Genomic DNA, 55,265 nt, shown 5'->3' with positions numbered 1-55,265 from the left:
CCCGGCTACACACCGACCCAGGCCGAGGTGCTGCACGCCTGCACCGCGGAAGCGCTCCGGGTCGCGGGCACCGACGCCCTCGGCGCCCCCGTCCTGCTGGGCACCAACGGCGACCACTCGGCGGCCCGGACGTTCTGGACGGACCAGGCCGAGGGCCGCGACAGCACCGACCCGCGCGTCCTGGACAGCCTGCCGGCGGCACTGCCCCGGCGGATCGGCGAGGCATTCGGCCTGGGCTCCCCGCGCCTGGCCTTCGTCAACGCCTGCGTCGCCTCGACCAACAGCATCGCGTACGGCGCCGAGCTGATCCGGCGGGGCTCGGCCGACACCGTGGTCTGCGGCGGCGCGTATCTGGTCACCGAGGACGTCTTCGCCAAGTTCGACTCCGGCCGGGCGCTCAGCAAGGAGGGCGTGGTGCGCCCGTTCGCCGCGGGCCGGGCCGGTCTGCTCCAGGGCGACGGCGCCGCGGTCCTGGTGCTGGAGTCCGTCGAACACGCACGGGCCCGCGGCGCCGAGGTGCTGGCCGAACTGGCCGGCTGGGGCATGGCGGCCGACGCGTACCACGTGGTCAAACCGCACCCGCGCGGCGAGGGCCTGGCACGGGCCGCGAACGCCGCGCTCCGCCGGGCGGGGCTGGCGCCGAAGGACATCGGCTACGTCAACGCGCACGGGACGGGCACCCCTCTGAACGACGTGGCGGAGACGGCCGCGCTGCACGGCGTCTTCGGCGAACACGCGCCCCGCGTACCGGTCAGCTCGACCAAGAGCAGCACCGGTCACATGCTGGAGGCCACCGGCGCCGTGGAGGCGGTGATCACTCTGCTCGCGCTGCGCGACGGCGTGCTGCCGCCCACGATCGGCTACCAGGAGCCGGACCCCGCCTGCGACCTGGACTACGTCCCGAACCGGGCCCGGCCCGCCGAGGTCACCCACGCGCTCTCGCTCAACGCCGCGTTCGGCGGGGTCAACGCCGCACTCGTGCTGAAGCGGGTGTGAGCGCGGTGACCGGCCGCCGGCGCCCGTTCCGTCACAGCTCCACGGGAGGAACCAGATGACGATGCCGCTCGTACAGCCGATGGCCGTCGTGGCCGGGGCCTGCCGGGCGCCCTGGGGAGCGGCCGCCGACGGCCTGCCCGGTGCGGCACCGGTCGAGCTGCCCAACGTCCCCGGCTTCGTGACCTCGCGGTTCAGTCCGCTGGTCGCCGCGGCCGTGGACGCCTGCCTGGGCGGACCGCAGGACGACTCAGGCCCGGTGGCAGGACGCGGCGAGCGGACCGCGATCGTGCTCGCCACCGCCTGCGGGGACATCACCACGACGGACACCGCCACCCGGCGCATGGTCGCCGGGCAGGTGCACAGCCCACTGCTCTTCTTCCAGTCGGTGACGACCTCGGTGCTCGGTCACGTCAGCAAGCGCTACGGCATCACCGGCCCGGTCAGCTGCGTCTCGGACGGCGGGGAACTCGCTCCGCGGGCACTGGAGCTGGCCGGGGTCATGCTGGAGGACGACTGGCTCGACCAGGTGCTGCTGATCGGCGTCGACATCGCGGCCGCCGAGCGCGTCGGCTGGGTGCGCGACCACCTGGACGGGGCGTACCCCCTGGGCCCGCTGCCGCAAGGGGACGCCGTCGTCGCACTGCTGCTCCGGCGCGGCCCGGACGCCGACGGGCCCTCGCCGGCCCCGCCCCCCGCCGCACCCCTGCCGGCCGAGTACGGCTGGCTGGCCCCGCTGGTCGCGCTCTGCCCGGCGGCCGGGCCGCGGCCCACCGTCTGATCCCCCGTCCGATCCCCCGACCACTCAACCGCACAAGGAGCGTCCCGTGGAAAGAATCAGCTTCGGCGCCTTCCTGTCACCACTCCACCCGCTGGGCGAGGACCCGGCACTGAGCCTCTGGCGCGACCTCGAACTCGCCGAGTGGCTCGACCAGTTGGGCTACGAAGAGCTCTGGGTCGGCGAACATCACTCGGCCGGCTGGGGGACGATCTCCTCGCCCGAGCTGTTCATCGCCACCGCGGCCGAGCGGACCCGGCGCATCCGGCTCGGCACCGGGGTCGTCAGCCTCCCCTACCACCACCCGTTCATGGTGGCCTCGCGGGCCGTGCAGCTCGACCATCTGACCGGCGGGCGCTTCACCCTCGGGGTCGGCGCGGGCTCGATCCCGTCCGACATGCACTTCCTGGGCATCGACCCCGCGGACACCCGCCGTCGCACCGCCGAGTCGCTGGACGTGATCCACCGCCTGCTCACCGGCGACGAACCGGTCACCCGGGTCACCGACTGGTTCGAACTGCACGACGCCCGGCTGCAGTTGCGTCCGCGCCGGGCCTCCGGCCCGCCGCTGGCGGTCTCCAGCGCCGTCTCCCCGTTCGGCATGCGGCTGGCCGGACAGTACGGTGCCGCCCCGCTCTCCTTCGGCGTCCCGCCCCGGCCGGGCTCCTCCGTCGACGACCTGGCCGCCCAGTGGCAGCACGCCGTGGATTCGGCGGCCGAGCACGGACGCACGATCGACCGGGCCGACTGGCGGGTCGCCCTGTCGGTGCACGTCGCGGACAGCCGCGAGCAGGCGCTCGACGACCTCGTCGACGGCTGGATGCGCTACCGCAACGAGTACTGGGCGCTGCTCGGCACACCGCCGGTGCACTCGCGGACGGAGGCCCGAAAGGCCCTGGCCGAGCTGATCGACCGGCGCAGCACGATCGTCGGCTCGGTCGACGAGTGCATCGACGCGGTACGCGACGTGCAGGAGGCGACCGGCGGATTCGGCCGGCTGCTGGTGAACGTCCTGGACTGGGCGGACCGGGAGGCGATGAAGCGCAGCTTCGAGCTGTTCGCCCGCTTCGTGGCGCCCCGGTTCAACGGCTCGCTGGACGGCGTCACGGCGTCGTACGGGTGGGTCGCCGAGCAGGCCCGCGCCCAGCGCGCCGCCGCCCGGTAGCGGCGGCCTTGTGAACGCGCTGTCCCGCCCGTGCTCCGGAGCACGGGCGGGACAGCGCGTTCACGGGGTCAGCCACCGTACCGGGCCACCAGTTCCCGCTTGAGGACCTTGCCGCTGGGGCCGAGCGGCAGCGCGTCCACGAACTCCACCCGGCGCGGGTACTTGTACGCCGCCATCCGCTCCCTGCTCCAGTCGACGAGCCGCGCCCCGAGGGCGGCGCCGGGAGACGATCCGGGACCGGCGACGACCACGGCGCAGACCTCCTCGCCGTGGCGCGGGTCCGGCACACCCACGACGGCCACCTGGGCGACGGCGGGATGGCGCATCAGCACCTCCTCGATCTCCCGGGGGTACACGTTGTACCCGTTGCGCAGCACCATGTCCTTCTTGCGGTCCACGACGCTGAGGTAGCCGTCCTCGTCCTTGACGCCGAGGTCGCCGGAGCGGAACCAGCCGTCCACCAGCACTTCGGCGGTGGCCCCGGGCCGGTTGAGGTAGCCGGCCATCACGTTGTGCCCCCGGATCACGATCTCGCCGACCTCCCCGGCCGGCAGCATCTCGATCCGGCCCTCGACATCGGCCCTGGCGATCTCCACGTCGACGCCCCAGACCGGTTTGCCGACGGTTCCGGGGCGCGGGGGCCAGGCACGCTGGTTGTAGGCGACCACGGGCGAGGTCTCGGTGAGTCCGTAGCCTTCGTACACGGTGCAGCCGAAGGTCTGCTGGAACTCCTCCAGGATCGTCACGGGAAGTGCCGATCCCCCCGAGAACGCCCGGTCCAGGGCGGGCCGGCGCGGGTCGCGCGCGGCAGCGTCGAGCAGGGCCATGTACATCGTCGGGACGCCCATGAACACCGTGCAGCGGCGGCGCACCATCAGGTCCAGCGTCCCTGCCGCGTCGAAACCGGACGTCAGCACCATCGTCGCGCCGGCCCGGAAGCAGACACCCATGCCGCAGATCTGGCCGAAGGTGTGGAACAGCGGCAGGACGGCGAGCAGGACGTCGTCGGCCGTGAAGTCGAACGGGGAGAGCATCGTCACGCCGATGTTCATCGTGACGTTGAGATGGGTGAGCATGGCGCCCTTGGGACGTCCGGTGGTGCCCGAGGTGTAGAGCACCACCGCCAGGTCGTCGGGCCGGCGCGGCAGGAAGTGGGCGAGCGGGGCGGCCGGTTCCGCGAGCGCGTCCAGCCGGGACCCCCGCGGCCCCTCCTCGTCGAGGACGGTGAGAACCGGCACTCCGGCCATCTCGGCGCCCTTGCGGCCTTCTTCCAGCAGTGGCCCGGCACAGACCAGCACACCGGCGCCGCAGTCGCCCAGGACGTACGCGATCTCGTCGGCCTTGAGCAGGGTGTGCACCGGCACCACGACCGCCCCGATCGCCAGGGCCCCGTAGTACGCCATCGGGAAGTGCTCCGTGTTGGGCAGCAGCAGCGCCACCCGGTCGCCCGGACCCACCCCCCGGTCGGCCAGCACGGTCGCGTACTTCCTTGCCTGGTACCAGAGTTGAGCATATGTCAGCTCATGATCGCCGAGGATCAGCGCCGGATGGTCCGGTCGCCGTGCCGCGGACTCGGCGAGGACCGCCGCCACCGAGAGAGACATCAGGACTCCGTTCGTCGATCGTTGCCCGGCGACCGCCGCCGGGTCAGCCAAAGGCGTCGGCGCCGGCCGGACGGGGGTGACCCGTCCGGCCGGCGCCGACGTGTGGAGCACCGCACGGGCCCGGCGGGCCGCGGAGCGGGTCAGCGCCCGGCCCGCTCCTGCGCGCGCGGGATGCCGAGGTCCCGCCAGATGCCGTCGACCGCCTCGGCGAACTTCTCCACGTCGCCCGTGGTGTGGGTGGCGGACGGGGCGACCCGGAGTATCTCCTCGCCGGCCCGCACGCTCGGCGCGTTGATCGGCTGGACGTAGATCCCGTGCCGCTCCAGCAGCAGGGCGGATGCCTGCCGGCACAGGCCGTCGTCGCCGACGAAGACGGACACGATGTGCGACTGGTCCGAGACGAACGGGATGTCCCGCTCCTTGAGCAGCCGGTGCAGCAGACCGGCGTTGGCCGCGAGCCGGGTGCGCTCGCGCTCGGAGGAGCGCAGGTGCTGGACGGCCGCGAGGGCGCCCGCGGCGGTGGCCGGCGGGATGGAGGTGGTGAAGATGAAGCCGCGGGAGAAGTTGCGGACGGCGTCGATCAGCGCGGCGGGACCGGCGATGTAGCCGCCGGCGGTGCCGAAGCCCTTGGCCAGGGTGCCCATGACCACGGTGAACTCGTCGGCGATGCCTTCGCGGGCGGCGATGCCCGCGCCCTGCGGGCCGTACATGCCGACCGCGTGCACCTCGTCGATGAAGGTGGTCGCCCCGTGACGGCGGGCCAGGGCGGCCGTCTCGGCGAGCGGCGCGATGTCGCCGGACATCGAGTACACCGACTCCAGCACGATCAGCTTGGGCCGCTCCGGGTCCGCGGCGGCCAGCAGTTCCTCCAGGTGCGCCATGTCGTTGTGGCGGAAGATCCGCTTCTCGGCCCCGGAGTGGCGCAGCCCGTCGATGATCGAGGCGTGGTTCAGCTCGTCGGAAAAGACGAGGGTGCCGGGCGCCCGGCCCGCCAGCACGGTCAGCGCGCCGTCGTTGGCCGTGAAGCCGGAGGGGAAGATCAGCGCTTCCTCCTTTCCGTGCAGCGCCGCCAGTTCGTTCTCCAGCAGGACGTGGTAGTGGTTGGTGCCACCGATGTTGCGGGAGCCGCCGGATCCGGCGCCGAAGGCGTCGACGGCGTTCTTCATGGCTTCCAGGACGAACGGGTTCTGGCCCATGCCCAGGTAGTCGTTGCTGCACCAGACGCTGATCTCCACGTCGGTGCCGTCCTGCCCCTGCCGCGCCACGGCACTCGGAAACCGGCCGGCGCGTCGGCCGATCTCCAGGAACTCCCGGCGCCGGGCGCCGAATTCCTCCATCTCGCGCGCGAAGAAGTCCAGGTGCTTGTTCATCGGGTCAACTCACTCTCCGTGTAGGGAGCCGGTACGGATTCACGCAACCGAAGCCGCGGTTTGTCGGGCTTGCCCGAGGCGTTCAGCGGCAGTTCGTCCAGCAGCAGCACCGCCTCGGGCACGTGCAGGGGGGACAGGGCCGTGCCGATGCGCGAGCGGACGTCCTCGACGGTGACCCGCGCACCCGGCCGGGGCACGATCGCGGCATGCAGATGCTCGACGTTGTCCAGGTCACGGACGCCGTACACGGCGGCCTGCGCCACCCCGGGCACCGCCAGCAGCTCGCGTTCGACGACGGCCGGGTAGACCTTGACGCCGTCGGTCTTGACGACGTCCGCGGCCCGGTCCAGCAGATGCAGGTATCCGCGCTCGTCGAAGCGGCCGATGTCGCCGGTGCGGTACCAGCCGTCGCGCAGCACCCGGGCGCTGAGCGCGGGGTCCGACCAGTAGCCGGCCATCACGTGCGGCGAGCGCACCCAGACCTCGCCCACCGTCCCGGCGGTCAGTTCCCGTTCGGTGTCCGGGTCGCGGATCGTGACCTCCACCTCGGGGAACGGACGGCCCACCGTGTTCAGCAGGCCCGGGTCCTGGTGGTCGCCGGGATCGAGCAGGGTGATCCGGCCGCCCTCGCTGGTGCCGTAGCCCTGCACCAGAACGGGGCCGAACACCTTGTTCGCCTCCGCGATCCGGGCCGGGGCGGCGGCGCTGCCGCTGTAGATCAGCTGACGCAGCGAGCCGAGGTCGTGGTCCTTCGTCCGGGCGTGGTCGAGGAGTTGGTAGAGGTGAGTGGTGGCCAGGAAGGTCCGGGTGATCCGGTGCTCGGCGACGGTCCGCAGCACCGCGTCCGCGTCCAGTTCCTCGTGCAGGTGGACGGCGCCGCCCGCGGCGAGCACCGCGTCGGCCATCGGCCCGACGGTGTGGCTGAGCGGGGTGGTGACCAGCAGCCTGGCCTTGTCTCCTTCGCCGATCGACGCGCCGGTGGCCGACACCACGCTGTCCCAGGCACGGGCCGGCAGGCTGATGCCCTTGGGCCGCCCGGTGCTGCCGCTGGTGAACGCGATCAGCGCCAGCGCCTCCGGCTCCCAGACCGCGGCCGCCGTGTCCCGCGCCCCGGTGGCCGGCGGGACGAACCCTGCCCCGTGCACACCGGAACCGGTGACGGCGATCCGGCCGCGCGCCCGGTCGGCGAGCAGCAGGGCGCGCTCCGCGTGCTCCTGGTCCGTGAACAGCACGGTGGCGGAGGTGTCCAGCAGGATGCGCAGCTGGGCTTCGGCGGACAGTACGTGGGAGGTGTCTCCGGGGTTGGTGGAGCGCAGGTAGCAGACCGCGCCGCCGAGCAGATGGGCCGCGTAGCGTACGGCGAGCATGTCCGGGCTGTTGGGCGCGACCAGGACGGCGACCACGCGGCCGGGCCCCACGCCCAGCTCCCCGAGGGTGCGGGCGGCGCCGGTGACCGTGCGGGCGAACTCCCCCGCCGGGACGGGCCGCCCCCGCCAGTGCACGGCGGTGCGGTCGGGGTCGGCGTCGAGCGCGGACATGATGCGGGCCGCGTAGCCCAGGTGCCGGCTCCACCAGCCGTCCGGAACAACCATGGTGACCTCGATTCGGTGGGCGACTGCTTCTGGACCGGGCGTCGCGGTCCTCCGCGGCGCCAGGCCAGCATTCCGGCGCCGAAGGAGGGCGAGAAGATTCGGACGGCCTGCCCGATCGGGCGGCCGACCAGGGCGCACTTCCCGGTGGTGGAGGGTGTCGCCGCAGGTCAGGGGCTGTCTTCCGGTGTCCGCGCGGTGCCGCGTCCGGGGGGTTCGGCGGCGGCAGCACGATGGAGGTGGCTGATCGGTCAGGGTGTCGTCCCGCCGGTCAGGGCCCGGTCGAGCAGCCCTATCGACCCTGTCGTGGGCGGGTGTCCGCTGGAAGAGTCCACCCCCGGAAGGCACCTCGGGTCCTTCGTCCGGATCCGGCCCGATCCCGACGAGGGGCCCTCGTACCGCCGGGCACTCGGACACCGGCCCACCACCGTCGGCGGACACCGCCGGACCTGCGCAGTAAGGATGATCTCGTTGAAATTCGCCTGGGTTGACCTCCGTACCACCGCTGCGGAACAGCGCGAGGCCGTCGTCGACGCCGCGGTCCACGCCCGGCTCGCCGGCGTTCTCGACGACCGCCTGGACACGCTCGCGACGCTGCCTCCGACGGTCCAGAAGGTCCTGCTCGCCGAGCCCGGCGCGGTGCTCCCGCCGGAGGCAGGAGACGTCGCCGACCTCGTGCTGACCCCGATCGCGTCCGCCGCGGAGCTGGACAAGCTGAAGCTGACCGCCGGGGACGCCTCCGGCGCCTTCGTCGAGGTGGTCGACGACGCCACCCTCAAGGTGGCCTGCGCCGCCGCCCAGGCGCTGGCGTACACCGTGGTGAGGTTCCGCGACCCGACCAAGATCCCGCTGGAGATCGTGATCGCGGCGGCGGACAAGAGCGCCGGGCGGCTGATCTGCGAGGCGGGCGACCTGGAGGAGGCCGGCATCATCGTCGACGTCCTGGAGAAGGGTTCGGACGGCCTGCTGCTCGCGCCCAAGGACGCCAACGACGTCTTCGGCCTGACCGCACTGCTCGGGTCCACCACACCGGACCTCGAACTGACCACGCTCACGGTGGAGTCGATCGAGCACAACGGCCTGGGCGACCGGGTCTGCGTCGACACCTGCACGCACTTCGAGAAGGACGAGGGCATCCTGGTCGGCTCGTACGCGCACGGCTTCGTGCTGTGCGTCAGCGAGACCCACCCGCTGCCGTACATGCCGACCCGCCCGTTCCGCGTCAACGCCGGTGCCCTGCACTCGTACGTCATGGGCGCGGACAACCGCACCAACTACCTCAGCGAGCTGAAGGCCGGCAGCACCGTGCTGGGGGTCACCGCGGACGGTCGCACCCGCCGGATCGTCGTGGGCCGGGTGAAGCTGGAGTCCCGTCCGCTGCTGACCGTCCGGGCGAAGGCCGACGACGGCACCGAGGTCAGTCTGGCCCTCCAGGACGACTGGCACGTACGGGTCCTGGGCCCCGGTGCGGCCGTGCTCAACTGCACCGAGCTGAAGCCCGGCGACAAGCTGCTCGGGTACCTCGCCACGGACAAGCGTCACGTCGGCTGGCCCGTGGGCGAATTCTGCATCGAGAAGTAGGAGCGGCCGGTGCGGGCCCCGGTCCTTCCCGTTCCGCACGGGGGACCGGGGCCCGCACCGGCACGACCCGGCCTCCGGCCGCATCCGGGGGCCGCGCCTGAATCCGAGGAAAGGAAGGTGTGATGACGGGCGAAACGGACTTCGGGACATGGCTCGGCGCGCTGCTGTCGGATCCTGACCACCGGGGCCGGACCTGGGCCGTGCACGGGCAGACCGAGGTGAGCCGTGAGGCGCTGCGGGACGAGGTGTCCCGTGCCCGCGGGATACTGGAGGCGCACGGGGTCACCGCGGGCAGCACGGTGGCCGTTCAGGTGCTGCCGAGCTTCACGCTGCTGTGGTCGCTGTTCGCGCTGTGGACGGCGGGCGCGCAGGTGATGCTGCTCGACCCGCGGCTCACTCCGGCCGAGACCGGCCGGCTGCTGGAGCTGTGCGAGCCGCAGTTCTGGCTCACCTCCGGCACGTCCGCGCAGCCCTTCACCCCGTTCCGGGACGCGTGCGAGGTCGTGGTGGAACGCCGGCCCGCCGGCCGGGCGGCGCAGGGCCCCCACCGGCTGATCCAGTTCAGCTCCGGCTCCACCGGCCTGCCCAAGGTGATCGGGCGCACCGGTGCATCGCTGAGCGGCGAAGTGGCCCGCTTCGGGCTGCTGCCGGACATGCCGCGTGCCGGTGAACGGGTGCTGCTGCTCAGCTCGTTGGCGCATTCCTTCGGCCTGATCGGCGGGGTGCTGCACGCGCTGGCCGCGGGCGTCGAGCTGCATTTCGTCGGCAGTCTGCGGCTGAAGGAGCTGCTGCGGGTGGCGGGCGAGCACCGGGTGAACGCCGTGCTCGGCGTCCCCGCCCACTTCGACCTGCTCGGCCGGGTCGCGGAGGCTCCCGCGCTGCCGGACCTGAGGCTCGCCGTGTCCGGCGGGGAGATCCTGCCCGTCGAGACCTACGACCGTTTCCGGGAGCGGTACGGGGTGCGGATCGGCCAGGCGTACGGCATGACCGAGACCGGCATCATCGCCACCGACCTGACCGGGCGCGACGCGCCGCCGGCGGTGGGACTGCCGGCGCCGGGCATCCGGACCGGGGTGGTGGACGGCACCCTGCGGGTACGGCTGCCCGAGAACCCGTACCTGCACGCCGACGCCGACGACCGGTACGTGGACGGCTGGCTGAGCACCCGCGACCGCTGCACGGTGCGGGCCGGTTCCGGCGTGCTGGAGATCACCGGACGCACGGACACCATGGTGGCCATCGGCGGGCTCAAGGTCGATCTGACGGAGGTGGAGTCGGTGCTGGCGGAGCACCCCGCCGTAGCCGAGGTGGTGGTCGTCTACGGCGAGGCCATCGAGGCCCACCTCGTGGTGGAACGGACCCTGCCCAGGGCCGAGTTGCTGGCCTGGTGCAAGGAACGGCTCAGCCCGCACAAGATCCCCAAGGCGTTCCACTTCCGGACGGGGCTGCCGCGCACCTCCAACGGCAAGCTGGTGCGCAACCGGGAGCTGCTGCACACCGCGCGGGAGCACAGCAGGCGGATGGTGGCCCGGTGATCGACCGCAGTGTCGTGGGGACGGGTCCCGATCCCGTCACGGTGACCGTGGAACGCGGTCGCCTTCAGTTCTTCGGCCGGGTCCTGGGGGCGGCCGACGGCGTGTTCGTCGATCCGGCCGCCGCGCGGGCCGCCGGGCACCCGGACCTGCCCGTGCCGCCCACCTTCCTCTTCGGCCTCGACCTCGAAGCCGCCCCCGATCTGTTGAACGCGATCGGCGTCGGCCTCTCCCGGGTCCTGCACGTGGAACAGGGGTTCACCTACCATCGCACGGTCCACGCGGGCGACCGGCTCACCTTCGCCCCGGTCATCACCGATGTGTACTCCCGGCAGGGCGGCGCGCTGGAGTTCGTCGTGCGCGACACCTCCGTCACCGACGCCGCGGGCGAACCGGTGGCCGAGCTGCACCAGGTGATCGCGGTCCGCCGCCCCGTGCCGGACGAGGAGTCCGCATGACGGAGTTCAGCCTGTCGACGGCCGAAGTCGGCACCGAGCTGCCGGAGTTGCCCGAGCAACGGATCACCAGGACGCTGCTGGCCCTGTTCGCAGGCGCCTCCGGCGACCACAATCCGATCCATATCGACAGCGACGCCGCGCGTGCGGCCGGGCTGGACGACGTCATCGCCCACGGCATGCTGTCGATGGCCCTGCTCGGCCGGCTGCTCACCGAGTGGGTGCCGGTCGGGGACCTGCTCTCCTTCCGGGTCCGCTTCTCGGCCCCCGCCCCGGTGCACGGGCGACTGCGCTGCACCGGGGTGGTCAAGGCCATCGAGGAGGCCGCCGGGCGCCACGGCGTCGAGCGCCGGGCCCGACTCGGGGTGACGGTCCGGATCGTCGACGGCCCGCTCGCCGTGCGGGGCGACGCGCTCGTCCGCCTCCCGGCGCGCCACGGGGAGCCGGCATGAGCGAGACGCGCGCGGCCGAGGCCCTGCACACCCGGATCGCGCGGGAGCGCGAGCGCCTCGGCGAACTCGACACCGCGCTCATCCACTTGATCCGGACCCGCGCCGAGGCCGCGCACGAACTCGATGAGCTGCGCCGGAAGGCCGGCGGCCCGCGGACCGACCTCACCGGCGAGAACGCGATGCTGCGCGGCTACCACGGCGCACTGGGACGGCGCGGCGCGTCGATCGCCCTGCTGCTGCTCGGACTCGGCCGGTCCGAGGGGGCGGACGGCGGCCGCTGAGAGGCACGGGTTGCGCGTACGCGGCGGTGGCCGGCGGAAGAATCCGCCGGCCACCGCCGCGTACCCGTGTCCCAGGTCTCAGTGCCCCATGCCCAGTCCGCCGTCGACCGGGATCACGGCTCCGGTGACATAGGCCGCCTCGGCCGAGGCCAGCCAGAACACCGCCCCGGCGACCTCCTGCGCGGTGCCGGTGCGGCCCAGTGGCACCTGTGCGACGATCCCCTTCCGTCGCTGCTCGCTGAGGCTCGCGCTCATGTCGGTGTCGATGAGACCGGGAGCCACCACGTTCACGGTGATGCCCCTGGGCCCGAACTCGCGGGCCAGCGATCGGGCCAGGCCGACCATTCCCGCCTTGCCCGCCGCGTAGTTGGCCTGGCCCGCCGATCCGTGCAGCCCGGCGACCGAGGACATGAAGACCATCCGCCCGCGCCGCAGCCGGACCATGTCGGTGGCCGCCTGCCGGGCGGTCCGGAAGGCGCCGCCGAGGTTGGTGTCGAGCACCCGCCGGAACTGCTCGTCGCCCATGCGCATCAGCAGGCCGTCCTCGGTGATGCCGGCGTTCGCCACCACCACCTCGACCGGTCCGTGGGCCTCCTCCGCCTCGGCGAAGGCCCTGGCGATCTCCGCGCCGTCCGTCACGTCGCACTTGACGCCGAACAGGCCGTCGGGGGCGCCGGAGCCCCGGTGGGTGACGGCCACCTTGTCCCCGTTCGCCGCGAACCTGCGGGCGACGGCCAGGCCGATGCCTCGGTTGCCACCGGTGACCAGTACCGAACGTGCCATCTGTTCCGCTCCTTCGTCGTGGGATCTCCGAAGGACGCGCCTGGGGCCGGCCGGGCCGGGCTCAGCACGGGTCCTTCAGCGAGGTGTAGGCGCCGCGGTGGTGCACCAGCGGCGATCCGGCCGCTCGGGCCGTGTGCAGTGCGTCGACCCGGCCGAGGAACAGCACGTGGTCGCCGCCCGGATAGCGGTGCTCGGTGCGGCACTCCATCGAGAGCACCGCGTCACGGAGCAGCACGTGCCCACTGGCACCGGCCACTCCCCCGAGCCGCTCCTCGGCTCCCCTGCCGTGCGGCCGGTCGTGGGAGGCGAAGCAGGCGGACAGGTCGCTCTGATCCGTCGTCAGGACGTTCACGGCGAAGCCGCCGACCCGGTCGATGGCCTCGACCAGACGCCCGGTCGAGCCGAGGCTCACCAGGACGAGCGCCGGGTCCAGCGACACGGACAGCAGCGAACCGACCGTCACCGCCTCCGTCTGCTCGCCGCAGCCGACCGTGACCACGGCGACCCCGGTGGGCAGCAGGCCCATCGCCCGGCGGAAGTCGGTCCGCTCCGGCCCCGTCCCCCGTTCGCGGTCGTGACCTGCGGTGGCGCCCGCGCGCCGCGCGGTGTGCGTGGACATGGAACCGCCTCTCGTTTCAGCGCTTGCTGATCAGGCAGGTCAGCCTTGCCGTGCAGGTGAGCCGGCCCCTGCTGTCGGTGATCTCGACCTGGTAGGTGACCACCCGGTCACCCCGGTGCAGCGGCGTGCAGACTCCGGTGACGAGTCCGCTGCGCGCCGACCGGTGGTGCGTGCAGGACAGTTCGAGCCCGGCGACCGCGCCACGGGGTGCCACGTGCATTCCGGCGGCCAGCGAGCCGAGCGTCTCGGCGAGGACGGCGTTGGCGCCGCCGTGGAGCCAGCCGAACGGCTGACGGTTGCCGGCCACCGGCATGGTGCCGACCATCCGGTCGGCGTCCCACGAGGTGATCTCGATGCCCATCCGGGCGATCAGCTGCTCGTCGGCCAGCTCGGGCGGCACCGACAGGATGCTCCGGTTCGCCGGGCGCCGGGCCGTGCCGGCCCCGTCCGCTTCCACGGCGTTGCTGTTCATCGTCGCCTCTCCAGGGTCGCGGGTCACTCCGCGGGACGACCGCGGATCCCGTCCGACGGCGGGCGAAGTCCCCACCGCCGACCGGTGTCCTGCGTACTGTCGCCCGCCCCGCGGGAGCCGCCAAGACCTGATCCAGCTGCCCGAATCTCACCGCGGGGGCAGGGTCATCGGGCTGCCCCTTCGGTCAGGGCAGTCGGGTCTTATGACGGCGCCGCACTCCCCCGAGACTTCATCACGACAAAGGCCGGTCACCTCGTGACTCCCGTATCCACAGCCATCGGAGAATCCCTTGGAATCCGCCGCATCCAATTCGTCCACGTCTTCGGGTTCCGACGCGTTCCCGTGGAACGAGTACGTGCGCCGCCTGGGATACGACGGGCCGCTGGAGGCGAGTGCCGCATGCCTGCGGGAATTGTGCTCGGCCCATCTGCTCGCGATTCCGTACGAAATGCTCGACACGCTCGACGGCGAGGTGCCGACGCTGGATCTCGCGGACACCTTCGACCGGGTGGTGCGCCGGCGGCGTGGCGGGACGTGCCTGGAGACCACTCCCCTGTTCGGCGAGTTCCTGCGCACCCTCGGGTTCGGGGTGCGTCTGGTGGCCGGCCAGATGTGGCGGGTCAGCAACGAGTGGTGGCCGCACTGGGACCATCTGGCACTCGTCGTCGAGGCCGAGGGGCACAGCTGGCTGGTCGACGTCGGCTTCCTGATGCTCTCCCCGCCCCAGCCGCTGCTGCTGGCCGACGAACCGCAGGAGCAGGACGGCTGGCGGTTCCGGATGGTGGAACGCGACGGCTACCGCACCGTGCTGCGCGCCGGCGCGGACGGGGGCTGGGCACCGGTCTACCGGATCGGCCACGAGCACCTGGAAGTCGCCGACTACGCCTGGATCGTCGACTTCCACCGCACCACCGAGGACTCGCCGCTCGCGGGGACGGTGCTCTGCTCCCGGGTGCTGCCCGACGGGAAGCTCGTGGTGATGGGCGACAACTTCCTGCGCGCGCGGGGCGGCCGGCAGGAGATGGAGTTCCTCGCCGATTCCGCCGAGGCGGAGCGGGCCCTGGCCGAGGTGCTGCACGGACATCCGCATCTGGTGGAAAAGGCGGTCGCCGCCTGGGAGAAGGCACGGGCGAACCGTCGAGAATCCCGGCGCCGAATCGTCTGATCCCGCGTTCGACTTCTCCATTTGGAAAGTGAGTTGCAGACCAATCATGAATAGTTCGGGCACCGAAGAGCGACCCTGGGGCGTGGGCATCCGGGCCATCGGCCGTTATCTGCCGGAGAAGAATCTCAGCAATTCCGATCTGGAGGAGATCCTCCTGACGCGGGACGACTGGATCCGGGCGAACATCGGCGTGGAGAACCGCCGGATGGCCGCCGAGGGCGAGTGGACCTCGGATCTCGGCACGGCGGCGCTGCTGGACGCCTGCGACCGCTCGGGGATCACTCCGGCCGACGTCGACCTGGTCGTGTGCGGAACGTACACGCCGGACAACATGACGCCGCCCACCGCGATGCTCGTCATCCGCAAGGCGGGTGCGACCGGCGCGACCGGCTTCGACATCAACAGCGGTGCCTGCCCGGGCGGGGTGTTCGCCCTGGACGTGGGCGCGAAGTACGTCGCCACCGGCCAGTTCCGCCGGGTCGCCGTGGTGATGGCGGATGTCAGCACCCGCACGATGGACTGGAAGGACCCCGGGCCGGCGGTCATCTTCGGTGACGGAGCGGCCTGTTACCTCCTGGAGCGCTGCACCCCCGACCGCGGCATCGGTACCACGCTGCTGCGCAGCGACCCGTCCGGCTACGAATCGGTCTGGGTGGCCCGTGAGAAGCGCCACCGCCGCGACGGAACCCCCATGAGCAGCGGCTTCGGCGACAACTTCGGCGCGCTGGACGGCAAGGCCGTGCACCGGTTCGCGGTCGGCCGGGTGCCGGGGTTCATCCAGGAGCTGCTGGACACCTCGGGCAGGTCCGCCGAGGACATCGACCTCTTCGCGCTGCACCAGGCGAACCTGTACATCCTGCAGGGGATCATGCGCGAGCTCGGTGTGCCGATGGACCGGACGGTCATCAACATCCAGAAGTACGGGAACACTTCGGGCGCCAGTGTGCCCCTGGTGCTCAGGGAGGCCGAGGAGCTCGGCCGGCTCTCCCCCGGTGACCAGGTGGTGCTGACCGCGTTCGGCTCCGGCTTCAGCATGGGCGCCGCGCTGGTGCGCTGGTGCGGTCCGGAGGACTTCGAGCCCGTGGCGGTCGCGTCGTGAGCACCTCCTCGACCGCGGCTGCCGCGACGTTGCGCGGCGCGGCGACCGGTGTGCTGGGACTCGGTACGTACCTGCCTTCGCGGCCGGTCACCAACGCGATGATCTGCGAGCGGATCGACTCCTCGGACGAGTGGATCCGCAGCCGTTCCGGCATCCGGCTGCGGCACTGGGCCGACCCGTCGGAGACGGTGGAGTTCATGGCCGCCACCGCCGCCGAACGGGCCCTGGAGAACGCCGGGATCACCGCGGACCAGGTGGGCTGCGTCATCGTCTCGACCGTCTCGCACCTGCACCAGTTCCCTTCGCTCGCGGCCGGGGTCGCGGACCGGATCGGCGCATCGGCGCCCGGCGCGTTCGACATCTCGGCGGGCTGCGCCGGCTTCTGCTACGGCCTCGCCCTGGCCTCCGACATGGTGGCCGCCAAGAGCGTCCCGTACGTCCTGCTGATCGCGGTGGAAAGGCTGTCCGAGCTGACCGACACCCGGGACAAGGGCACCGCCTTCCTGTTCGGTGACGGCGCCGGCGCGGTCGTCGTCGGCCCGAGCGGGCAGGCCGGCATCGGCCCGGTCGCCTGGGGCTCGGACGGCTCCCAGAAGGACACCATCCGCCAGAGCGCGCCCTGGAGCGCGCTGCGGGACGCCCCGGACGTCCCCTGGCCGCGGATCACCATGAACGGCCGCGAGGTGTTCAGGTGGGCCGCGTACCACCTCGGCCCGGTCGCCGAGCGCGCCCTGGAACGTGCCGGGGTGAGCACCGACGCGCTCGACTCCTTCATCCCGCACCAGGCCAATGCCCGGATCACCGACCAGCTGGTCAGCGAACTGAAGCTGCCGGACCACGTCTCGGTGGCCCGCAGCATCGAGACCCACGGCAACACCTCCGCCGTGTCCATCCCGCTCGCCATGCAGGAGATGCTCGCCACCGGCGCCGCGAAGCCCGGCGGCCTCGCCCTGCTGCTGTCCTTCGGGACCGGCCTCGTCTGGGCGGGCCAGGTGATCCGGCTGCCCTCGGCGCCGGTGACCGCGCCCGTACCGGCCGCCGCGCCTCCCGAACCCACCGATGACACCCGTCACATCCGCTAGGAGACCGACCATGAGCACCGTTCAGAGCGACACCCTGCAGATCCTCAAGGAGATCCTCGACGAGGTCGCCGAGATCCCGGCCGACCAGGTGGCCCTGGAGTCCTCGTTCGTCGACGACCTGGAACTCGACTCGCTGTCGATCGTGTCCGTGTTCGTCCTGGTCCAGCGCCGCTTCGGCGTCGAGGTGCCGAACGAGGTCTTCGACCGGCTGAGCACGGTGGGCCGCGCCGTCGCCTATCTGGAGCACGGCGCGATCCCGGAATGAGCCGCCGCCCCGCCCCGACCCGCCGAGCCGGAAAGGCAGTTCATGCATCTCACGCTCAGGCCGAACCGGCAGCCACTCAGAGGTGAGCTCACGGTTCCGCATTCCAAGTACCACGTGCACCGAGCTCTGATACTCGCCTCGCTCGCCGAGGGCACCAGCCGGATCACCGGCGTCTCCGACGCCCGCCATGTGCAGTACACCATCCGGCTGCTGCGCGACCTCGGCACCCGGATCACCGTCGAGGGCGACAGCTACGTCGTGCGGGGCGGCCCCTACCGGCCGCGCCGCGAGAGCGTCTCGGCCGGCAGTTCCGGGACCACGCTGTACTTCATGCTGGGTCTCGCCTCGCTCGCCGGCTCCCCCGTCACCGTCACCGGCCAGAAGTACTTCCAGCGCCGGCCGGTCGGTCCGCTGCTGGACGCCCTGCGCGAGCTGGGCGTCCGGCTGGACTCGGCGGACGGCTGCCCCCCGGTGCACGTGCGGCCGGGCCGGCCGTCCGGCGGCCGGGTGGTCGTCCCCGGCACCCTCTCCCAGTGGGTGTCCGGACTGGTCCTGCTCGCCCCGTTCGCCACCGGGCGCACCGTCATCGAGGTGCGGGGCCAGGTCAACGAGCAGCCGTACATCGAGCTGACGGTGGCGATGATGCGCCGCTTCGGCCTGCGGGTGGACGTCTCGGACGACTGGCGGCGGTTCGAGATCGAACCCGGCCAGCGGGCCGTCCCGACCGATCTGACGATCCCGCCGGACCTCGGGTCCGCCGCGTTCGGCGTCGTCGCCGCCGCCCTCCACCCCTCCGACGTACTGCTGCGCGGCATCACCCGGCTCGACGGCGACCCCGTGGACCACCCGGAGGCGCGTTTCCTCGACGTGGTCGGGCGGATGGGCGTGCCCATGGAGCTCGACGAACGGGCCGGCGGCCTGCGGATACGCCATGACGGCGTCCGGCTGCGCGCCACCACCGTGGACTGCCGGGAAATCCCCGACATGCTCCCGGCGCTCGCCACGCTGGCGACCTTCGCGGCGGGCGAGACGGTCTTCGAGCACATCGGCCACGTCCGGCTCAAGGAGTCCGACCGGGTCGCGGCGATGCTCCAGCTCAACAGCATGGGCGGCGACCTCCGCGTGGAGGGTGACCGGCTGCTGGTCCGCGGGGTGAGCGGGCTGGAGGGCGCCGGGCTCTCCTCGTACAACGACCACCGGGTGCTGATGTCGCTCGCGCTGGCCGGCACCAGGGCCCGCGGTGCCAGCACCCTGACGTACCCGCGCGCCTACCGGATCTCCTACCCGGCCTTCCTGGACGACATGACCGGCCTCGGGCTCCGGATGTCCGTCGAATCGGCCCTGCCCGCCACACCGCCCGAGTCGCTGCCCGATCTGCTGCGGCACTGGGCCCGGCAGCGGCCGGACGCCACCGCAGTGGTGGACGTGCGCCGGGGCGGCGACACCTCGCTCACCTGGCGCGAGCTGGACCGCCGGGTGGACCGGGCGGCCGCGACCCTGCTGTCCCTCGGCGTCGAGCCGGGCGAACCGGTTGCCTACCAGCTGCCCAACTGGGCCGAGTTCGTCGAGGTGTCGCTGGCGGTGCTGCGGATCGGTGCGGTCTGCTGCCCGCTGATGCCGATCTTCCGCGAGCGTGAACTGGCCTTCGCGCTGCGCCGCTCCGGCGCGCGGGTGCTGCTGGTCCCCGACCGCTTCCGCAACCGCGAGCACGGCCGGGAGACCGCGGCCTGGCTCGCCGAGGACCCGGCCGCGCGGGGCGCGCTGCGCCACGTCTCGGTGGTCTCCGCGGACCGTGCCCCGGTGGAGCTGCCCGCCGAGGACGCGGGGCTCGGCTGGTCGGACTGGAACGCCACGGTCACCGCAGCCGAGCCGGACCCCGAGGCGCTCGCCGCCCGCGGCCCCGCTCCCGACGCGCTCGCCCAGTTGCTCTTCACCTCCGGCACCACCGGCGAGCCCAAGGGCGTGCTGCACCGCCACGACACCCTCGCCCACGCGGTCCGTCTCCAGGTCGAACGGCTGGGTCTCGACGACCGCGACGTCGTCCACATCCCTTCCCCGCTGGCCCATCAGACCGGCTTCCTCTACGGCATGTGGCTGGGCGTCACGCTGGGCGTGCCCCAACTGGTGCAGGCGCAGTGGGACGCCGCAACGGCCCTGCGGGCGCTGCGCGAGCACCGCGGCACCTTCGTCCAGGCGGCGACCCCGTTCCTGGCCGACCTGGTGCGGGAGGTCACGGACGGCCGGCCGGTCCCGTCCGCGCTGCGGATCTTCGTGGTCGCCGGCGCCGCCGTGCCGCGCCATCTCGCCGAGCGGGCGACGGGGGTGCTGGGCGCCTCCGTGTGCGGGGCGTTCGGCACCACCGAGACGTGTCTGGGGGCGCTGTCCGCGCCGGACGACGAACCCTCGACGACGTGGGGTTCCGACGGCCGCGCGATGGACGGTGTCCGGCTGCGGGTCACCGACGACACCGGCACGGTGCTCGCGGCCGGCCACGAGGGCAATCTGGAGATCCACACCCCGACGCCCTTCGTCGGCTATCTCGACCGCCCCGACCTCACCGCCGAGGTGTGGACCGCGGACGGCTGGTACCGGACCGGTGACCTCGCGGTGATCGGCGGCGACGGGTGCCTGCGGATCACCGGCCGGGTCAAGGACGTCATCAACCGGGGCGGGGAGAAGGTTCCGGTCGCGGAGGTGGAGGAACTGCTGCACCGGCATCCCTCGGTCGACGAGGTGGCGGTGGTCGGGATGCCCGACGAGCGGCTCGGCGAACGCGCCTGTGCCTTCGTCGTGCTCGCCGAGGACGGCGACCTCGATCTGGACGCGATGCGCAAGTACCTGGAGCAGCACCGGGTTTCCAAGCACTACTGGCCGGAGCGGCTGCGGCTGGTGGACCGGCTGCCGCGCAACCCCGCAGGCAAGGTACAGAAGTTCGTCCTCCGGCAGCGGGCCGAGACCCCGCTCCGGACCGTCCCCGAGGAGCAGCACGCATGAACGCCACAGACGTCGCCCCCCGCACACCGGCCCTCGACCCGGCCGTGTTCGAGCGGCTCCGGGCCGAGATCGCCGAGTACGTCGCCGGGCCCGCCGAGGCGTGGGCCGACCGGATCGAGTCCTCGGGCACGGTGCCGGAGGAACTGTGGACCGAGCTGCGCGAGCGCGGCTATCTGTCGCTGGCCGCGCCGCCCGAGTACGGCGGGCGCGGCGTCTCGTTCCCGCAGTGGATGGAGCTGATCGAGCTGTTCGCCCGCTCGCACGCCTCGATCCGGATGATCGTCCACGTGGTCAACGGCACCTGGCGGGCGATGGACGAGTTCGCCACCCCCGAGCAGCGCGAGCGGTTCGTGCTGCCTTCGGTCGCGGGCCGGATCAGGGTCGCCTTCACGCTCACCGAACCGCAGGCAGGCTCCGGCGCGGACCTGCGCTCGACCGTGGTCAGGGAGGGCGACACGTACTACCTGACCGGCGCGAAGCACCTGATCACCTTCGGAGTGCGCTGCGACTACTGGCTGCTGGCCGCGCGGGTGGCGGGCAGCACCGGCCACGAGGGAACGGTGGCGCTCATGGTGCCGCGCGACGCTCCCGGAGTGACGGTCGAGGACACCTCGCAGACCATGGGCGTGGTGGGCACCGACCACGCCCGGCTGACCTTCGACCGCACTCCCGTGCCGGTGGCCCACCGCCTCGGCGCCGAGGGCGACGGCCTGGCGGTCGCCCTGGGCGGTTTCCTGACGCCGTCCCGGATCTCGGTGGCGATGAGCTGTGTGGGGCTGGCGAGCCGGGCGCAGGAGCTGGCGCTGGAGTACGCCCGCGGCCGGGTGACCTTCGGCAAGCCGCTGACCTCCCGTCAGGCCCTGCAGTTCATGCTCGCGGAGAACGAGGCCGACATCGAGGCGAGCCGTCAGCTGGCCCTGCACGCGGCGCGCCGCTGGGAGGCCGGCGAGCGGGACGCGGCGAAGCTCTCCTCGATGGCCAAGCTGACGGCGGTCGACATGCTCACCCGGGTCACCGACAAGGCCCTTCAGGTGCACGGGGGTTCGGGGTACTGGAAGAGCAGCCCCATCGAGCGGGTCTACCGGGACGCACGGGCCCAGCGCTTCGAGGAGGGCACCAACGAGATCCAGAAGGCTGTCGTGTTCCGGGAGCTCCTGAGCGGTGCGGAGGCCGGCCGGTGAGCCCCGTCGCCGAACAGTTCAAGGACCGGATCGTGCTGATCACCGGCGCGTCCAGGGGAATCGGCAGGGCGCTCGCGCTGACCCTGGGCCGGGCCGGTGCCACCGTGGTGGTGAACTACAAGAAGAACGCCGACCTGGCGGGCAGGACGGTGGCCGATCTGGAGGAGGCCGGCGGCCGGGGCCTCGCCGTGCGGGCGGACGTGGAGTCGGTGGAGGGCGTCGAGGAGCTGTTCGCGACGGTGCGGGCGGAGTTCGGGCGCCTCGACCACTTCGTCTCCAACGCGGCGGCCGGCGCGTTCAAGAACATCATGGATCTCAAGCCGCACCATCTGGACCGGTCGTACGCGATGAACCTGCGGCCGTTCGTGCTCGGCGCCCAGCAGGCCGTCCGGCTGATGGACGACGGCGGGCGGATCGTGGCGCTGTCGAGCTACGGCAGCGTCCGCGCCTATCCGACGTACGCCGCGCTCGGGTCGATGAAGGCGGCACTGGAGTCCTGGGTGCGTTACATGGCGCTGGAGTTCGCTCCGTACGGCGTCAATGTGAACGCGGTGAACGGCGGGCTGATCGATTCGGACTCGCTGGAGTTCTTCTACGGCGTGCCCGGCATGCCCGGCATGGACACGGTGCTCGACCGGATCCCGAAGGGCAGGCCGGGCAGTGTCCAGGAGGTGGCGGACGCCATCGCCTTCCTGCTCTCGCCCGCCTCGGAGTACGTCACCGGGCAGACCCTGGTGGTGGACGGCGGCCTGAGCGTGGTCGCCCCGCCGTTCTTCGCCGACGCCTCCGCACCGCTCAGCCTGCCCCCGCGGCCGGTCCGGGAGCGCTGAGCAGGCACCGCGCCCCGGTCCGATCCGAACGAAAGGCCCTCAGGTGCTGAAGCACGTGTTCCGCCCCGGTGACATGGGCGGGCTGACTCTCGCCAACCGGATCGTCATGGGTGCCATGCACCTCAACCTGGAGACGCGCGAGGACGGCGGCGCCGCCATGGCGGCCTTCTACGCCGAGCGCGCCCGGGGCGGCGCCGGGCTCATCGTCACCGGAGGCTGCGCGGTGAGCCCGGAGGGCTCCGGCGGGCGGCACTACGCCCGGATCGACGACCCCGCCCGGCACCGGGCCCTCGCGGCCTGGGCGGAGGCCGTCCACCGCGAGGGCGGTCGCATCGCCCTTCAGCTCTTCCACGCCGGCCGGTACACCTCGGTGGCGGCGACCGGCCGCACCCCGGTCGCGCCGTCGGCGGTGCCGGGCCCCTTCGGGGTGCCGCGGGCCCTGGACGAGGACGGCATGGCGCACCTGCTCGACGCGTTCGCGGCGGGCGCGGCGCGCGCCCGCGAGTTGGGCTTCGACGCGGTGGAGGTAATGGCCTCCGAGGGCTATCTGCTCAACCAGTTCCTCTCGCCGCTGACCAATCTGCGCGAGGACCGGTGGGGCGGTGACGCCCGGCGCCGGACGCGGTTCCCGCTCGCGGTGCTGGACGCCGTGCGGGCATCGACCGGACCGGACTTCCCCGTGCTGTTCCGGATCTCCGGCGCCGACCTGATGGAGGGGTCCAGTACGGCGGAGGAGATCCAGCGGTTCGCCGGCCTGCTGGCCCGCGCCGGGGTCGCGGCCCTCAACGTGGGCGTCGGCTGGCACGAGTCCCGGACACCGACGGTGCAGAGCATCGTGGAGCCGGGCGCCTGGGTCGGCCACGCCGCGCGGATCCGCCGGTCGCTGCGGCGGGCCGGACTGTCCACCCCGGTGATCGCCTCCAACCGGATCAACCGGCTGGAGCTCGCGGAGCGGGTGCTGGCCCGTGCGGACGCCGACTTCGTCTCCATGGCCCGTCCGTTCCTGGCCGACCCGGCGATCATCCGCAAGTCCCGTCTGGTGAACGGCCCGGCACCGAATGTCTGCATCGCCTGCAACGAGGCGTGCATCGACCGCTCGCTCGGCGACGAGCCGGTCTCCTGCCTGGTCAACCCGCGGGCCGGGCGGGAGATCGAGTTCCCGGTGCCCGTGCGGCGGCGCCGTGCCGGGCGTGGCCGTTTCGCGGTGGTCGGCGGCGGTCCTGCCGGGCTGGAGGGCGCCCGGGCGCTGGCCTCGCTGGGGCACCGGGTGGAGCTCTTCGAGGCCGGGGCCGAACTCGGCGGCCAGTTCCGGCTCGCCCGGCTCGTCCCCGGCAAGGCGGACTTCGGTGCCACCGTCGGGTACTTCGCCGGGGAGCTGCGACGGCTCGGGGTGACGGTGCGTCCGAACCACCCCGTCGACGCCTCGGACGCCGATGCGCTGCGGCGCTTCGACGGCGTGCTGGCGGCGACCGGGGTGCTGCCGCGGCCGGCCGGTCTGCCGGGCGAGCACCTGCCCCACGTCGTCGACTACCGGCAGGCGTTCGCCCGCCCGGAAGCGCTGGGCGAGCGGGTCGTGGTGATCGGCGGCGGCGGCATCGCCGTGGACCTGGCGCATCTGCTGGCACCGCACCGCCCGGTGACGCTGCTGCGCCGCTCGGGCCGGATCGGCGACGGCATGGGCCGCAGCACCCGCTGGGCGGTGCTGGCCGAGCTGAGACGGCACGGCGCCGAGTGGCTGACCGGTGTCCGCTACGAGGCCGTCCTGCCGGACGGAGTCCTGCTGACCGACGTGGACGGGGTGCGGCGGCTGCTGCCCGCCGACTCGGTGGTGATCGCGGCCGGGCAGGTCCCGGCGGACGGCCTGCGTCCGCTGCTGGCCGGGCTGGGCGTCCCGTACCGGCTGGTGGGCGGCGCGGCCGACGCCCGCGGCCTGAACGCCGTCCGCGCGGTCGAGCAGGGGCTGCGGGCCGCGTACGAACTCGGGAGGGGAGGAGCCCCGTCCGTGCCCCGCTCGCCGCAGCGGCGGGTTCCGACGCCGGGCCGCTGACACCGCCGATGGAGGGCGTCCCCGGCCGGGGACGCCCTCCATCGGTTCCGTACGCGTGCTCAGGCCCGGACGTCGCTTCCGTCGAGCTGCGCGACGAGCTCCGGGGGCAGTGCGGTCATCACGTCGATGAAGTCCTCGTGCGCGCCCTTCACCGCCGGTGTGGTGCCGTAGCCCAGCGCCTGCAGATTCCACTGGAGGTCCTGCAGCCGTTCGACGTGCGGGCGGCGCACCCGCTCGTAGTCCTCGATCGCCGTCGGGTCCCCGGAGGTGAGGGCCGCGCCGATCGCCGCGGCCGCCGACGCGGCACCCTGCAGCGACTGGTTGAGCCCCTGGCCGCCGAGCGTGTGGAGCCCGTGCACGCTCTCGCCGACCAGCAGCACCCGGCCGACCCGCCAGGAGGGAGCCCGCCAGAGCGAGAAGCCCAGCCGCATCACCGGCGAGGTACGGCCGTCGACCGTGCCGAGCCACTCGGACAGCTCGGGGTCGACCTCCTTGATCTGTTCGGCGAGCTCCGCCGGACCGCCGTGTTCCAGTTGCTTCTCCTGGTCCCGGTCGGGCGACCAGACAAGGGCCGACGAGGGGCCCGGGGTGGGGATCGTGAAGAGGGCGCGCGGAGCCCGGTGGTGTACCAGCAGGACGGATTCGCGCCCCGGTACGTCGGGTGCCACCAGCAGCCAGGCCGGCCGGTCGAAGGCCGAGACCTCCAGCCGGACGCCCACCAGGTCGCGCAGCGCGGACTGCCGGCCGTCGGCGGCCACGGCGTATCGGGCCGCGACGCGCCGCCGCGCGGGCACGCCGCCGTCCGGCCCGGCGGCCCGTTCGAAGCCGAGCACGACGCGCTCGTCGTCCTGCTCCACCGAGACGACGCCCTCGCCGGTCAGCACGGTGGCCCGCGGCTGCGCGCGCAGCGCGGCGAGCAGTGCCTGGACGGTGGTCCCGGTCGGCACGGTGAGACCGTACGGCCGGGCGATCCCGGCGTGGTCGGCGTACCGCCAGGTGGAGAGCATCCCCGTGCTGCCGTGGTCGTCCACGCCCAGGACCTTCCGGCCGGCCGCGGTGAGTTGCTCGTCGATGCCCGAGGCGGCCAGCAGTCCGAGCGTCGGCGGGGCCAGCAGCGGTGAGATCCCCGCCCCGGCGGCCTCGAACTCGGGCTGGGAGAAGACCAGTACGACCGAATGGCCGGCCCGCGCGCACAGCAGCGCGCCGTACAGGGCGGTGGCTCCGCCGCCGACCACGCACACGTCCGTTTCCAGGCCGCTCAGGTCGGGATCTGATGTCGTCATCGATGGCCTCCGTACAGGCGTCGGCAGATTCGAGAGCATCCTCACAGCAGCCGGCGCCCTGTCGGGAGGCCGACCCGAGGGGGCCTTCCGGAGTCCGCCGCGGCCACCTCCGGGCTACCCGATCGGGCAGCCCGATCGGCGTCGGCGGAATGAACGTGAGGTTACGAAGAGTCACATTCATATCCGGGCGGCGCGGTATCTGGAACGTACAGCGGAAGTACAGCGGAGCCGTGTTGCATTGAGAACGCAGCGAGCCGCCGAGAGTCGGCCCTGCACGAACACGGGGGGTGTTTCGTTTCCTATGAGCACGTTCGCAGCGGATCTTTTGAAACAATTCGCCCGCGCCGACGTACCGGACCACGTGGTGGTCCGGCACGGGCGATCCACCGGCCGAGTCGCATCCGGCGATCTCGACATCCTCTCCGCAGAGGAGCGCAGTAGGGTCGCGGCCTTTCGCGACCCGCTACGTTCCGTGCACTACGCCACCGCGCACGCCGAGGTGCGACGGTGTCTCGCCGGAATCCTGGGGTGCGACCCGGCGAGGATCCGGTTCGGCCGGCGCCCGTGCGCCGGCTGCGGTCGCACGACCCACGGCCGGCCGTACATCAGCAGACCGCGCACGCGCTGGGAGTTCAGCCTCTCCCGGTCCGGCCCGCACTGGGTGTGCGCCGCCGCCGAGGGCGTCCGGGTGGGGGTCGACCTGGAGCGGGTGCGCCCGATGGATGTGTCCTCGCTCACACCCGCGATCCTGAGCGCGGGCGAACGGCGCCATCTCGGCAGAGTTCCGCCGGAATTCCGCGCCGCCGAGTTCATCCGCTGCTGGACCAGGAAGGAAGCGGTCGTCAAGGCCAGCGGAATAGGCATCGAAGCCGAACTCGGGGCGATCGACGTGGACCCCGGACGGGCCGGCGCACAAGTGATCCACCGGGTCACGGGATGCGCATTCGAAACCTGGTCGGTCACCGACCTGCCCGCCCGAGCCGGCGTCATGTCCGCGATCGCCGTCCCAGCCTGCAGTTGATATCCCACACAGGAGGATTTCAAGTGGTAACCCGATCAGACGAGACCGGTCTCCGAATCGCGCTGATCCTGCAGAACGAGGTCCTCAGATACGGGGTCGAAGGAATGCTCCGTCTCCTTCCGGACGTCGCCGACGTCATGTGTTTCAGCACCGTCGAGGAAGCGGTGCGAGCAAGCGTCGACACCTGCGATCTGGTGGTCATGTCCGCGGCGGAGCTCGCGACCACCGAGAACCCGGCCACCTCCGACGGCCTGAGCGAACACCGGGTCCGGCTCCTGCTGCTGGTCGACGGCTCCGACTCGCTCGGAATGCCCCGGACCACCCACTCCTGCGTCCAGGCCCTGATCGACTTGTCCGGGCTCACGCCGCGGGTCTTCGGCGACGCCGTCTCGGACGTCATGGCCGGCAAGTTCTACGTGTCGACGGCGCTCGCCCGGCGGGTGCTGCGGCAGAACGGCCAGCCGGCCACCGAGACGCAGCCCTGGGGAACCCCGGGCACCGGACTGACCCCGCGCGAACTCCAGGTGCTCCGCCTGGTGGCCGAGGGGCTGAGCAACAAGCAGGCCGCCCGACGGCTGCAGATCTCCGAGCACGGCGTGAAGCGGCTGGTCGGCAACGTCCTGGCCAAGCTGAACTGTCCCAACCGCACACTCGCCGTCGTCCGGGCCCTCGAGTACGGCCTGCTGCTGGAGGACCCCGGCCGTGGTACGGGACGGGCACTGGACGGCCCACAGTCCGCGACACCTGTCGCCTAACCCGTGTAGGCTGGCCGGATGACCAAGCGTGTCGATCCCCGGGTGCAGCGGACCCGTGCCCTGTTGCGGGCCGCCGTACTGGAGCTCGCCACCGAGCGCGAGCCCGAGTCCATCACCATCGCCCACGTCGCCGAGCGGGCCACCATCAATCGCGCGACGGTCTATCAGCACTACCGCGACCGGGACGAGTTGCTGCTGGACGCGATGGAGAACGAGCTGGCCGGCCTGGTCGGCCTGGTCGCGCGGTGTCCCCTCGTGGTGCTGCCGCACGACATGCCCCCGGCGTTCGTCGACATCCTGCACCACGTCGACGCGAACGCGGTGCTCTACCGCCGGATGCTCGGCCCGTGCGGATCGGCGCGCTTCATCAACCGTCTGCACCAGCTGGTCGCCGAGCAGGTGACGCTCCAGCTGGTCGAGGCAGGGGTCGGCGCGTCCGACTCCCCGGTCGTCGAGATGCGCGCCCACTGCGCCACCGGGGCGGTCATGGGGCTCATCACCCACTGGCTGCACGACGCCCCCGTCCACCCCGAGGCGGCCGCCGCCGACGCCTGGCAGGCACTGCGCCCGGCAGGCGGCGCGGCCGCGCCGTAGTCCGGCGCACGAACCGGGCTGCGCGCCGCCCGGCCGCGCGGACGCCTTCGGTCCGCGGGGCGGGACGGACCCGGCCCCCGCCATGCCGCCGTGCCGCAGGACCCGGGATCGGCGGACGGCCGCCCGCATCATGGTGCGGTGATCAGTGTCCTGTTCGCCGTCCTCACCGCGTTCAGCAATGGCGCCGCCTCCGTGCTCCAGCGCCGGGCGGCCCGTACCGTCCCCGACAGCGCGGCGATACGGCTGTCGCTGATCGGGCACCTGGTGCGCCAGCGACTGTGGCTCGCGGGGATCGGCCTGGTGATCGTCGCGGCCGTCTGCCAGGCGGTGGCGCTGGCCACCGGGCCGATCGCCGTGGTCCAGCCGATCTTCGTGATCGAGCTGCCCGCCACGCTGCTGATGGCCGCGTTCGTCATGCGCGTCCGGCTGCCCCGGCGGGTCTGGTACGGGGTGGCGGCCGTGACGTCCGGGCTGGCCCTGGGCATGGCGTCCGCGGCCCCCGAAGGCGGCAGTACGAGCGTGCACGGGGCGGCCTGGGTCCCCGCGCTGATCCTGACCGGGCTCTTCGAGGCCGCGCTGATCGGCGCGGCCCTGGGCAGCCGCGGCAACACCCGGGGCGCGCTGCTCGGCCTCGCCGCCGCGTGCGGGTACGCCCTGACGGCCGCGCTGATGAAGGACGCCATGGCACGGCTCGAAGGGGGCGGCGGGGCCGCGGCGCTCCTGACGTCCTGGCAGCTGTACGCCACCGCGGCGGCCGGGGTGGGCGCGCTGTTCCTCCTCCAGAACGCCCTCCAGGCGGGCACGCTGGTCGCCGTCCAGCCGATGCTGACCCTCGGGGACGCGCTGATCAGCGTGACGTACGGGGTGACGCTGTTCGGCGAGGAGCTGCGCACCGGGTGGTGGGTGCTGCCCGAGCTGGTCGCGCTCGCCCTGATCACGGCGGGCTGTGTCGAGCTGGCCCGCTCCCCGCTGGCGGCCGGAAACCCGGCCCCGCCCGCGGGGAGGGTGAGATGAGGCGGCGCGCGGGTGCTCCGCCCCCGGACCGGGGTGATTGCGGCCGATCGGGTCGCGCCGTCGACAGCTCGGGGCTATTCTCCGGTCTGGCCATGTGTGGCGTACGGGCAAGGGGCCCGTTTCTTTTCTGGGGGTCGGTGTGGTTTCTGGTCGCGTCGTGCGGTTCGACGGAGCTCGGGGTTACGGCTTCATCTCGCCCGATCACGGGGGCGAGGACGTCTTCCTCCATGTGAACGACATGCTGATCCCGGAGTCCTACGTCCACACGGGCACGGCGGTCGAGTTCGACATCGAGGACGGGGACCGCGGCCTGAAGGCGTCGTCCGTCCGGCTCGCCGAGGGACCCGACGGGAAGCCGCTGACTCCGCCGCGGCCGGTGGGCGTCACCGCTTCCTCGGGCCCCGACGACGACACCCTGTGCGATGTGCTCAGCGCGGCCGAGTACACCCGGGACGTGACGGACGTGCTGCTGGAGTCCGCACCGACGCTGACGGGTGCCCAGATCCTGCAGATCCGGCGCGGGCTGCTGCAGTTCGCCAAGAACCACGGCTGGACCGAGGGCTGACACCCCCGGGGCGTATCCGGCCGTTCAGCCGCTCGGCTCCCGCACCACCAGCGGGGTGCCGAACACCTGGTGTCCGCCGCTGGCCAGCATGCGTACCTCGCCCCGGTCGCTGATCTCCGCGCGCACGATCCCGGTCTCGTCCTCGTAGATCGGGAAGCCGCCCGCCCCCGACTGTGCCGTGCGCCGGACGGTCACCGTGTCGTCCTCCACCGCGGACGCCTGAAATACCAGCTGGTAGCTCTCCGGGTAATCCATGACCGTTCTCCGATAGCGGATGGGGCAGGGCATGTTCCGCCCACATCTTCCATGGTCCCTCCGACCGGCCCGGGGCGCCCGGGCAAGGCCCTGGGGGCACCTTCCCTCCTGCCCACGGCCGGGCGGGCGGGAGACCGTTATCCTGAAGCCATACGGGCGGTTCGACAGCACTCGGGTGCATACCGCATGAATGCCCCCCTTTCTCCCGAGTCGTGTGCACGGCATGCACGCCCGGGATCCCCGAAACCGGGAAGGGACAACGCCATGAACGATGCCGACCGGGGAGACGACGTCTACCAGCCCCAGCCGCAGCCGGAGGCCTCTGACCTCACCGAGCAGCTCGACGTCGAGGACACGCTGGACAACCGGGGGCTGACCGACGCACTCGACGAGGGCTACTCGCCGCCCGAGCGGCCGTGGGCGGTGGAGGACCGGGGCACCACCGCCGCCGAACAGCACGACGGCGAGACACTGGACGGCCGCCTGGCCCGCGAGCTCCCCGACTCCTCCGACCTGGTGGGCGACGGCCTGGGGGACCTGCCCGGCGGCGACGGCGAGCTCTGGGACAAGGAGGTCGGCACGGTGCGCGCCGGCCGGCTCACCCGGCAGCTGGACATCGACGAGCCGGACACCATGGCGGGCGAGGACGTCGGGATCGACGGGGCCGGCGCGTCCGCCGAGGAGGCCGCCATGCATGTGGTCTCGGACGGCCGGCTCTGAGACGGCGCCTCCCCCGGTCCGGGCCGCGCGGGCCCTTACCCCGGAGGTAATCGACGCCCTCACCGCCGTCGGACATCGTGGTCCTCACCAGCACACGAGAGCCCGGCCAGGGGCCGGGACACGAGGAGAGGGCACCGCGATGACCGCATACGACGAGGCCGTTCAGCGCTACTTCGCCGCCTGGAACGCGGCCACCGCCGAGGCTCTGGCGAAGGCCGTGGCGGCCGCCTTCACCGAGAGCGCCACCTACACCGACCCGCTGGCCGATGTGCGCGGCCACGAAGAGCTCGCGGCCACGATCGACGGCGCGCATCGGCAGTTCCCCGGCTTCGAGTTCCGGCTCACCGGCACGCCGGAGGGCCATCACGACATCGCGCGGTTCGGCTGGGAGCTGGTCTCCACCGCCGACGGCTCGGCGCCCGTCGCCGGCTTCGACGTGATCACCCTCGCCGACGACGGACGCATCACCTCGGTCAGCGGCTTCCTCGACCGGGTGCCCGGCGCCTGAACGTCCGCCGGACGCCTGGGGCGGGCCCCGCACCGCACCACCCGCCTCAGGCCGGCTCGTCGAGGAACTTCCCGCCCTCCAGAAGGGTCTTGAGCGTCGAGAGGATCGCGACCCAGCCGTCGCTGACGCCCTCCAGCATCCTGCTGTCCGGGCTGTCGAACCCGTCATGGGTGAGCGTCAGCTTGATCCCCAGCTCGGGTTCCCCGGCCGGTTCGATGTCGAAGGCGACCTTCGACCGCTCCCGGACGGCCCGCTCCCACTCCTCGTCCGAGGCGAAGTCGAACATCTGGCGGTGCATGGGCTGGAGGGTGTGCCAGGTGTACGAGAGCCGCTTGCCGGGCTCCGCCTCCAGGACCCGCTGGCCGACCTCCTCGAACTCGCCGTCCGGGTCCATCTTCCAGCGGACCGGTGCACCGGGCACCCAGGTCGAGTCGGGACCGTAACCCCCCATGTAGATCTTGATGAGCTCGGGGTCGGTCAGTGCGTGGTAGAGCTTCTCGGCGCTGGTCTGGATGTAGAGGGGGTAGACGAACTCGGGCTTGTCCATACGGTTCCTTCCCTCACGGGGTGTCGGCGAAGTCCCGTCCCGCCGGTGCGGGCGAGGTCCGTGACTGCCCGGGGAGGGCGACCAGGGCCGGCTCCAGCGGGCGGTCGGTGAAGAAGCGGGCCGCGAGATCCGCCACGTCGTCCGGACGCTCCAGGACGACCCAGTGGTCGGACTCCCCGATCGTGACGAACCGGCTGCCCTCGATCGTGGCCGCGAAGGCACGCTGCCGCTCGGGCGAGGTCACCGTGTCGTGCTCGCCGGCGAAGACCAGGGCCGGTACGCCGGACAGCCCGCCGGAGAAGTCCGGCCGGTGCCCCAGGGCCCGGTGCAGCGACAGCGCGGCGTGCGGGGAGTGGGTGAGGGCGTACAGGAACGAACGCCTCACATAGCGACGCGCCAGCTCACCGCGGTGGACCTTGCGTCCGGGGTCCTGGCACATCAGCACCCCGGCGGCCAGTGCGGCCAGGCCCTCCAGGTCGCCGGTCTCCAGCCGGTCGACGGCACGGCCCCACCGGTCGCGCTGCTCGTCGGTGATGTGGGCGGGCACTCCGCCGAGCATCAGCCGGGCGATCCGGCCGGGATGCCGCTGTGCGCAGCCGAAGGCGATGGAGGTGCCGTAGGAGAACCCGAAGAGGTTGGCCCTCTCCACGTCCAGGTCGTCGATGATCCCGGTGACGGCGGCGTGCAGGACGTCGTCGCCCGCACCGGGCGGGAGCAGGTCCGCGTCGCCCATGCCGGGCAGGTCGGCGGTGACCACGGAGGCGAGCGGCCCCACGTGGTCGTCCATCTGCGGCCAGCCGTACATGCCCTGGAGCGCGCCGCCGAGGATGATGACCGGCTCGGTGCGCGGCGTGGGCTGCCTCAGGACCCGGTAGCTGTAGCGCAGCCCGTCCACCGACAGGGTCCGGATGATCTCGTCGGCCATGGTGGTTCGTCTGCCTCTTGGTTTCCGGGTCAGGCCCTGGTGAGAACGAGTGCGGCGTTGTGTCCGCCGAAACCGAGCGAGGTCTTGACGGCCGCGTCGAACGTTCCTCGCCGCGCCTCCTTGCTCACCACTTCGATGGGGATCGCGGGGTCGGGGGCGTCGAGGTTCACGGTGGGCGGCACGAGTTGGTTCTCCAGCGCCAGCACGGTCAGTGCGGTCTCGATGCCGCCGGCGGCGCCCAGGGTGTGTCCGGTCATCGCCTTCGTCGAGGTCACCAGGGGGTGCTCGCCGAGGACCCGGCGCAGCATCGTCGCCTCGATGAGGTCGTTGGAGACGGTCGAGGTGCCGTGGGCGTTGACATGGCCGATGTCGCGGGCCGCGATTCCGGCGTCCGCGAGCGCGGAGCGCAGCGCCCGCTCGATGCCCAGGCCCTCGGGGTCCGGGGCGACGGCGGAGTGGGCGTCGCTGGAGGCGGCGTAGCCGGCGATGTGCGCGCGGACGGTGGCGCCGCGGGCCAGGGCGTGTTCCGGCCGTTCCAGCACGAGGAGTCCGGCGCCCTCTCCGACGACGAAGCCGTCCCGGTGGGTGTCGAAGGGGCGGCAGGCCGCCTCGGGGTCGTCGCGCCGGGTGGAGACGGCCTTGAGCTGGCAGGCGCTGGCGATCAGCAGCCGGGAGCAGACCGATTCGGCGCCGCCCGCGACGACGATGTCGCAGGCCCCGGTGCGCAGCATCTGGTGGGCGGTGCCGATGGCGACCGTGCCGGAGGAGCAGGCGGTGGAGACGGCCTGACTCGGGCCGAGGGCGCCGAGGTCGGTGGCGACGCTGCTGGCGGCGCCGTTGACGACGGTGAGCGGGGCGAGCTTCGGGGAGACCCGGCGTGCGCCGCGTTCGGTGAGGGTGGTGTGCTGCTCGTCGTAGAACGGCAGTCCGCCGTGGGCGGAGCCGATGACGACGGCGACCCGTCCGCCGTCCCAGACCGCGGGGTCGAGACCGGCGTCGGCGACGGCCTCGCGGGCCGCGATGACGGCCAGTTGGGAGAAGCGGTCCATCAGCCGCGCGGTCGCCACCCCGAGCAGTGCCCGCGGGTCGAGGCCGGTGATGGTGTACATGAAGTCGCAGGGCAGGCCGTGGAGTTCGGGCCGGTGCGGCACCGACGGGGCGGTCGACGCCTCATGGACGGTGCGCCAGGTCGCTTCGGCCCCGGTGCCGGCGGCGGTGACCATGCCGATCCCGGTGACGGCGGCGGCGAACGGCTCGGGACGGTACGGGCGGCCCGTCACGCGGCTGCCTTGCGGTGCACCACATCGACGAGCCGCCCGACGGTGTCCCGCGAGGACAGCTGGACATCGTCCAGGTCGACGCCCATCCGGTCCTCGATGATCAGCCGCAGCTCCTCCAACGCCAGTGAGTCCAGGCGGAGGTGACGGAGCGACACCTCCGGGGTGATGGCGAGGGGGTCGGTGCCGAAGTTCGCCACCAGCAAGGTGCTGATCTCTTCTGCCGTGCTCATGGTGGCGCTCCTGCGCTCTCGTACGCGGTGACGCCCTGCCGCGTGAGGTGTGAGTGCCATCAGGGGACGCCGGCTGGTCCGGAAGAACCATTTATACGCCTTCGCGAAGGTCCATCCGGTCCGCGTTCCCCCGTGCGGTGGGGAGTAGTCCAGGTGTACGAATTCAGCGGTTCACGGCACCCGGCGGGCCTCCCCTCGGCCGGTGCCCGGCCCGTAAACTCCGCGATCATGACGATCGACATGACTCACTCGGACGGACCCGCCCTCTTCCCGACCATGTCCACCATGCGCGCGATGCGCCGCCTGAAGCCGGAACCGGTGCCGGACGAGACGCTGGAGCAGCTCATACAGGCAGCCGTCTGGGGGCCCAGCGGCGGCAACATGCAGTGCTACGAGTACGTCGTGGTGACCGACCGGGAGGTGATGGCCCGTCTGGCGCCGCTGTGGAAGCGGTGCGTGGACGCCTATCTGGCGACGACCGGGAAGTACGCCCCGAAGGGCATGGACGACGCGGCGTACGGCCGGATGGTCGCCGCGATCGAGTACCAGCGCGACCACTTCGCCGACACACCGGCCCTGATCGTGCCGTGCTACCGGTTCCCGGAGCCGCGTCTGGACGAGGAGGGGCTGCTGGCCTCCGCGCAGGCGCTCGGCCCGGCCGCGACCGAGCACATGATGAACACCCAGGCGCGTTTCCAGGCGCTCGCCGAGGGCTCCTGCGTCTATCCCGGCGTGCAGAACGTCCTGCTCGCCGCGCGGGCCCTGGGGCTCGCGGCGAACATCACCATCTGGCATCTGATGCTGGAGCAGGAGTGGAAGGAAGCCCTCGGCATCCCCGAGGACATGCACACCTATGCCGCCATTCCGGTCGGATGGCCGCAGGGCAACTTCGGCCCGGTGCGGCGGCGCCCGGTGGCGGACGTCATCCACCGCGACCGCTGGTAAAACGCACCCCTGTCGGTCCTGCCCGGTGACGGCTCGTCCGCCCACCGGGCGGGCCGCCGGATTCCACCTCAACTCCATTGGAGTGAGCGGCAGTTCGACACACCCTCAGATGATTGTCATGCACTTGGCGGATGGATACGCTGAGCGGGCTTCACGGCCCTCGGCCCACCCCACTCGGGCCCGGGGGCCGTCTCCTTTCTCCCCTTTTCCCCCCACCGAGCAGGAGCAGGTATGCCCAGCCGCGCCGCCGCCCACACAAAGGGCCGCGCATCCGTTCTGGCGGCCCTCACCGCCACCGTCCTGACCGTGACCGGCACGCCGGCCTTCGCCGCTCCGGACGACAGCCACCCGATGGACCGGGCGTTCACCCGGGCCGCCGCGGCGTTCGACGTGCCGCGCGATCTGCTCGCCGCCGTCGGCTACGGCGAGACCCGGCTCGACGGCCACGCCGGACGCCCCAGCCAGGCAGGCGGCTACGGCGTGATGCACCTGGTCAGCAACCCCACGAACCGGACGCTGGAGCAGGCGGCGGCCCTCACCGGCAAGCCGCTCGCCGAGCTGCGCACCGACACCGGGTCCAACATCCTGGGCGGTGCGGCGGTGCTGCGCGCCTACGCGGACAAGCTCGGCCTCGACGCCCGGGACCGCGACGACATCGACGCCTGGTACCCGGCCGTCGCCCGGTACAGCGGCTCGCAGGGGGCCGCCGCCGCCCTCTACGCCGACACCGTCTACACCTTCCTGGCCACCGGGCTCGACACGGTCGTCCCCGGCGGTGAGCAGATCTCGGTGACCAGCCGTCCGGTCGCCCCGCAGAAGGGTGCGCTCGCCGATACCGGCGTACGCGCGCAGAGCCCCGACTACCCCTCCGCGAAATGGGTCCCCGCCGACCCGAACAACTTCGCCCCGGGCCGCTCGGCGAAGATCGACAAGGTGGTCGTCCATGTCACGCAGGGCTCGTACGCGGGCTCGATCAGCTGGTTCCAGAACCCGGCCGCGGAGGTGAGCGCCCACTACGTGGTGCGCTCCTCGGACGGCGAGATCACCCAGACGGTCCGCGACAAGGACACCGCGTACCACGCGAGGAGCGCCAACGCCTCGGCGCTCGGCATCGAGCACGAGGGGTTCATCGACGACCCGTCCTGGTTCACCGACACGATGTACCGCTCCTCGGCGGCGCTGACCAAGTCGCTGTGCGACCGCTACGGGATCCCGAAGGACCGGGCGCACATCATCGGGCACAGCGAGGCACCGGGCAACGACCACACCGACCCCGGGCCCTACTGGGACTGGAACCGCTACATGGAGCTGGTCGGCGGGGACTCCGGCGGCGGCAACAGCGGCGACGGGCTGAGCTTCACCTCGTACGCGCCCCAGCAGAACGGCTCGACGGGCGCCCAGGTCAAGGCGGTCCAGCAGCTGCTGAACGACCAGGGCTACCCCGCGGGTGCCGTGGACGGCAGTTTCGGATCGGCGACGGCGACCGCGGTGACGGCGTACCAGGCGGCGCGCGGGCTGAACGCCGACGGTGTGGTCGGGCCCAGGACCTGGACCGCGCTGCTGTCGGCCGGGGCGACGCCGAGCCTCCAGCAGGGCGCCTCGGGCGACGGCGTGAAGCGGCTCCAGCGCTCGCTGACCGCGGCGCTCGGCTCGACGGTCGGCATCGACGGCAGCTTCGGCCCGGCGACGGTGACGGCGGTGCGCAACTACCAGACGAGCCGGGGGCTGACGGCCGACGGCATCGTGGGGCCGGACACCTGGACGGCGCTGCAGGCGGGCCGCTGACGGGCTTTCCCCATGAGCGGGCGGGGTGCGTGCGGACCGCCCCGCCCGCTCGCGGAGCCATGTCACGTTCAAGTAACCTGCCGGAAACCCTTGACGTTTCTCCTGGCGCGTTCTTAACCTCACTGCGTAGTTCGCATTCCTTGCAGTTCACGTGCTGCGGCGCTTTCCGCAGTGTTTTGACAGGCACAGACATAGACCACCTGTCGGTGGTTTCGTCATGCCTGTTTTTTTGTGCTCCCCGTGCCGCCGATGGGTCTTCCTCGAAGGCGGATTCATGGCACAACGTCCGAGCGTCAAAGGCGTCGGCGACGTCGTTGCGCTCATCGATGGGCTGGGAAAGATCACCGGCCGGGCGCAGGTCATCTGGTTCCTCGTGTTCGGCGGGCTGTTTCTCGACGCCTATTCGAACGCCGCGCTGAGCGCCGGTCTGGGGCCGATGACGACCCAGATGGAGCTCACCAGCACGCAGGTCTCGATCCTCACGGCCACCGCTCCGGCCCTGGCGATCATCTTCAACCCGGTCGGCGGCTGGCTCGCCACCCGGATCGGCCGCGTTCCCCCGCTGCTCATCGCCAAGGTGTTCGCCATCGCGGGCGCGCTGCTGGCCGCCTTCGCCGGTGACTTCACCGTCGTCTGGCTCGGCCGGGTCCTGGTGGGTGTCGCGTACGGCATCGACTTCGCCGTCGCCATGGCGCTGCTGGCCGAGTACACCCCCGCGAAGCTGGGCGGCCGGCTGAACCTGTGGCAGGCCGTCTGGTACGTCGCCACCACCAGCAATCTCGCGCTCGCCCTGGTCTTCTTCAACCTGGACGTCGGCGCGGACATCTGGCGCTGGTCGGTCGGCTCGGCCGCGGTCGTCGCCGCCGTCCTGCTGATCGGCCAGTGGCTGATGCTGCGGGAGAGCCCCACCTGGCTGGCGAGCAAGGGCCGGCTGGACGAGGCCGTCGTCAACCTGGACCGGATCTACGGCATCCGGGCCGTCGCCGGGAAGCCGGACGAGGCGACCCGCGCCGCCACCGAGGCGCCCGCCATCGGCTTCCGGCAGGCCGGGCTGCTCTTCAAGGGCGAGTACCTGCCGCGCACGGTGCTGTCCTCGGTCATCTCGCTCGGCCAGTCGATGCAGTACTTCGCGGTCGGCTGGTACCTCCCGCTGATCAGCCTGACGATCTTCGGCGAGAGCTTCGAGAAGGCGACGATCGGCTCGATGGTCTTCAACGCCTTCGGTATCGCGGGCGGGCTGCTCTCCGCGTACTTCGGCCGCCGGCTCGGGCTGCGGCTCAGCTCCGCCGCCGGTTTCGCCGGAGTGTTCGTGGCGCTGCTCGCGATGGGGCTGACCTTCGAGAAGGTGCCCACGGCCGTGGCGTTCCTGCTGCCGGTGCTGTTCATCCTCTGCCACTCCGCGGGTCCGGGCGCCAACGGCAAGTCCATCGCCGCGCTCTCGTACAGCAGCGACGTCCGGGCGCTCGGCACCGGTGTCACCGGGATGGTCGGCAGCTTCGGCAGTGTCGTCGGGCTGTACGTGTTCCCGCAGATCAAGGACTCCCTGGGGCTCGCCGACACCTTCCTGGTGCTCTCCGTCGTACCGCTGCTCGGCCTGATCACCTGCCTGGCGATCAAGTGGGACCCGACGAAGGCCGCCTCCCCCGACGAGGCCGCCGGACAGGACCGGACCGCCGTCGCCGCCCGATCGGGTGCGCCGGAATCCACGGAGTCCGTGACCGCGCGCTGACCGGCCGCCGGGCCTCTCGCACCACACGATGGTCACCTCCCCTCCCCCTCCCTCCGCACAGCTCGCTCGCGATGCTCGCAATGAAAGGGCTGCAATGACGCAGACGCTCCCCGGCGCCGCCGCACGGCGCGGTGTGCTGTCCATCGACGAGGGCACCACGGGCACCCGGGCCGGAGTCGTCCTCGACTCCGGCGCCGCCCACGAGGTGTTCTACCGGTCGATCAAGGTCAGCCACCCGGACGACCTCTCGGTCGAGCAGGACCCGATGGAGATCTGGACCGCCACCGTCGAGGTGGCGCGCCGTGCCGTCGGCCGGGCCCGCGAGGAGGGCATCGAGATCACCGCGGTGGCCCTGTCCACCCAGCGGGCGACCGCGATGCTGTGGGACCGGGTGACCGGGCGGCCGCTGCTGCCCGCGGTGGTGTGGCAGGACCGGCGGTACGCGGCCGAGCTGACCGCGTACGAGACGGAGTGGGACGCCGCCCTGCTGGCCCGCCAGGGCCGGCCGGTCGGCGCCCGCGCACCGTTCCTCTGGGCCGCCCGGCAGATCGCCGCGCACCCGGAGGCGGCCGCCGCGCACCGCGAGGGCCGGCTGCTCTTCGGCACCGTCGACACCTGGCTGATCTGGCGGCTCACCGGCGGCGCCGTGCACGCCACGACGCCGACGAACGCCGCTTCCACCGGTGGCTATCTGCTGGAGCGGCACGCCTGGGACGAGGAGTGGATCGGCCACCTCGGCTTCCCCCTCGACCTGCTGCCGGAGCTCCGCTCCGACGACGCCGGATTCGGCACCACCGACCCGGCCGCCCTCGGCATCGCCGTCCCGCTGGCCGCCTCCATGGGCGACCAGCACGCCGCACTCGTCGCGCTCGGCGGCCTCGCCGCCGGGCAGGGCATGTGCGTCTACGGGACCGGCGCGTTCGTCGACGCGGCGACCGGCACCACGCCCGCCCTGCCCCGGCCGGACATCTCCGGGGTGCTCGCCCAGCCCGGCCGGCGGCAGGGCGACATCAGCCACTACAGCCTGGAGGCGTACACCTCCACGGCGGGTTCGGCGCTGCGCTGGCTCTGCGACGACCTGGGGCTGTTCGCATCGCCGAAGGAGCTCGGTGAGGAGGCGGGCCGGGTCCCCACCCGGCCGGGCCGCACCCCGCGTTTCGTCCCGGCGCTCGCCGGGGTCCGTACGCCGGTCTGGCACCCGGAGGCCACCGCCTCCCTCACCGGGCTCACCCTCGCCACCACCCGCGCCGACCTGGCCCGCGCCGTGCTCGACGGGATCGCGCACTCGGTGTGCGACCTGATCGACGGGGTCGCCGGGACCATGGGCACCCCGTTCACCCGGCTCCGGGTCGGCGGCGGGGTCTCCGGCAGCGACCCGCTGATGCGGATCCAGGCCGATCTGACGGGCCTGCCGCTGGAGCGGGTCTCCGACTCCGCCACCGCCAGCCTGCGGGGCACCGCCTATCTCGCCGGTGTCGCGCAGGGGCTGTGGTCCTCGCTCGAAGAGGTCGTCGAGGCACAGCCGCTCGGCCGGATCTTCGAGCCCACGATTCCCGCGGCCGAACGCACCGAACAGCGGTCCGCCTGGCGCGACGTGCTCATCGCCCACCTGAACGACCCCGCCCTGCTTCCCCTGCGGGACCCCGAACCTCACACCCCCCACTGACGGCCCCCCGACCGTCACCCGGCGGCCGGTACCGACCACGCGGCCGCCGCACCGAAACACCAGGAGTTGATGTTGTGATCACCATGCCCGCCAGGAAGCCGCGGCGCAGCGCCGCGGCGACCCGCCGAACGCCCCTGCTGCTCGACCGGGCGGCCCTCAAGCGCCGGCTGGCCGACGACACGTACGACGTGCTCGTCATCGGCGGCGGCATCACCGGGGCGTACGCCGTGCTCGACGCGGCCTCGCGCGGGCTGCGCGCGGCGCTGGTGGAGAAGGACGACTTCGCCTCCGGCACGTCGTCGAAGTCCTCGAAGATGGTGCACGGCGGCCTGCGCTACATCGAGCAGGGCAACGTCAACCTGGTCCGCCACTCGCTCCTGGAGCGGCACCGCTTCCGCAAGAACGCCCCGCACCTGGTGCACCGGCTGCCGTTCCTCTTCCCGATCCTGGAGAAGGAGGGCATCTTCGACGCCCGCCTCGCCAAGGGCTTCGAGGGCCTGCTGTGGACGTACGACCTGGTGGGCGGCTGGCGGATCGGGAAGCTGCACCAGCGGCTCACGGTTCCCGAGGTCCTCGCGCAGGCGCCGACGCTGCGCGCGGAGAACCTCAAGGGCGGGCTGATGTACTTCGACGCCCGCACCGACGACGCCCGCCTCGTCCTCACCATCGTGCGGACCGCCGCCGCGCTCGGTGCGACGGTCCTCAACGGGGCCAGGGCCGAGGGCCTGCTGATGCAGGCGGGCAAGGTGTCCGGTGCCCGGGTCTCGGCGGACGGCGACAGCTTCGACATCCGGGCGCGGGCCGTCGTCAACGCCACCGGCGTATGGACCGACGAGCTCGACGCGAAGGCGGACGACGGCCACAAGCCGCAGGTCAGGCCCGCCAAGGGCGTCCACATCGTGGTGCCGTGGGACAAGGTGCGGATCAACTGCACGGTCACCGTGCCGATCCCCGGCCGGGCCCGCCGCGCGACCTGCACCCGCTGGGGCAACAGCGTCGTGCTCGGCACCACCGACGAGGACTACCAGGGCTCCCCCGACGACGTGCACTGCACCCGCGAGGAGATGGACTTCCTGCTGGAGGGCGCCAACACCGCCTTCGAGGGGAAGCTCACCCCGGACGACGTGGTCGGCTCCATCGGCGGTCTGCGCCCGCTGGTCGGCGGCAAGGAGGGCGCGACCCTCGACATGCGCCGCGACCACCACATCACCGTCGGCCGCACCGGCATGGTGACGGTGACCGGCGGCAAGCTCACCACCAGCCGGCACATGGGCGAACTCGTCATCGACAAGGTGATGACCGTCCTCGGCCGCAAGGGGAAGAGCCGCACCACCGACCTCCCGCTGCTCGGCGGCGCCGGTTACGACGCCGAGGCCGTCGCGGCCTCCGGCGGCATCGCGGCGCACCTCGGCGAACGCTTCGGCACCGAGGCCCGCTTCGTCGGCGACCTGATCCAGGACGACCCGTCGCTGGCCGAGCCGGTCGTCGCGGGACTCCCGTACACCCGGGCCGAGGTCGTCTACGCGGCCCGCGCCGAACTGGCCCGCTCGGTCGACGACGTGCTCTCCCGCCGGATGCGCGCCCGGCTGTTCGCCCGGGACGCGTCCGCCGAGGCCGCCGGGGCCGTGGGCGCGATCCTCGGCCGGGAACTGAACCTCTCGGAGGCCGAGGTGGAGCGTTCGGTCTCCGATTACCTCGCAGCCGTCCGTCACGAAAAGTCCGTACTCCTCGAAGGGGCAGCAGCATGATCAGCCGTCAGACCATCACCCACCCGTTCAACCGGGGCAACTACACGATCGGCGCCCCCAGCTTCGCCAAGTGGGCGCAGAACACCCCGGTCGGGGACGGCGAGGCCGCCCTCCAGGTGGACCCCGTCGAGGTCCCCGGGACCGTGATCGAGGCGCTGCGCGAGGCCGCGCACGCGGTGCACACCGCCCGTGAGGAGGTCGTCACCCGGACCCGCGACTGGTGGGCCGGCTCGATGATCGGCGAGACCGAGGGCCGTCCCGCGACGCCGGACGCCGTGATCGTCGAGGCGGCCGACGCCGAGCAGGTCGCGGCGGTGCTGCGGATCTGCCACGAGGCGGGCATCCCGGTCACCCCGTCCGCCGGACGCTCCAACGTCACCGGTGCGGCGCTCCCCGTCTTCGGCGGTGTCGTCCTGGACGTGTGCGGGCTGAACGAGATCACCGGCTTCGACGCCGAGTCGAACATCGTGGACGTCCAGGCCGGCATGTTCGGCGACCTCTTCGAGAAGCAGCTCCAGGAGGAGTACGGCGTCACCACCGGCCACTGGCCGTCCGCGTTCGCCGTCTCCACGGTCGGAGGCTGGATCGCCTGCCGCGGCGCCGGCCAGCTCTCCACCCGGTACGGCAAGATCGAGGACATGGTCGTCGGCGTGGACGTCGTGCACGCGGACGGTACGCGGGCCACGTACGGCGACTACGCGCGCGCCGCGGTCGGCCCTGACCTGCGCCAGCTGTTCGTCGGCTCCGAGGGCACCCTCGGCGTCATCGTCTCGGCCCGGCTGCGGGTCCACCCGCTGCCGGAGTACGCGAACGCCGTCGCGTACGGCTTCAAGACCTTCGCGGAAGGCCTGGACGCCTGCCGCAGGATCATGCAGCGCGGCGCGACCCCGGCCGTCCTGCGGCTGTACGACGCCCTGGAGTCGGGCACCCACTTCGGCCACCCGGAGACCAACCTCCTGCTCGTCGCCGACGAGGGCGACCCGGTCATCGTCGACGCGTCGATCGCGGTGGCGAAGGAGGTCTGCGAGGCGTACGGCCCGGAGCTGGACAGCAAGGCGGTCTTCGAGCGCTGGCTGGACGAGCGGATGCTGGTCGGCAAGTCCGCCGACGGCTTCAAGCCCGGCCCCGGCTTCGTCGCCGACACCCTGGAGATGGCCGCGTCCTGGACCGACCTGCCGGTGATCTACGACGAGGTGGTCGCCGCGATCCAGTCGGTGCCCGGCACCCTGGCCGCCTCGGCCCACCAGTCCCACGCGTACACCGACGGCGCCTGCGTGTACTTCTCGCTGCGCGGCGACGTGGCTCCCGAGTCGCGCCGCGACTGGTACCGCGCGGTGTGGGACGCCGCCAACGCCGTACTGATCGAGCACGCGGCGGCGCTCAGCCACCACCACGGCTGCGGTCTGCTGCGCGGCCCCTACCTGGAGGAATCCCTCGGGGCGGGCTTCGCGACCTTCGTCGCGGTGAAGAAGGCCCTGGACCCGGCCGGCATTCTCAACCCTGGCAAACTGGGCCTTCCCAGCCGATTCGGTACGTCGCCGCTGAACTGACGCCAGGGCCTCTCGTCCGGATCCGGCCGATCCGGCGTGATCCGGACGAGAGGCCCCGGGCCGGCAGCAGCCACGAACCCCTCCCTCCCAGGCAGGCCCTCGCCATGACCCCTTCCCCCTCCCGGTCCGGTGCCGCACTCGACCCCCGGCTCACCGCGGCGTTCGCCGAGGTGCCGGTCGTCGCGTCGGTGGTCGGCACCCAGCCGCTGCGCGAGTTCCTGACCGCACCGGCGAAGGTGTGCATCCTCGCGTCGTTCGCGGTGGGGCAGCTGCCCCAGGTCGTGCCGGCGCTGGGCCGGGCGGGGAAGACCGTGTTCGTGAACGTGGACAGCAGCCCCGGTCTGGCCCAGGACCGGGGCGCGCTGGAGTTCCTCAAGAACATGGGCGCGCACGGCGTGGTCAGCACCCGGCTCTCCCTCATAGAGAAGGGCCGCCCGCTCGGCCTGCTGACGATGATGAAGGTGTTCGTCACCGACCGGTCCAATCTGCGCCGCTCCACGGACGCGATCTCGCGCGGGGCGCCGGACCTGGTCGAGATCATGCCCGCCCCGATCATCGCCCGGATGAGCGCGCAGGCGCAGCGCGCGATGTCCCCGTCGGTGGCCGCGGGCTTCGTGGAGACCCCCGCGGACGTGGCGCTCGCGCTGGCCCTCGGCTCGGCCGCGGCCGCCACGTCCGACCCCCGCCTCTGGCACCTGCGCCGGGACCAGCTGCCGCCGGTCCCGCCCGGCGCCCTGAAGAGGCCCGCCCCACCCCAGGAGTAACCCCCATGACATACGTGGTCGTAGCCCGCTACCGCACCAGGGCCGGCGAGGAGGACACCGTCCTCCCCCTGCTCGACGCGATGGCCGCCGCATCCCGCGAGGAGCCCGGCAACCTCGCCTACCGGGTCCACCAGGGCACCGAGGACCCCCGGGCGATCGTGCTGTACGAGGAGTACGCCTCCGAGGCCGACTTCACCGAGCACTGCGCCACCCCGCACTTCCAGGAGATCGTGCTCGGCAAGGTCGTCCCGCTGCTGGAGAGCCGCGACGTGCTGCGCTGCGCCCCGCGTCCGGAGGTGGCGGCGTGAAGACCCGTGCGGTGGTGCTGCGCGGGACCTCGACGGCCCGCCCGTACTCCGGGACCCGGCCGGTCGAGGTGGAGGAGCTGGAGCTCGCCGCCCCGCGCGAGGGAGAGGTGCTGGTACGCATCGCCGCCGCCTCGCTCTGCCACTCGGACCTCTCGGTGGTCAACGGCGACCGGGTCCGCCCGTTGCCGATGGCGCTGGGCCATGAGGCGGTGGGCGTCGTCCAGGACACCGGACCGGGTGTCGGCCGGGTCTCCCCCGGCGACCATGTGGCGCTGGTCTTCGTGCCGAGCTGCGGCTTCTGCGGCGACTGCGCGGCGGGCCGCCCGGCCCTGTGCGCACAGGCAGCGGCGGCCAACGGTTCGGGGGCGCTGCTGCACGGCCCGTCGCTGCTGACCGACGCCGCCGGCAACCAGGTCCACCACCAGCTGGGCGTCTCGGCGTTCTCCGAACACGCGGTGCTGGCCCAGGAGTCGGTGGTCCCGATCCCCAAGGACATCCCGTTCACCGTCGCGTCGATGTTCGGCTGCGCGGTCCTGACGGGTGCGGGCGCGGTGATCAACACGGCGGCGCTGCGCCCGGGGCAGTCGACGGTGGTCTACGGCCTGGGCGGGGTGGGCCTCTCCGCGGTGCTCGGCGCCCGCGCGGCGGGGGCGTACCCGATCATCGCGGTCGACCCGGTCCAGGAGAAGCGCGAGCTGGCGCTCCGGCTGGGCGCGACGCACGCGTACGCCCCCGACGAGGCGCTGCGGCAGATCCGCGAACTGACCTCCGGCGGAGCCGAGTCGGCGGTGGAGGCGGTGGGCAGCCCCAAGGTCATGGCCGAGTGCCTGAGCGCCGTGGCCCGGGGCGGCAAGGTCGTCTCGGTGGGCCTGCCCGCGCCGGACCGGGTGCTGGAGGTCCCGGCCCTGGCGTTCGCGGGCGAGGGCAAGTCGTTGCTGGGCTCGTACATGGGCGACGCGGTGCCGCGCCGCGACATCCCGAGGTTCCTGGACCTGTGGCGGGCGGGCCTGATGCCGGTGGAGCTGATGCACACGGGCACACTGCCGCTGACCGACATCAACGCGGCGCTGGAGGAACTGGCTTCCGGCCGGGCGATCCGCCAGGTCATCGACACCTCGGGGATGCTGGGCGTCGCCTGACGCCCGGCCTGATCCGCCCCGTGTCCCGTTCGGCGGCGCCCCCCTGGTTGTCCGGGGGCGCCGCCGGCCGTCAGCCGTCAGCCATCAGTCGTCACCCATCGGCCGCCGACCGTCAGCCATCAGCTGTCGGCCTCCTCGGTCGCCGGCGCGGCCGCGGCCGCGGGCGCGGGCGCGGGCGCGGGCGCGGGCGCGGGCGCGGGCGCGGGCGCGGGCGCGGGCGCGGGCGTGAAGTGCAGGAAGATCTTGCGCCGGCTGATGCGCCATCCGCGTTCGCCGCGCACGATCACATCCTCGTAGGTCACGCTTCCGCATGCGCCGTCCGGTCCGGCACCGATCCCCTTGGACCGCGCGTGGACCCGGCCGTCCCCGGCCTCGGTGAGGACGATGTTGGTGACATGGTGGCCGACGGGCGCGCCCGGCTTGCCCGCCCGCGCCCGCGCCATGTCCCGGAAGGCGGCCAGCCCGTGCACCTCCCCGTGTCCGAGGTTCGAGGTCTCGTAGACGATGTCGTCGGTGAACAGCTCGTCCAGCCGGTCCATTTCGTCGTTGTCGACCAAGTGCCCGTGCAGGGCGAGCAGTTCGGAGATGTCCAGACGGTCCTCGACAGTGAGCGTCATCGCCGGTCCTTTCGTGAGAGCTCTCGCGACGGTGCGGCAGTTATACGGGGGAGCTCCCCGGCGCCCCGGCACGGCACCGCTCACACACCGCCGTGGCCCGGGGAGTTCATTCCGCTGGAGCAACCGCGCGGCGCTCGTAACGAAGCAGCACGACCCCGTTGCCGAATTCCCGGGTCTCGGCCAGACGGAGGCCGGTCCGGCCCGCCGAGTCCGGGAACAGGGGCTTGCCCCGTCCGATGAGGACCGGATGGACGTAGACGCGGTACTCGTCGACCAGGTCGAGCCGCATGAAGGCCGCGCCGAGATCGGCGCCCCCGAGACACAGGTCCCCGCCGGGCTGCGCCTTCAGCGCCCTGATCTCCTCCGCGTCGACCTCCCGCCTGATCGTGGCGTTCCGGCCGGCGTGTTCCAGGGTCCGGGAGAACACGATCTTGGGCGTCTCCCGCCAGATACCGGCGAACTCCGCCTCGGTCTCGGTGGCGGAGGGATCGGAGTCGGCGGTCGGCCAGTAGTCCTCCATGAGCTGATAGGTCACCCGGCCTTCGAGGAAGCCGCCCATGGTACTGAGCAGTTCGTTGAAGTGACGGTGCAGTTCGTCGTCGACCACGTGCCAGTCGATCTCGCGGTCCGGCCCCTCCATGAAGCCGTCGAGGGACACCGAGGCCATCAGGACGATCTTCCTCATCGCAATCCTCTTCCGCCGCAGACGTCGCGCCGCACGGCTGCCCGGCGCCACAACAGTTGACGCCCCGGCCGCGCACCTGGCAACGAGTGACACGCATCGCGGACGCGGCGTGGCGCAGCACTGCACTGCATGGCACGGCACGGCATGGCACGGCACGGCACGGCACGGCACGGCACGGCACGGCACGGCACGGCACGATCGGCATACGGTGATCGCGTCGAAGCGGCACCGCCACGGTCGGCGCTTTCCCACGGTCGGTGCTTTCCCGCGGCCGGTGCTTTCCCACGTCCGGAATGAGGTTCGGGATGAGAGTCGGTACGGCCCGATCGGCCGCGGTCCAGTGGGTCGCCGAGCACGCCCGGCCCGCGGCCGGCTTCCGCGGTGCCTATTTCAGCGGCTCCACGGTAGGTCTGGCGGACGACGCCGAGCTGTCCCCGTTCTCGGACGTGGACGTGGTGGTCGTCACCGCCGCACCGCACCCGCCCGTCGGGCCCGGTAAATTCCGCTTCCGGGGTGCGCTGCTGGAGGTCAGCCATCTGCCGTGGGACGAACTCGCCTCGGCGGACCGGGTGCTCTCCTCGTACCACCTGGCAGGGAGCTTCCGCCGGGACACGGTCATCGACGACCCGACGGGCCGGCTGCGCGAGCTGCGGGCGGATGTGTCGGGCCGGTTCACCGAGCGGTGCTGGGTGCGCCGCAGATGCCTGGACGCCGAGCGCCGGATCGAGACCCGCCTCGCCGCCTTCGACGCCCGCGCACCGTTCCACGAACAGGTGACGTCCTGGCTGTTCCCCACCGGGGTCACCACCCACGTCCTGCTGGTCGCCGCACTGCGCAACCCCACGATCCGGCTGCGGTACCCGGCGGCCCGGGACGTGCTCGACAGGTACGGGCAGGCTCATCTCTACCCGGAGCTCCTGGAACTGCTCGGGTGCGCACGGCTGTCCGCGCCCAGGACGACGCACCACCTGGAGGAGTTGGCCCGCACCTTCGACGCCGCCGCCGAGGCCGCCCGTACGCCGTTCTTCTTCAGCGGCGACATCACCGCCGGGGCCCGGCCGGTCGCCATCGACGGCAGCCGGCACCTCATCGAGCGGGGCGACCACCGCGAAGCGGTGTTCTGGATCATCGCGACCTTCGCGCGATGTCACACCGTACTGGCCGCGGACGCTCCCGAACTGCACCGCGCACGACTCCCGGCCTTCCTGGAGGCCGTCGCCGATCTCGGCATCGCGTCCACCGATGACCTGCTCCGCCGGGGCGAGCAGGTCATCGCCTTCCTCCCCGAACTCCGGCGGACCGCCGAGAAGATCCTGGTGGCCGCCACCGGCATCGACGGATGACGCGTGCGGCGGACACCGCGTGCAGGTGGGCGGGCGGGTCAGTAGTGGCCCGTCCTGCCGTCCAGGATCTCCCTGATGGCGTCCAGGTGCCCCGCGTGCCGGGCGGTCTCCTCGATCATGTGGAACATGATCCAGCGCAGGCTCGCCCCTGACGCGTCGAAGTCCGGGTGCCGGCCCACGTCGTCGAGCGACTGTGCCGCGAAGATCTCGTTCGACACCGCGACCTGCCGGTCGTAGTCGTCCAGGAGCTCCGCGAGCGGGACGCCCTCGACCCTCATGTCGGCGTTCTCGGGTTCGTCGAACATCGGCCCCACTGCCGGGCGGCCCAGCAGGACGACCTCGAACCAGAGGTGTTCGGCCCAGCGAAGGTGTGACATGACACCGGCCATCGTCATGAGCGGCGAGGAGGGCAGGACGGGGCGATGCGCGTCCGCCTCCGAGAGTTCCTCGCACTTCCAGCGGGCGGTCGCGCGTTGTGTGTCGAGCCAGCCGACGAGCTGGGTCCGTTCGTCCGCTGCGTAGGCGGGGCGCTTGCGGGAGGGATACGAGGAGAGGTCCGGAGAGGGGTACGGAGAGGGCGACATGGACGTCGAAGCTATCCGAGGCAATGTCACACCTCACAGTGCTTATCGGAAATGTCACGCCTCACCACGCACACCGGCCGACGCGATGCCCAACTCCCCCACCACCCGGGCCTGTCGCCCTGATACCTTGGCCGACATGTTCCTCTCCCGTGCGTAGGACCCCGTACCGACCGCACCCCTCGCTCCTGCCGGGTGCGGCACTTCGGTGTCCCCGCATGCCCGCAGCGCCCTCTGCCGCGCTGCCCTCACGAGGAACGTATCGATGCATTCGCCGTCATCCGTGCCTTCGCGCACGCCTTCGTACGCCGCCGTCCTGCGTACCCGTCACGCCGCCCGCACCTTCGCTGCCGCTCTGCTGGGGCGGCTGTCGTACGGGATGGTCTCGCTCTCACTGATGCTGGCGGTGAACGCGAGCTCCGGCTCGTACTCCGTCGCCGGTGCCGTCATGGCGCTCTTCGGGGCGACCAGCGTCTTCCTCTCCCCCGCCCGTGCCGCGCTGATCGACCGGCACGGGCCGCGCCGGGTCCTGCCGCCGCTGGCCGGGGTCTACGCGGTACTGCTCGCCGCCCTCGCGTACGCCACCTGGCGACCGGGGGCCTCGGCGTTCCTGCTGGGGGCGCTCGCCGCCGCCGCCGGCGCCTTCTCACCACCGCTGGGGCCGGTGATGCGGACCCTGTGGAGCGGTCTCGTCGCCGACCGGGAGCTGTTGCGGCGCGCCTACAGCCTGGACGGTGTCGCCGAGGAACTCCTCTTCGTCAGCGGCCCGTTGCTGGTGGGGGTGGTGGTGAAGTCCGCCTCGCCCGCGGCCGGGATCGCGGTCAGCGCCGCGCTGATCCTCGTGGGGACGCTGGCACTGGTGTCCTCACCGGCGGTACGCGCCGCGGGCGCCGCTCCGGCTGACGACAAGGCCGCCGGACCGGACGACCCGCCGGTCGGGCGGCGGCTGCTCGGCGTCATCGGGCTGCGGCACGCGGTGCTGGTGACGGCGGCCGTGGGGCTGTGCCTGGGGGGCCTGGATCTGCTGGTGGTGGCCTTCACCGAGCAGCACCACCAGGGCACGGGGGCCGTGTCATGGGTGCTGGCCGCGCTCTCGGCCGGAAGCGCGGTCGGGGGGCTCGCCCACGGCGCCGTCTCCTGGCGGGCGTCGAACCGGGCGAGGCTGCCGCTGCTGGCCGCCGGACTGGGCGCCGCCGTGGTCGGGGCCGGGCTGTCGCCCGATGTGTACGTGCTGGCCGCGCTCGCCGCGGTGGCCGGGCTGTTCGTCGCGCCCGCGCTGACCACCGCGTACCTCATCGCGGACGAGTCCGTGGGGGCGGGCAGCCGCACCCAGGCCGGTGCCTGGGTGAACACCGCGGTCAACGCCGGGTCGTCGGTGGGCGCCGCGGTGGTGGGTCTGCTGGTGGACCGGCTCCCGGCAGCCGTCTGCTTCGCGGTCGCGGCGGTGCCCGCGCTGTTGTGTGCGGCCGTGGTGGCGGGTGGATCGGCGGCCCGCCAAGCGGTCGCGCGCGGGGCGGTCAGCCGTTCGTGACCGTGGAGGTGCGCACACCGGGTCCGTCCGGTGTGCGCCAGTCCTCCCAGACCGCGGCCAGGTCCGCCTCGATCACCGGCGCCACCGTGTCCAGCAGCCGCACCTGAGCCCCCGGCCCCGCCAGGTCCATGCGGTACGGGTGGGGCCGGCCGGCCGGGGCGGCGCCGAGTGCGGTGACCGAGCCGATGACGCGGTTGGGGCCCAGAATGCCGGGGAGTTCACGCAGGTCCGGGTCCCTGAGATCCAGGTCCTCGACCAGCAGCTCGCAGCCGTCGTAGGTGGCGTGCGTCATTGCCCGGACACCGCCGCCCCGCTCCCCGGAGCGCCCCAGGACCAGGGTGTCGCGCCACAGCATCCGCGCCCCGGCCGCCAGCGTGACCGCCATCGAACGCTCGACCGCGGCACCCGTGGAGATCACGAACGGCCGGGCGTCCCAGCACAGTTCGCCGCCCTCCGCGATGTCCACCCGGGCCCGCCAGCTCGACGTGCCGCCGCGGTGGTCGTACGCGACGAGGCCGGACGGCTCGACCAGCTCCAGCCGGGCGCCGGGGCCGACCGAGATGTCCAGCAGCAGGTCGTCGCCCGCCAGCAGGCCCGCCCGGGTGCCGACCAGGGCGATCCGCAGCCGGTCGGGGGACGGCAGCAGGGGGCGGGGGGCGAGGAAGGCGCCCGGACGCAGTTCGCGGGCGATGTGACGGCCCGAGCCGTCGCGCGCCACGGCGACGACGGTGGGCTCGGCGGAGTCCGCGCTCACGAGCCGTCGTGGCCGTGGTCGTGGCTGTGGTCGTGGTCGTGACTGTGCGGGGCCATCGGGCCCGGGTCGGTAGGGACATGGGTGCCGGAACGGTGGCGTACGAGCAACTCACGTACCCAGTCGGCGAGTTCGGCCACGGACACCGGGTCGTGCTTGGAGAGTGCGAGGACCGGCAGGCCGTCGCGGGCGTGCGACGCGTCGGCGACCATCGCGGCCACGTCGACCTCCACATGGGGCGCGAGGTCGGTCTTGTTGATGATCAGGAGGTCGGCGCCGGTGATGCCGGGGCCGCCCTTGCGGGCGACGTCGCCGCCGCCCGCGACATCGATGCAGAACAGCTGGGCGTCGGCGAGGGCCGGGCTGAAGGTGGCGGTCAGGTTGTCGCCGCCGCTCTCGACGAGCACCAGGTCGAGCGGTCCGTACGCCTCCTCCAGGTCCTCGACGGCGTCGAGGTTGGCGCTGACGTCGTCCCGGATCGCGGTGTGCGGGCAGGCGCCCGTCTCGACGGCACGGATGCGTTCGGTGGGCAGCACCCCGGCCGAGCGGAGGAAGCGGGCGTCCTCGTCGGTGTAGATGTCGTTGGTGACGACGGCCATGGCGAGTTCACCGGCCAGCTCACGGCAGAGGGTGGCGAGGATCGAGCTCTTGCCGGTGCCGACCGGACCGGCGACGCCGAGGCGCAGGGCGCGCGGCCGGTGGGTGTGCTGGTGGGTGTGCTGGTGGGTGTGCGGTGCGGGCGCGGGGTCGAGGTGCTGGTCAGGCAAGGAAGAGTCTCCGTTCGCGTGGTGCGTGTTCGAGCGCCCACTGTTCGGTGAGCGGGGGCGTGCGGGCGGGCAGTTCGGCCGGGGTCCGCACCGCGAGTGCCTCGGCCACCGCGGCCGCCGCGTGCGGCTCGGCGTCGAGGATCCAGGCGACCGAGTCCAGCGGGTCGCCGGGCAGCAGCTTGAGCGCCGCGGAGGTGATGGTCTGGAGTTCGTCGTAGACGACGCCCCGCACCAGTTCCTCCCGCGACACCTTCATGACGGCCCCGAGTGCGCCGAGGGCCACCGGCCGCAGCGGGCGGGGGTGGACCCCGGTCAGGGCGGTGACCGCCGGATGGCCGGGGGCCAGCCTGCGCGCCAGGCGCTGCACACCGCGGCCGAGCGTCGCCGATGCCTCGCGCAGGGGTGCGGCCGGGGTCCGGGCGGCGAGCGCCTGTTGTACGGGGCCGTAGTCCACCGGGTCCTGCCCGGCGGCCCGCAGGGCGAGTACGGCGGCGGCCGCCTCGGTGACGGCCGCGGTGTGCAGCCGGGCCCGCAGCAGGGCGGGGATCCGGTCCCGGGTGAGACCTGCCGCGACGGCCGGTTCGAGCCCCGCGCTGTAGGTGTACGCGCCGACGGGGAGCCGTCCGTCGCCGAGCAGCAGGTGTGCCAGGCCGGCCATCAGAACATGGAGTACCGCTGGGCCAGCGGCAGTTCGGTGGCGGGCGCGGGCTCCACGAGTTCTCCGTCGATCCGGATGGCGAAGGTCTCCGGGTCGACGTCGATGTCCGGGAGCGCCGTGTTGTTCGGCAGGTCCGCCTTGGTGAGGTGACGGGTGGGACGCACGGCGACCAACTCCCGTACCAGACCGAGCCGTTCGGCCAGTCCGTCGGCCAGGGCCGCCGGGGCGACGAAGCTGACCGAGAGGTGCGGGGCGGCCTCGGCGGCGGCGGTGGGGCGCATGAGGACGGGCTGGGTGGTGGGGATCGCGGCGTTGGCGTCGCCGAGCGGCGCGTACACCACCATGCCGCCCTTGATGACGGCGGCGGGCCGGATCCCGAAGAAGGCGGGGTCCCACAGCACCAGGTCGGCGAGTTTGCCCGGTTCGACGGAGCCGACGACATGGTCGATGCCATGGGCGACCGCCGGGCAGATCGTGTACTTGGCGACGTAGCGGCGGGCGCGTTCGTTGTCGGCGGGCAGTTCGCTGCCGCGGTCCCCGAAGCGCTGCTTCATGGCGTGCGCGACCTGCCAGGTGCGGCAGATGACCTCGCCGATGCGGCCCATGGCCTGGGCGTCCGAGGAGGTGATGGAGAGCGCGCCGATGTCGTGCAGGACGTCCTCGGCGGCGATGGTGGTGGCGCGGATGCGGGACTCCGCGAAGGCGAGGTCCTCGGGGACGCGCGGGTTGAGGTGGTGGCAGACCATCAGCATGTCGAGGTGTTCGGCGACGGTGTTGACGGTGTGCGGGAGTGTGGGGTTGGTGGACGCCGGGAGGATGTGGGGGTGGGAGGCGACGGTGATGATGTCGGGTGCGTGGCCGCCGCCCGCGCCCTCGGCGTGGAAGACGTGGATGCCGCGTCCGGCGATGGCGTCGAGGGTGCCTTCGACGTAGCCGGCCTCGTTGAGGCTGTCGGCGTGCAGGGCGACCTGGAGGCCGTAGGCGTCGGCCGCCTTCAGTGCCGCGTCGATGGCGGCGGGGGTGGCACCCCAGTCCTCGTGGACCTTGTAGCCGCCCGCGCCGCCGAGCGCCGCCTCGCGCAGGGCCTCCTCGCCGACGGTGGAGCCCTTGCCGAACAGCATGATGTTGAGCGGGACCCGGTCCAGGGACCGGTGCATCATCGCCAGGTTCCAGGCGCCCGGGGTGACCGTGGTGGCCTTGGAGCCCTCGGTGGCGCCGGTGCCGCCGCCGATGACGGTGGTGGTGCCGGTGGCGAGGGCCTCGTGCAGGGTCTCCGGCATGAGGAAGTGGACGTGGGTGTCGATGGCCCCGGCGGTGAGGATGCGGCCTTCGCCGGAGACCACGTCGGTGCCGGGTCCGATGACCAGGTCGGGGTGGACGCCGTCGCTGATGTCGGGGTTGCCGGAGCGGCCGAGCGCGACGATGCGGCCGGCCCGGACGCCGACGTCGGTCTTGACGATGCCCCAGTGGTCGAGGACGACGACATTGGTGATGACGAGGTCGAGGGCGCCGTCGGCGCGTGCGGCGGTGGACTGGGCCATGGATTCGCGGATGGACTTGCCGCCGCCGAACACGGCTTCGTCGCCGCCGAAGCAGCGGTCCTCCTCGACCTCGATCCAGAGGTCGGTGTCGGCGAGGCGGACGCGGTCGCCGGTGGTGGGGCCGTAGAGCGACGCGTAGGCGGCGCGGGTCATTCGTGCCATGTCACATGCCGTCCGTTCGGGCCGCCCGCAGGTCATCCGCTCGGGCGGCCCGGGTACCCGGCAGGACGATGCCGGGCACCCTCCGGCGGCCTCCCAGTTCGACGAGGGAGACCTCGGCGCCGACTCCGGGCTCGAAGCGCAGCGAAGTACCCGAAGGAATATCGAGCCGGAATCCTTCGGTCAGCGACCGGTCGAAGGAAAGCGCCGGATTCGCATCGGGGAAATGCAGATGCGATCCGATTTGAATGGGGCGATCGCCGTCATTCACCACGGTCACATGCAATTGCGTACGAGTGTCATTGATTTTCAGTTCGCCGGCTCCGGTCCGGATCTCGCCCGGGATCACGGGATCGGCGAGGTGATCGTGACGAGCTTGCGCCCGTCCGGGAAGGTCGCCTCGACCTGGACGTCATGCAGCATCTCGGGAACACCTTCCAGCACGTCGGAGCGGGTCAGAACAGTCCGCCCCGCGACCATCAGGTCGCTGACGCGGGCACCCTCCCGGGCGCGCTCCATGGCCCAGCAGGAGAGCAACGCGACAGCCTCGGGATAGTTGAGCCGAACGCCGCGGTCCCGCCTGTCGCGGGCGACCATTCCGGCGACGCTCAGCAGCAATTTCTCCGTGTCGGACGGAGTGAGAAACATGGGGAAACCTCCATGGCGGCAGCCCCGGAATTCCCGGAATCACCTTTGCCACGTTCCTCTTATAAGCCTCCCGACCGCGCCGTGGCAACTTGCAGCGCTCCGCGATAAGTCCCTTTCTGCCCTTATCGCCCACCATATACGGGCAAAGTAGACAAATTTTGTTCATCAAGAAGCAGTGAAGCGAGGCGGGGGGGGGGCCCCCCCCCGGGGGGGGGGCCCCCCCCCCCCCCCCATACTATTGTTTCTTTTGGAAAGAATGCCGGGGCCCGCGGGGGGTAGCGGGGGGGGGGCCCCCCCCCCCGGGCCCCCCGCCGGG

55 protein-coding genes (1 of these 55 running past the window's edge) are annotated in these 55,265 nt (G+C 72.4%); 34 read left to right on the top strand and 21 right to left on the bottom strand.

Annotated features, from left to right (window positions below; all coding sequences use genetic code 11):
* The 3 genes in view from ACFYY1_RS17520 to ACFYY1_RS17510 are tightly spaced (at most 55 nt apart) and all read left to right on the top strand, a layout consistent with a single transcriptional unit that may run on beyond the window.
* Positions 1-996 carry the 3' portion of a beta-ketoacyl-[acyl-carrier-protein] synthase family protein gene (locus ACFYY1_RS17520; RefSeq protein WP_388585966.1) on the top strand. It extends 198 nt beyond the left edge of the window, so 996 of the gene's 1,194 nt are visible here — the last part of the coding sequence; the start codon falls outside the window, past its left edge; it ends in the stop codon at positions 994-996.
* A 55-nt stretch (positions 997-1,051) separates the two neighbouring features.
* Positions 1,052-1,774: a ketosynthase gene (locus tag ACFYY1_RS17515; RefSeq protein WP_388585965.1), complete on the top strand. Its 723-nt coding sequence runs from the start codon at positions 1,052-1,054 to the stop codon at positions 1,772-1,774.
* A 46-nt stretch (positions 1,775-1,820) separates the two neighbouring features.
* A complete protein-coding gene (locus ACFYY1_RS17510; protein WP_388585962.1) occupies positions 1,821-2,936 on the top strand; it encodes an LLM class flavin-dependent oxidoreductase in 1,116 nt (371 codons plus the stop codon).
* 68 nt (positions 2,937-3,004) lie between these two features.
* Here ACFYY1_RS17510 and ACFYY1_RS17505 read toward each other — a convergent pair whose 3' ends face one another.
* The 3 genes from ACFYY1_RS17505 to ACFYY1_RS17495 form a co-directional block, all read right to left on the bottom strand.
* A complete protein-coding gene (locus ACFYY1_RS17505; protein WP_388585960.1) occupies positions 3,005-4,540 on the bottom strand; it encodes a long-chain fatty acid--CoA ligase in 1,536 nt (511 codons plus the stop codon).
* A 140-nt stretch (positions 4,541-4,680) separates the two neighbouring features.
* Positions 4,681-5,910: a 5-aminolevulinate synthase gene (gene hemA / locus ACFYY1_RS17500; protein WP_388585958.1), complete on the bottom strand. Its 1,230-nt coding sequence runs from the start codon at positions 5,908-5,910 to the stop codon at positions 4,681-4,683.
* Positions 5,907-7,502 (bottom strand): class I adenylate-forming enzyme family protein, encoded by a 1,596-nt coding sequence (locus ACFYY1_RS17495; protein ID WP_388585956.1) that lies wholly within the window; start codon positions 7,500-7,502, stop codon positions 5,907-5,909. Before ACFYY1_RS17495 ends, hemA begins: the two co-directional genes overlap by 4 nt.
* 468 nt (positions 7,503-7,970) lie before the next feature.
* Here ACFYY1_RS17495 and ACFYY1_RS17490 point away from each other — a divergent pair, with 468 nt between their 5' ends.
* The 5 genes from ACFYY1_RS17490 to ACFYY1_RS17470 all read left to right on the top strand — a co-directional run bounded on the left by ACFYY1_RS17490 (position 7,971) and on the right by ACFYY1_RS17470 (position 11,800).
* On the top strand, positions 7,971-9,080 hold the full coding sequence (locus ACFYY1_RS17490) for a 3-dehydroquinate synthase II family protein (RefSeq protein WP_388585954.1): 1,110 nt from the start codon (positions 7,971-7,973) through the stop codon (positions 9,078-9,080).
* A gap of 122 nt (positions 9,081-9,202) precedes the next feature.
* Positions 9,203-10,615: a class I adenylate-forming enzyme family protein gene (locus ACFYY1_RS17485; protein WP_388585953.1), complete on the top strand. Its 1,413-nt coding sequence runs from the start codon at positions 9,203-9,205 to the stop codon at positions 10,613-10,615.
* Positions 10,612-11,070, top strand: coding sequence for a MaoC family dehydratase N-terminal domain-containing protein (locus tag ACFYY1_RS17480; protein WP_388585951.1), 459 nt, complete (start codon positions 10,612-10,614; stop codon positions 11,068-11,070). Before ACFYY1_RS17485 ends, ACFYY1_RS17480 begins: the two co-directional genes overlap by 4 nt.
* A complete protein-coding gene (locus ACFYY1_RS17475) occupies positions 11,067-11,519 on the top strand; it encodes a MaoC/PaaZ C-terminal domain-containing protein (RefSeq protein ID WP_388585948.1) in 453 nt (150 codons plus the stop codon). Before ACFYY1_RS17480 ends, ACFYY1_RS17475 begins: the two co-directional genes overlap by 4 nt.
* Complete coding sequence (locus ACFYY1_RS17470) at positions 11,516-11,800, top strand: hypothetical protein (RefSeq protein WP_388585946.1); 285 nt, start codon at positions 11,516-11,518, stop codon at positions 11,798-11,800. The genes ACFYY1_RS17475 and ACFYY1_RS17470 overlap by 4 nt, the downstream gene beginning before the upstream one ends.
* A 78-nt stretch (positions 11,801-11,878) precedes the next feature.
* Here ACFYY1_RS17470 and fabG read toward each other — a convergent pair whose 3' ends face one another.
* From fabG to ACFYY1_RS17455, 3 genes are all read right to left on the bottom strand, one after another.
* Positions 11,879-12,583: a 3-oxoacyl-ACP reductase FabG gene (gene fabG, locus ACFYY1_RS17465; protein ID WP_388585944.1), complete on the bottom strand. Its 705-nt coding sequence runs from the start codon at positions 12,581-12,583 to the stop codon at positions 11,879-11,881.
* 61 nt (positions 12,584-12,644) lie between these two features.
* Positions 12,645-13,202 carry a flavin reductase family protein gene (locus ACFYY1_RS17460; RefSeq protein ID WP_388585942.1) on the bottom strand — a complete coding sequence of 186 codons (558 nt, stop codon included), beginning with the start codon at positions 13,200-13,202 and terminating at the stop codon, positions 12,645-12,647.
* Positions 13,203-13,218: 16 nt separating this feature from the next.
* Positions 13,219-13,674, bottom strand: coding sequence for a PaaI family thioesterase (locus tag ACFYY1_RS17455; protein WP_388585939.1), 456 nt, complete (start codon positions 13,672-13,674; stop codon positions 13,219-13,221).
* 355 nt (positions 13,675-14,029) lie between these two features.
* Between ACFYY1_RS17455 and ACFYY1_RS17450 the strand changes: the two genes are divergently transcribed.
* Genes ACFYY1_RS17450 through ACFYY1_RS17415 form a run of 8 tightly spaced genes read left to right on the top strand, consistent with a single transcriptional unit; the run spans position 14,030 to position 24,337 of the window.
* On the top strand, positions 14,030-14,839 hold the full coding sequence (locus ACFYY1_RS17450) for an arylamine N-acetyltransferase (RefSeq protein WP_388585937.1): 810 nt from the start codon (positions 14,030-14,032) through the stop codon (positions 14,837-14,839).
* Between the two features lie 46 nt (positions 14,840-14,885).
* A complete protein-coding gene (locus ACFYY1_RS17445) occupies positions 14,886-15,938 on the top strand; it encodes a 3-oxoacyl-ACP synthase III family protein (protein ID WP_388585935.1) in 1,053 nt (350 codons plus the stop codon).
* The gene (locus ACFYY1_RS17440) at positions 15,935-17,020 is read left to right on the top strand and encodes a beta-ketoacyl-ACP synthase III (RefSeq protein WP_388585933.1); all 1,086 of its coding nucleotides are present in this window, start codon (positions 15,935-15,937) and stop codon (positions 17,018-17,020) included. Before ACFYY1_RS17445 ends, ACFYY1_RS17440 begins: the two co-directional genes overlap by 4 nt.
* A 10-nt stretch (positions 17,021-17,030) precedes the next feature.
* On the top strand, positions 17,031-17,285 hold the full coding sequence (locus tag ACFYY1_RS17435; protein ID WP_388585932.1) for an acyl carrier protein: 255 nt from the start codon (positions 17,031-17,033) through the stop codon (positions 17,283-17,285).
* A gap of 42 nt (positions 17,286-17,327) precedes the next feature.
* Positions 17,328-20,279 carry a 3-phosphoshikimate 1-carboxyvinyltransferase gene (gene aroA, locus ACFYY1_RS17430; protein ID WP_388585930.1) on the top strand — a complete coding sequence of 984 codons (2,952 nt, stop codon included), beginning with the start codon at positions 17,328-17,330 and terminating at the stop codon, positions 20,277-20,279.
* Entirely contained in the window at positions 20,276-21,460 is a 1,185-nt protein-coding gene (locus tag ACFYY1_RS17425; protein WP_388585928.1) for an acyl-CoA dehydrogenase family protein, read from the top strand. The genes aroA and ACFYY1_RS17425 overlap by 4 nt, the downstream gene beginning before the upstream one ends.
* On the top strand, positions 21,457-22,290 hold the full coding sequence (locus ACFYY1_RS17420) for an SDR family oxidoreductase (protein WP_388585927.1): 834 nt from the start codon (positions 21,457-21,459) through the stop codon (positions 22,288-22,290). Before ACFYY1_RS17425 ends, ACFYY1_RS17420 begins: the two co-directional genes overlap by 4 nt.
* Positions 22,291-22,333: 43 nt before the next feature.
* Positions 22,334-24,337, top strand: a complete 2,004-nt coding sequence (locus ACFYY1_RS17415; RefSeq protein WP_388585924.1) for an FAD-dependent oxidoreductase — start codon at positions 22,334-22,336, stop codon at positions 24,335-24,337.
* A 59-nt stretch (positions 24,338-24,396) separates the two neighbouring features.
* Here ACFYY1_RS17415 and ACFYY1_RS17410 read toward each other — a convergent pair whose 3' ends face one another.
* Positions 24,397-25,620, bottom strand: a complete 1,224-nt coding sequence (locus tag ACFYY1_RS17410) for an FAD-dependent oxidoreductase (RefSeq protein WP_388585923.1) — start codon at positions 25,618-25,620, stop codon at positions 24,397-24,399.
* A gap of 301 nt (positions 25,621-25,921) precedes the next feature.
* On the opposite strand from ACFYY1_RS17410, the gene ACFYY1_RS17405 reads away from it, so the two are divergent.
* The 5 genes from ACFYY1_RS17405 (at position 25,922) to ACFYY1_RS17385 (ending at position 29,569) form a co-directional block, all read left to right on the top strand.
* Complete coding sequence (locus ACFYY1_RS17405) at positions 25,922-26,641, top strand: 4'-phosphopantetheinyl transferase family protein (protein ID WP_388585921.1); 720 nt, start codon at positions 25,922-25,924, stop codon at positions 26,639-26,641.
* 23 nt (positions 26,642-26,664) lie between these two features.
* Positions 26,665-27,396 (top strand): response regulator transcription factor, encoded by a 732-nt coding sequence (locus tag ACFYY1_RS17400; protein WP_388585919.1) that lies wholly within the window; start codon positions 26,665-26,667, stop codon positions 27,394-27,396.
* Positions 27,397-27,414: 18 nt separating this feature from the next.
* Positions 27,415-27,990: a TetR/AcrR family transcriptional regulator gene (locus ACFYY1_RS17395; protein WP_388585917.1), complete on the top strand. Its 576-nt coding sequence runs from the start codon at positions 27,415-27,417 to the stop codon at positions 27,988-27,990.
* A 138-nt stretch (positions 27,991-28,128) separates the two neighbouring features.
* On the top strand, positions 28,129-29,004 hold the full coding sequence (locus ACFYY1_RS17390; protein WP_388585914.1) for a DMT family transporter: 876 nt from the start codon (positions 28,129-28,131) through the stop codon (positions 29,002-29,004).
* A 139-nt stretch (positions 29,005-29,143) separates the two neighbouring features.
* A complete protein-coding gene (locus ACFYY1_RS17385; RefSeq protein WP_388585911.1) occupies positions 29,144-29,569 on the top strand; it encodes a cold-shock protein in 426 nt (141 codons plus the stop codon).
* Positions 29,570-29,593: 24 nt separating this feature from the next.
* On the opposite strand, the gene ACFYY1_RS17380 is transcribed toward ACFYY1_RS17385, so the two are convergent.
* Positions 29,594-29,824 carry a DUF6296 family protein gene (locus tag ACFYY1_RS17380; RefSeq protein WP_388585909.1) on the bottom strand — a complete coding sequence of 77 codons (231 nt, stop codon included), beginning with the start codon at positions 29,822-29,824 and terminating at the stop codon, positions 29,594-29,596.
* Positions 29,825-30,088: 264 nt separating this feature from the next.
* On the opposite strand from ACFYY1_RS17380, the gene ACFYY1_RS17375 reads away from it, so the two are divergent.
* Positions 30,089-30,544 carry a DUF5709 domain-containing protein gene (locus ACFYY1_RS17375; RefSeq protein ID WP_388585907.1) on the top strand — a complete coding sequence of 152 codons (456 nt, stop codon included), beginning with the start codon at positions 30,089-30,091 and terminating at the stop codon, positions 30,542-30,544.
* Positions 30,545-30,683: 139 nt separating this feature from the next.
* Positions 30,684-31,052, top strand: a complete 369-nt coding sequence (locus tag ACFYY1_RS17370; protein WP_388585905.1) for a nuclear transport factor 2 family protein — start codon at positions 30,684-30,686, stop codon at positions 31,050-31,052.
* 46 nt (positions 31,053-31,098) lie between these two features.
* On the opposite strand, the gene ACFYY1_RS17365 is transcribed toward ACFYY1_RS17370, so the two are convergent.
* From ACFYY1_RS17365 to ACFYY1_RS17350, 4 genes are read right to left on the bottom strand one after another with little or no spacing between them, the layout of a single operon-like run.
* Entirely contained in the window at positions 31,099-31,599 is a 501-nt protein-coding gene (locus ACFYY1_RS17365) for an SRPBCC family protein (RefSeq protein ID WP_388585902.1), read from the bottom strand.
* A 13-nt stretch (positions 31,600-31,612) separates the two neighbouring features.
* Positions 31,613-32,524 carry an alpha/beta fold hydrolase gene (locus ACFYY1_RS17360; RefSeq protein ID WP_388585899.1) on the bottom strand — a complete coding sequence of 304 codons (912 nt, stop codon included), beginning with the start codon at positions 32,522-32,524 and terminating at the stop codon, positions 31,613-31,615.
* A gap of 29 nt (positions 32,525-32,553) precedes the next feature.
* On the bottom strand, positions 32,554-33,804 hold the full coding sequence (locus ACFYY1_RS17355; RefSeq protein ID WP_388585897.1) for a beta-ketoacyl-[acyl-carrier-protein] synthase family protein: 1,251 nt from the start codon (positions 33,802-33,804) through the stop codon (positions 32,554-32,556).
* A complete protein-coding gene (locus ACFYY1_RS17350; protein WP_388585896.1) occupies positions 33,801-34,034 on the bottom strand; it encodes an acyl carrier protein in 234 nt (77 codons plus the stop codon). Before ACFYY1_RS17350 ends, ACFYY1_RS17355 begins: the two co-directional genes overlap by 4 nt.
* A 228-nt stretch (positions 34,035-34,262) precedes the next feature.
* Here ACFYY1_RS17350 and ACFYY1_RS17345 point away from each other — a divergent pair, with 228 nt between their 5' ends.
* From ACFYY1_RS17345 to ACFYY1_RS17305, 9 genes are all read left to right on the top strand, one after another.
* Positions 34,263-34,979, top strand: coding sequence for a nitroreductase family protein (locus ACFYY1_RS17345; protein WP_388585893.1), 717 nt, complete (start codon positions 34,263-34,265; stop codon positions 34,977-34,979).
* 231 nt (positions 34,980-35,210) lie between these two features.
* Positions 35,211-36,764: a peptidoglycan-binding protein gene (locus ACFYY1_RS17340; RefSeq protein ID WP_388585892.1), complete on the top strand. Its 1,554-nt coding sequence runs from the start codon at positions 35,211-35,213 to the stop codon at positions 36,762-36,764.
* 274 nt (positions 36,765-37,038) lie between these two features.
* Entirely contained in the window at positions 37,039-38,493 is a 1,455-nt protein-coding gene (locus ACFYY1_RS17335; RefSeq protein WP_388585889.1) for an MFS transporter, read from the top strand.
* Between the two features lie 94 nt (positions 38,494-38,587).
* Complete coding sequence (locus ACFYY1_RS17330) at positions 38,588-40,159, top strand: FGGY family carbohydrate kinase (RefSeq protein WP_388585887.1); 1,572 nt, start codon at positions 38,588-38,590, stop codon at positions 40,157-40,159.
* Between the two features lie 74 nt (positions 40,160-40,233).
* Complete coding sequence (locus ACFYY1_RS17325) at positions 40,234-41,907, top strand: FAD-dependent oxidoreductase (RefSeq protein WP_388585885.1); 1,674 nt, start codon at positions 40,234-40,236, stop codon at positions 41,905-41,907.
* On the top strand, positions 41,904-43,457 hold the full coding sequence (locus ACFYY1_RS17320; protein WP_388585883.1) for an FAD-binding oxidoreductase: 1,554 nt from the start codon (positions 41,904-41,906) through the stop codon (positions 43,455-43,457). Before ACFYY1_RS17325 ends, ACFYY1_RS17320 begins: the two co-directional genes overlap by 4 nt.
* Before the next feature lie 104 nt (positions 43,458-43,561).
* Positions 43,562-44,221: a glycerol-3-phosphate responsive antiterminator gene (locus ACFYY1_RS17315; protein ID WP_388585880.1), complete on the top strand. Its 660-nt coding sequence runs from the start codon at positions 43,562-43,564 to the stop codon at positions 44,219-44,221.
* A 5-nt stretch (positions 44,222-44,226) separates the two neighbouring features.
* Entirely contained in the window at positions 44,227-44,529 is a 303-nt protein-coding gene (locus ACFYY1_RS17310) for a putative quinol monooxygenase (RefSeq protein WP_266728845.1), read from the top strand.
* Positions 44,526-45,668: a zinc-binding dehydrogenase gene (locus ACFYY1_RS17305; RefSeq protein WP_388585878.1), complete on the top strand. Its 1,143-nt coding sequence runs from the start codon at positions 44,526-44,528 to the stop codon at positions 45,666-45,668. The genes ACFYY1_RS17310 and ACFYY1_RS17305 overlap by 4 nt, the downstream gene beginning before the upstream one ends.
* Positions 45,669-45,787: 119 nt before the next feature.
* On the opposite strand, the gene ACFYY1_RS17300 is transcribed toward ACFYY1_RS17305, so the two are convergent.
* Together ACFYY1_RS17300 and ACFYY1_RS17295 are read right to left on the bottom strand one after the other, a co-directional pair.
* Positions 45,788-46,285 (bottom strand): nuclear transport factor 2 family protein, encoded by a 498-nt coding sequence (locus ACFYY1_RS17300; protein ID WP_388585876.1) that lies wholly within the window; start codon positions 46,283-46,285, stop codon positions 45,788-45,790.
* A gap of 106 nt (positions 46,286-46,391) precedes the next feature.
* Positions 46,392-46,970 (bottom strand): dihydrofolate reductase family protein, encoded by a 579-nt coding sequence (locus ACFYY1_RS17295; protein WP_388585873.1) that lies wholly within the window; start codon positions 46,968-46,970, stop codon positions 46,392-46,394.
* Positions 46,971-47,275: 305 nt separating this feature from the next.
* On the opposite strand from ACFYY1_RS17295, the gene ACFYY1_RS17290 reads away from it, so the two are divergent.
* Positions 47,276-48,313 carry a hypothetical protein gene (locus ACFYY1_RS17290; RefSeq protein WP_388585871.1) on the top strand — a complete coding sequence of 346 codons (1,038 nt, stop codon included), beginning with the start codon at positions 47,276-47,278 and terminating at the stop codon, positions 48,311-48,313.
* A gap of 38 nt (positions 48,314-48,351) precedes the next feature.
* Here ACFYY1_RS17290 and ACFYY1_RS17285 read toward each other — a convergent pair whose 3' ends face one another.
* Positions 48,352-48,897, bottom strand: a complete 546-nt coding sequence (locus ACFYY1_RS17285; protein WP_388585869.1) for a DinB family protein — start codon at positions 48,895-48,897, stop codon at positions 48,352-48,354.
* Between the two features lie 262 nt (positions 48,898-49,159).
* On the opposite strand from ACFYY1_RS17285, the gene ACFYY1_RS17280 reads away from it, so the two are divergent.
* Positions 49,160-50,425 (top strand): MFS transporter, encoded by a 1,266-nt coding sequence (locus ACFYY1_RS17280; RefSeq protein WP_388585866.1) that lies wholly within the window; start codon positions 49,160-49,162, stop codon positions 50,423-50,425.
* On the opposite strand, the gene ACFYY1_RS17275 is transcribed toward ACFYY1_RS17280, so the two are convergent.
* Genes ACFYY1_RS17275 through ACFYY1_RS17250 form a run of 6 tightly spaced genes read right to left on the bottom strand, consistent with a single transcriptional unit; the run spans position 50,412 to position 54,949 of the window.
* On the bottom strand, positions 50,412-51,179 hold the full coding sequence (locus ACFYY1_RS17275; protein WP_388585864.1) for an urease accessory protein UreD: 768 nt from the start codon (positions 51,177-51,179) through the stop codon (positions 50,412-50,414). The genes ACFYY1_RS17280 and ACFYY1_RS17275 overlap by 14 nt on opposite strands.
* Positions 51,176-51,943 (bottom strand): urease accessory protein UreG, encoded by a 768-nt coding sequence (ureG, locus tag ACFYY1_RS17270; RefSeq protein WP_388585861.1) that lies wholly within the window; start codon positions 51,941-51,943, stop codon positions 51,176-51,178. Before ureG ends, ACFYY1_RS17275 begins: the two co-directional genes overlap by 4 nt.
* Positions 51,936-52,601, bottom strand: a complete 666-nt coding sequence (locus tag ACFYY1_RS17265; protein ID WP_388585860.1) for an urease accessory protein UreF — start codon at positions 52,599-52,601, stop codon at positions 51,936-51,938. Before ACFYY1_RS17265 ends, ureG begins: the two co-directional genes overlap by 8 nt.
* Positions 52,601-54,304, bottom strand: coding sequence for an urease subunit alpha (locus ACFYY1_RS17260; RefSeq protein ID WP_388585857.1), 1,704 nt, complete (start codon positions 54,302-54,304; stop codon positions 52,601-52,603). Before ACFYY1_RS17260 ends, ACFYY1_RS17265 begins: the two co-directional genes overlap by 1 nt.
* 1 nt (position 54,305) lies before the next feature.
* Positions 54,306-54,650: an urease subunit beta gene (gene ureB, locus ACFYY1_RS17255; protein ID WP_388585854.1), complete on the bottom strand. Its 345-nt coding sequence runs from the start codon at positions 54,648-54,650 to the stop codon at positions 54,306-54,308.
* On the bottom strand, positions 54,647-54,949 hold the full coding sequence (locus tag ACFYY1_RS17250; RefSeq protein WP_388585852.1) for an urease subunit gamma: 303 nt from the start codon (positions 54,947-54,949) through the stop codon (positions 54,647-54,649). The genes ureB and ACFYY1_RS17250 overlap by 4 nt, the downstream gene beginning before the upstream one ends.
* Between the last annotated feature and the right edge of the window lie 316 nt (positions 54,950-55,265).

It is taken from the genome of Streptomyces sp. NPDC001890 (assembly GCF_042891445.1).
Lineage (GTDB): Bacteria > Actinomycetota > Actinomycetes > Streptomycetales > Streptomycetaceae > Streptomyces.
The sequence above is the reverse complement of the archived record's forward strand: the minus strand, read 5'-3'. Positions and strand labels throughout refer to the sequence as shown.

What these genes read in the sequence shown, in the direction of transcription:
- ACFYY1_RS17515 (WP_388585965.1), top strand. Translation starts at nt 1,052, where the DNA reads ATGACGATGCCGCTCGTACAGCCGATGGCCGTCGTGGCCGGGGCCTGC.
- ACFYY1_RS17265 (WP_388585860.1), bottom strand. Translation starts at nt 52,601, where the DNA reads ATGGCCGGCCTGGCACACCTGCTGCTCGGCGACGGACGGCTCCCCGTC.
- ACFYY1_RS17495 (WP_388585956.1), bottom strand. Translation starts at nt 7,502, where the DNA reads ATGGTTGTTCCGGACGGCTGGTGGAGCCGGCACCTGGGCTACGCGGCC.
- ACFYY1_RS17405 (WP_388585921.1), top strand. Translation starts at nt 25,922, where the DNA reads ATGAGCACGTTCGCAGCGGATCTTTTGAAACAATTCGCCCGCGCCGAC.
- ACFYY1_RS17425 (WP_388585928.1), top strand. Translation starts at nt 20,276, where the DNA reads ATGAACGCCACAGACGTCGCCCCCCGCACACCGGCCCTCGACCCGGCC.
- ACFYY1_RS17485 (WP_388585953.1), top strand. Translation starts at nt 9,203, where the DNA reads ATGACGGGCGAAACGGACTTCGGGACATGGCTCGGCGCGCTGCTGTCG.
- ACFYY1_RS17310 (WP_266728845.1), top strand. Translation starts at nt 44,227, where the DNA reads ATGACATACGTGGTCGTAGCCCGCTACCGCACCAGGGCCGGCGAGGAG.
- ACFYY1_RS17375 (WP_388585907.1), top strand. Translation starts at nt 30,089, where the DNA reads ATGAACGATGCCGACCGGGGAGACGACGTCTACCAGCCCCAGCCGCAG.
- ACFYY1_RS17280 (WP_388585866.1), top strand. Translation starts at nt 49,160, where the DNA reads ATGCATTCGCCGTCATCCGTGCCTTCGCGCACGCCTTCGTACGCCGCC.
- ACFYY1_RS17370 (WP_388585905.1), top strand. Translation starts at nt 30,684, where the DNA reads ATGACCGCATACGACGAGGCCGTTCAGCGCTACTTCGCCGCCTGGAAC.
- ACFYY1_RS17455 (WP_388585939.1), bottom strand. Translation starts at nt 13,674, where the DNA reads ATGAACAGCAACGCCGTGGAAGCGGACGGGGCCGGCACGGCCCGGCGC.
- ACFYY1_RS17320 (WP_388585883.1), top strand. Translation starts at nt 41,904, where the DNA reads ATGATCAGCCGTCAGACCATCACCCACCCGTTCAACCGGGGCAACTAC.
- ACFYY1_RS17335 (WP_388585889.1), top strand. Translation starts at nt 37,039, where the DNA reads ATGGCACAACGTCCGAGCGTCAAAGGCGTCGGCGACGTCGTTGCGCTC.
- ACFYY1_RS17395 (WP_388585917.1), top strand. Translation starts at nt 27,415, where the DNA reads ATGACCAAGCGTGTCGATCCCCGGGTGCAGCGGACCCGTGCCCTGTTG.
- ACFYY1_RS17445 (WP_388585935.1), top strand. Translation starts at nt 14,886, where the DNA reads ATGAATAGTTCGGGCACCGAAGAGCGACCCTGGGGCGTGGGCATCCGG.
- ACFYY1_RS17260 (WP_388585857.1), bottom strand. Translation starts at nt 54,304, where the DNA reads ATGGCACGAATGACCCGCGCCGCCTACGCGTCGCTCTACGGCCCCACC.
- hemA (WP_388585958.1), bottom strand. Translation starts at nt 5,910, where the DNA reads ATGAACAAGCACCTGGACTTCTTCGCGCGCGAGATGGAGGAATTCGGC.
- ACFYY1_RS17470 (WP_388585946.1), top strand. Translation starts at nt 11,516, where the DNA reads ATGAGCGAGACGCGCGCGGCCGAGGCCCTGCACACCCGGATCGCGCGG.
- ACFYY1_RS17435 (WP_388585932.1), top strand. Translation starts at nt 17,031, where the DNA reads ATGAGCACCGTTCAGAGCGACACCCTGCAGATCCTCAAGGAGATCCTC.
- ACFYY1_RS17300 (WP_388585876.1), bottom strand. Translation starts at nt 46,285, where the DNA reads ATGACGCTCACTGTCGAGGACCGTCTGGACATCTCCGAACTGCTCGCC.
- ACFYY1_RS17410 (WP_388585923.1), bottom strand. Translation starts at nt 25,620, where the DNA reads ATGACGACATCAGATCCCGACCTGAGCGGCCTGGAAACGGACGTGTGC.
- ACFYY1_RS17295 (WP_388585873.1), bottom strand. Translation starts at nt 46,970, where the DNA reads ATGAGGAAGATCGTCCTGATGGCCTCGGTGTCCCTCGACGGCTTCATG.
- ACFYY1_RS17340 (WP_388585892.1), top strand. Translation starts at nt 35,211, where the DNA reads ATGCCCAGCCGCGCCGCCGCCCACACAAAGGGCCGCGCATCCGTTCTG.
- ACFYY1_RS17475 (WP_388585948.1), top strand. Translation starts at nt 11,067, where the DNA reads ATGACGGAGTTCAGCCTGTCGACGGCCGAAGTCGGCACCGAGCTGCCG.
- ACFYY1_RS17290 (WP_388585871.1), top strand. Translation starts at nt 47,276, where the DNA reads ATGAGAGTCGGTACGGCCCGATCGGCCGCGGTCCAGTGGGTCGCCGAG.
- ACFYY1_RS17365 (WP_388585902.1), bottom strand. Translation starts at nt 31,599, where the DNA reads ATGGACAAGCCCGAGTTCGTCTACCCCCTCTACATCCAGACCAGCGCC.
- ACFYY1_RS17250 (WP_388585852.1), bottom strand. Translation starts at nt 54,949, where the DNA reads ATGTTTCTCACTCCGTCCGACACGGAGAAATTGCTGCTGAGCGTCGCC.
- ACFYY1_RS17350 (WP_388585896.1), bottom strand. Translation starts at nt 34,034, where the DNA reads ATGAGCACGGCAGAAGAGATCAGCACCTTGCTGGTGGCGAACTTCGGC.
- ACFYY1_RS17345 (WP_388585893.1), top strand. Translation starts at nt 34,263, where the DNA reads ATGACGATCGACATGACTCACTCGGACGGACCCGCCCTCTTCCCGACC.
- ACFYY1_RS17505 (WP_388585960.1), bottom strand. Translation starts at nt 4,540, where the DNA reads ATGTCTCTCTCGGTGGCGGCGGTCCTCGCCGAGTCCGCGGCACGGCGA.
- fabG (WP_388585944.1), bottom strand. Translation starts at nt 12,583, where the DNA reads ATGGCACGTTCGGTACTGGTCACCGGTGGCAACCGAGGCATCGGCCTG.
- aroA (WP_388585930.1), top strand. Translation starts at nt 17,328, where the DNA reads ATGCATCTCACGCTCAGGCCGAACCGGCAGCCACTCAGAGGTGAGCTC.
- ACFYY1_RS17315 (WP_388585880.1), top strand. Translation starts at nt 43,562, where the DNA reads ATGACCCCTTCCCCCTCCCGGTCCGGTGCCGCACTCGACCCCCGGCTC.
- ACFYY1_RS17285 (WP_388585869.1), bottom strand. Translation starts at nt 48,897, where the DNA reads ATGTCGCCCTCTCCGTACCCCTCTCCGGACCTCTCCTCGTATCCCTCC.
- ACFYY1_RS17360 (WP_388585899.1), bottom strand. Translation starts at nt 32,524, where the DNA reads ATGGCCGACGAGATCATCCGGACCCTGTCGGTGGACGGGCTGCGCTAC.
- ACFYY1_RS17330 (WP_388585887.1), top strand. Translation starts at nt 38,588, where the DNA reads ATGACGCAGACGCTCCCCGGCGCCGCCGCACGGCGCGGTGTGCTGTCC.
- ACFYY1_RS17460 (WP_388585942.1), bottom strand. Translation starts at nt 13,202, where the DNA reads ATGTCCACGCACACCGCGCGGCGCGCGGGCGCCACCGCAGGTCACGAC.
- ACFYY1_RS17380 (WP_388585909.1), bottom strand. Translation starts at nt 29,824, where the DNA reads ATGGATTACCCGGAGAGCTACCAGCTGGTATTTCAGGCGTCCGCGGTG.